The sequence below is a fragment of the Kitasatospora sp. NPDC101155 genome, from assembly GCF_044768305.1.
GTDB lineage: Bacteria > Actinomycetota > Actinomycetes > Streptomycetales > Streptomycetaceae > Kitasatospora.
On record NZ_JBIWPN010000012.1, the window covers coordinates 155629 to 211829 of the forward strand.

55 protein-coding genes and 1 pseudogene (2 of these 56 only partly in view) are annotated in these 56201 nt (G+C 72.3%); 16 read left to right on the forward strand and 40 right to left on the reverse strand.

Annotated elements, in window-relative coordinates:
* Together ACIRYZ_RS20230 and ACIRYZ_RS20235 are read left to right on the forward strand one after the other, a co-directional pair.
* A protein-coding gene (locus tag ACIRYZ_RS20230; RefSeq protein WP_402945950.1) for a cation diffusion facilitator family transporter crosses the window boundary here: on the forward strand, positions 1 to 782 show its 3' portion. It extends 283 nt beyond the left edge of the window; the window shows 782 of its 1065 coding nt (coding positions 284–1065); the start codon falls outside the window, past its left edge; the stop codon is at positions 780 to 782.
* 57 nt (positions 783 to 839) lie between these two features.
* Positions 840 to 1742 carry a 5'-3' exonuclease H3TH domain-containing protein gene (locus ACIRYZ_RS20235; RefSeq protein ID WP_402946084.1) on the forward strand — a complete coding sequence of 301 codons (903 nt, stop codon included), beginning with the start codon at positions 840 to 842 and terminating at the stop codon, positions 1740 to 1742.
* A 271-nt stretch (positions 1743 to 2013) separates the two neighbouring features.
* On the opposite strand, the gene ACIRYZ_RS20240 is transcribed toward ACIRYZ_RS20235, so the two are convergent.
* The gene (locus tag ACIRYZ_RS20240) at positions 2014 to 4869 is read right to left on the reverse strand and encodes a DEAD/DEAH box helicase (protein ID WP_402946086.1); all 2856 of its coding nucleotides are present in this window, start codon (positions 4867 to 4869) and stop codon (positions 2014 to 2016) included.
* A gap of 242 nt (positions 4870 to 5111) precedes the next feature.
* Here ACIRYZ_RS20240 and ACIRYZ_RS20245 point away from each other — a divergent pair, with 242 nt between their 5' ends.
* Entirely contained in the window at positions 5112 to 5486 is a 375-nt protein-coding gene (locus ACIRYZ_RS20245; RefSeq protein ID WP_393030886.1) for a hypothetical protein, read from the forward strand.
* Between the two features lie 29 nt (positions 5487 to 5515).
* On the forward strand, positions 5516 to 5911 hold the full coding sequence (locus ACIRYZ_RS20250) for an ArsR/SmtB family transcription factor (protein ID WP_393030883.1): 396 nt from the start codon (positions 5516 to 5518) through the stop codon (positions 5909 to 5911).
* Between the two features lies 1 nt (position 5912).
* On the opposite strand, the gene ACIRYZ_RS20255 is transcribed toward ACIRYZ_RS20250, so the two are convergent.
* The gene (locus tag ACIRYZ_RS20255; RefSeq protein WP_402945952.1) at positions 5913 to 7085 is read right to left on the reverse strand and encodes an aminotransferase class V-fold PLP-dependent enzyme; all 1173 of its coding nucleotides are present in this window, start codon (positions 7083 to 7085) and stop codon (positions 5913 to 5915) included.
* Between the two features lie 83 nt (positions 7086 to 7168).
* On the opposite strand from ACIRYZ_RS20255, the gene ACIRYZ_RS20260 reads away from it, so the two are divergent.
* From ACIRYZ_RS20260 to soxR, 4 genes and pseudogenes are all read left to right on the forward strand, one after another.
* Positions 7169 to 9235, forward strand: a complete 2067-nt coding sequence (locus ACIRYZ_RS20260) for a prolyl oligopeptidase family serine peptidase (RefSeq protein WP_402945954.1) — start codon at positions 7169 to 7171, stop codon at positions 9233 to 9235.
* 103 nt (positions 9236 to 9338) lie between these two features.
* Positions 9339 to 9716, forward strand: a complete 378-nt coding sequence (locus tag ACIRYZ_RS20265; RefSeq protein ID WP_402945956.1) for a YrdB family protein — start codon at positions 9339 to 9341, stop codon at positions 9714 to 9716.
* A 52-nt stretch (positions 9717 to 9768) separates the two neighbouring features.
* Positions 9769 to 10752, forward strand: a pseudogene (locus ACIRYZ_RS20270) (immune inhibitor A domain-containing protein); the annotation flags it as partial.
* A 460-nt stretch (positions 10753 to 11212) separates the two neighbouring features.
* Positions 11213 to 11671: a redox-sensitive transcriptional activator SoxR gene (soxR, locus tag ACIRYZ_RS20275; protein WP_393030868.1), complete on the forward strand. Its 459-nt coding sequence runs from the start codon at positions 11213 to 11215 to the stop codon at positions 11669 to 11671.
* A 116-nt stretch (positions 11672 to 11787) separates the two neighbouring features.
* Here soxR and ACIRYZ_RS20280 read toward each other — a convergent pair whose 3' ends face one another.
* From ACIRYZ_RS20280 to ACIRYZ_RS20300, 5 genes are read right to left on the reverse strand one after another with little or no spacing between them, the layout of a single operon-like run.
* Positions 11788 to 12810 (reverse strand): ABC transporter ATP-binding protein, encoded by a 1023-nt coding sequence (locus ACIRYZ_RS20280; protein ID WP_402946088.1) that lies wholly within the window; start codon positions 12808 to 12810, stop codon positions 11788 to 11790.
* On the reverse strand, positions 12774 to 13769 hold the full coding sequence (locus tag ACIRYZ_RS20285) for an ABC transporter ATP-binding protein (protein ID WP_402945958.1): 996 nt from the start codon (positions 13767 to 13769) through the stop codon (positions 12774 to 12776). The genes ACIRYZ_RS20280 and ACIRYZ_RS20285 overlap by 37 nt, the downstream gene beginning before the upstream one ends.
* Positions 13769 to 14755, reverse strand: coding sequence for an ABC transporter permease (locus ACIRYZ_RS20290; protein ID WP_402945960.1), 987 nt, complete (start codon positions 14753 to 14755; stop codon positions 13769 to 13771). Before ACIRYZ_RS20290 ends, ACIRYZ_RS20285 begins: the two co-directional genes overlap by 1 nt.
* Entirely contained in the window at positions 14752 to 15711 is a 960-nt protein-coding gene (locus ACIRYZ_RS20295) for an ABC transporter permease (protein ID WP_387622801.1), read from the reverse strand. The genes ACIRYZ_RS20290 and ACIRYZ_RS20295 overlap by 4 nt, the downstream gene beginning before the upstream one ends.
* A gap of 11 nt (positions 15712 to 15722) precedes the next feature.
* Positions 15723 to 17477: an ABC transporter substrate-binding protein gene (locus tag ACIRYZ_RS20300; RefSeq protein WP_402945962.1), complete on the reverse strand. Its 1755-nt coding sequence runs from the start codon at positions 17475 to 17477 to the stop codon at positions 15723 to 15725.
* A gap of 154 nt (positions 17478 to 17631) precedes the next feature.
* On the opposite strand from ACIRYZ_RS20300, the gene ACIRYZ_RS20305 reads away from it, so the two are divergent.
* Positions 17632 to 19083: an aminopeptidase P family protein gene (locus ACIRYZ_RS20305; RefSeq protein ID WP_402945964.1), complete on the forward strand. Its 1452-nt coding sequence runs from the start codon at positions 17632 to 17634 to the stop codon at positions 19081 to 19083.
* 20 nt (positions 19084 to 19103) lie between these two features.
* On the opposite strand, the gene ACIRYZ_RS20310 is transcribed toward ACIRYZ_RS20305, so the two are convergent.
* The 4 genes from ACIRYZ_RS20310 to ACIRYZ_RS20325 all read right to left on the reverse strand — a co-directional run bounded on the left by ACIRYZ_RS20310 (position 19104) and on the right by ACIRYZ_RS20325 (position 22256).
* On the reverse strand, positions 19104 to 19331 hold the full coding sequence (locus tag ACIRYZ_RS20310) for a helix-turn-helix domain-containing protein (protein ID WP_402945966.1): 228 nt from the start codon (positions 19329 to 19331) through the stop codon (positions 19104 to 19106).
* Entirely contained in the window at positions 19331 to 20353 is a 1023-nt protein-coding gene (locus ACIRYZ_RS20315) for a nitronate monooxygenase (RefSeq protein WP_402945968.1), read from the reverse strand. The genes ACIRYZ_RS20310 and ACIRYZ_RS20315 overlap by 1 nt, the downstream gene beginning before the upstream one ends.
* Positions 20354 to 20427: 74 nt before the next feature.
* Positions 20428 to 21054: a response regulator gene (locus ACIRYZ_RS20320; protein ID WP_393030841.1), complete on the reverse strand. Its 627-nt coding sequence runs from the start codon at positions 21052 to 21054 to the stop codon at positions 20428 to 20430.
* Positions 21051 to 22256 (reverse strand): sensor histidine kinase, encoded by a 1206-nt coding sequence (locus tag ACIRYZ_RS20325; RefSeq protein WP_402945971.1) that lies wholly within the window; start codon positions 22254 to 22256, stop codon positions 21051 to 21053. Before ACIRYZ_RS20325 ends, ACIRYZ_RS20320 begins: the two co-directional genes overlap by 4 nt.
* 165 nt (positions 22257 to 22421) lie before the next feature.
* Between ACIRYZ_RS20325 and ACIRYZ_RS20330 the strand changes: the two genes are divergently transcribed.
* Positions 22422 to 23498, forward strand: a complete 1077-nt coding sequence (locus ACIRYZ_RS20330; RefSeq protein ID WP_402945973.1) for an ABC transporter permease — start codon at positions 22422 to 22424, stop codon at positions 23496 to 23498.
* Entirely contained in the window at positions 23495 to 24178 is a 684-nt protein-coding gene (locus tag ACIRYZ_RS20335) for an ABC transporter ATP-binding protein (protein WP_402945975.1), read from the forward strand. Before ACIRYZ_RS20330 ends, ACIRYZ_RS20335 begins: the two co-directional genes overlap by 4 nt.
* 1 nt (position 24179) lies before the next feature.
* Here ACIRYZ_RS20335 and ACIRYZ_RS20340 read toward each other — a convergent pair whose 3' ends face one another.
* From ACIRYZ_RS20340 to ACIRYZ_RS20350, 3 genes are all read right to left on the reverse strand, one after another.
* Complete coding sequence (locus ACIRYZ_RS20340; protein ID WP_402945977.1) at positions 24180 to 24776, reverse strand: Uma2 family endonuclease; 597 nt, start codon at positions 24774 to 24776, stop codon at positions 24180 to 24182.
* Positions 24777 to 24876: 100 nt separating this feature from the next.
* Complete coding sequence (locus ACIRYZ_RS20345; RefSeq protein WP_402945979.1) at positions 24877 to 25587, reverse strand: GntR family transcriptional regulator; 711 nt, start codon at positions 25585 to 25587, stop codon at positions 24877 to 24879.
* Positions 25588 to 25752: 165 nt separating this feature from the next.
* Complete coding sequence (locus tag ACIRYZ_RS20350) at positions 25753 to 26652, reverse strand: NAD(P)-dependent oxidoreductase (protein WP_402945981.1); 900 nt, start codon at positions 26650 to 26652, stop codon at positions 25753 to 25755.
* A gap of 105 nt (positions 26653 to 26757) precedes the next feature.
* Here ACIRYZ_RS20350 and ACIRYZ_RS20355 point away from each other — a divergent pair, with 105 nt between their 5' ends.
* Positions 26758 to 27351 carry a TetR/AcrR family transcriptional regulator gene (locus ACIRYZ_RS20355; protein WP_402945983.1) on the forward strand — a complete coding sequence of 198 codons (594 nt, stop codon included), beginning with the start codon at positions 26758 to 26760 and terminating at the stop codon, positions 27349 to 27351.
* A gap of 86 nt (positions 27352 to 27437) precedes the next feature.
* Positions 27438 to 27773 (forward strand): hypothetical protein, encoded by a 336-nt coding sequence (locus ACIRYZ_RS20360; protein ID WP_402945985.1) that lies wholly within the window; start codon positions 27438 to 27440, stop codon positions 27771 to 27773.
* On the opposite strand, the gene ACIRYZ_RS20365 is transcribed toward ACIRYZ_RS20360, so the two are convergent.
* The 23 genes from ACIRYZ_RS20365 to arc form a co-directional block, all read right to left on the reverse strand.
* On the reverse strand, positions 27761 to 28726 hold the full coding sequence (locus ACIRYZ_RS20365) for an ornithine cyclodeaminase family protein (RefSeq protein ID WP_402945987.1): 966 nt from the start codon (positions 28724 to 28726) through the stop codon (positions 27761 to 27763). The genes ACIRYZ_RS20360 and ACIRYZ_RS20365 overlap by 13 nt on opposite strands.
* Before the next feature lie 8 nt (positions 28727 to 28734).
* Positions 28735 to 29763 carry a proline racemase family protein gene (locus ACIRYZ_RS20370; protein ID WP_402945989.1) on the reverse strand — a complete coding sequence of 343 codons (1029 nt, stop codon included), beginning with the start codon at positions 29761 to 29763 and terminating at the stop codon, positions 28735 to 28737.
* A gap of 53 nt (positions 29764 to 29816) precedes the next feature.
* Positions 29817 to 31172 (reverse strand): aldehyde dehydrogenase family protein, encoded by a 1356-nt coding sequence (locus ACIRYZ_RS20375; protein WP_402945991.1) that lies wholly within the window; start codon positions 31170 to 31172, stop codon positions 29817 to 29819.
* 37 nt (positions 31173 to 31209) lie between these two features.
* The gene (locus ACIRYZ_RS20380; RefSeq protein ID WP_402945993.1) at positions 31210 to 32214 is read right to left on the reverse strand and encodes a proline racemase family protein; all 1005 of its coding nucleotides are present in this window, start codon (positions 32212 to 32214) and stop codon (positions 31210 to 31212) included.
* Positions 32215 to 32285: 71 nt separating this feature from the next.
* Positions 32286 to 33149 (reverse strand): dihydrodipicolinate synthase family protein, encoded by an 864-nt coding sequence (locus tag ACIRYZ_RS20385; RefSeq protein ID WP_402946090.1) that lies wholly within the window; start codon positions 33147 to 33149, stop codon positions 32286 to 32288.
* Between the two features lie 151 nt (positions 33150 to 33300).
* A complete protein-coding gene (locus ACIRYZ_RS20390; protein WP_402945995.1) occupies positions 33301 to 34758 on the reverse strand; it encodes an NAD(P)/FAD-dependent oxidoreductase in 1458 nt (485 codons plus the stop codon).
* Positions 34739 to 35062 (reverse strand): (2Fe-2S)-binding protein, encoded by a 324-nt coding sequence (locus ACIRYZ_RS20395; RefSeq protein ID WP_402945997.1) that lies wholly within the window; start codon positions 35060 to 35062, stop codon positions 34739 to 34741. The genes ACIRYZ_RS20390 and ACIRYZ_RS20395 overlap by 20 nt, the downstream gene beginning before the upstream one ends.
* Entirely contained in the window at positions 35059 to 36240 is a 1182-nt protein-coding gene (locus ACIRYZ_RS20400) for an NAD(P)/FAD-dependent oxidoreductase (RefSeq protein ID WP_402945999.1), read from the reverse strand. Before ACIRYZ_RS20400 ends, ACIRYZ_RS20395 begins: the two co-directional genes overlap by 4 nt.
* Before the next feature lie 117 nt (positions 36241 to 36357).
* Complete coding sequence (tatC, locus tag ACIRYZ_RS20405) at positions 36358 to 37305, reverse strand: twin-arginine translocase subunit TatC (protein WP_402946001.1); 948 nt, start codon at positions 37303 to 37305, stop codon at positions 36358 to 36360.
* A gap of 112 nt (positions 37306 to 37417) precedes the next feature.
* A complete protein-coding gene (gene tatA / locus ACIRYZ_RS20410; protein ID WP_402946003.1) occupies positions 37418 to 37723 on the reverse strand; it encodes a Sec-independent protein translocase subunit TatA in 306 nt (101 codons plus the stop codon).
* A 207-nt stretch (positions 37724 to 37930) separates the two neighbouring features.
* Positions 37931 to 38107, reverse strand: coding sequence for a hypothetical protein (locus tag ACIRYZ_RS20415; protein WP_387622859.1), 177 nt, complete (start codon positions 38105 to 38107; stop codon positions 37931 to 37933).
* Positions 38108 to 38134: 27 nt separating this feature from the next.
* Positions 38135 to 38365, reverse strand: coding sequence for a hypothetical protein (locus ACIRYZ_RS20420; RefSeq protein ID WP_355669931.1), 231 nt, complete (start codon positions 38363 to 38365; stop codon positions 38135 to 38137).
* Positions 38366 to 38368: 3 nt separating this feature from the next.
* A complete protein-coding gene (locus ACIRYZ_RS20425; protein ID WP_316520336.1) occupies positions 38369 to 39325 on the reverse strand; it encodes a WYL domain-containing protein in 957 nt (318 codons plus the stop codon).
* A complete protein-coding gene (locus ACIRYZ_RS20430) occupies positions 39322 to 40302 on the reverse strand; it encodes a helix-turn-helix transcriptional regulator (RefSeq protein ID WP_402946006.1) in 981 nt (326 codons plus the stop codon). The genes ACIRYZ_RS20425 and ACIRYZ_RS20430 overlap by 4 nt, the downstream gene beginning before the upstream one ends.
* A gap of 199 nt (positions 40303 to 40501) precedes the next feature.
* Entirely contained in the window at positions 40502 to 40885 is a 384-nt protein-coding gene (locus ACIRYZ_RS20435; RefSeq protein ID WP_402946008.1) for an FKBP-type peptidyl-prolyl cis-trans isomerase, read from the reverse strand.
* Between the two features lie 160 nt (positions 40886 to 41045).
* On the reverse strand, positions 41046 to 42362 hold the full coding sequence (locus ACIRYZ_RS20440) for an FKBP-type peptidyl-prolyl cis-trans isomerase (protein WP_402946010.1): 1317 nt from the start codon (positions 42360 to 42362) through the stop codon (positions 41046 to 41048).
* A 216-nt stretch (positions 42363 to 42578) separates the two neighbouring features.
* Entirely contained in the window at positions 42579 to 43568 is a 990-nt protein-coding gene (locus tag ACIRYZ_RS20445; protein ID WP_393030784.1) for an FKBP-type peptidyl-prolyl cis-trans isomerase, read from the reverse strand.
* Between the two features lie 137 nt (positions 43569 to 43705).
* Positions 43706 to 45067 carry a Pup--protein ligase gene (gene pafA / locus ACIRYZ_RS20450; protein ID WP_380610481.1) on the reverse strand — a complete coding sequence of 454 codons (1362 nt, stop codon included), beginning with the start codon at positions 45065 to 45067 and terminating at the stop codon, positions 43706 to 43708.
* Between the two features lie 112 nt (positions 45068 to 45179).
* The gene (gene prcA / locus ACIRYZ_RS20455) at positions 45180 to 45941 is read right to left on the reverse strand and encodes a proteasome subunit alpha (RefSeq protein ID WP_402946013.1); all 762 of its coding nucleotides are present in this window, start codon (positions 45939 to 45941) and stop codon (positions 45180 to 45182) included.
* 31 nt (positions 45942 to 45972) lie between these two features.
* Positions 45973 to 46815, reverse strand: a complete 843-nt coding sequence (gene prcB / locus ACIRYZ_RS20460) for a proteasome subunit beta (RefSeq protein WP_402946015.1) — start codon at positions 46813 to 46815, stop codon at positions 45973 to 45975.
* 161 nt (positions 46816 to 46976) lie between these two features.
* Entirely contained in the window at positions 46977 to 47195 is a 219-nt protein-coding gene (locus ACIRYZ_RS20465) for a ubiquitin-like protein Pup (protein WP_031069167.1), read from the reverse strand.
* Positions 47196 to 47378: 183 nt separating this feature from the next.
* Positions 47379 to 48890: a depupylase/deamidase Dop gene (gene dop, locus ACIRYZ_RS20470; protein WP_393030774.1), complete on the reverse strand. Its 1512-nt coding sequence runs from the start codon at positions 48888 to 48890 to the stop codon at positions 47379 to 47381.
* A 228-nt stretch (positions 48891 to 49118) separates the two neighbouring features.
* A complete protein-coding gene (arc, locus tag ACIRYZ_RS20475) occupies positions 49119 to 50885 on the reverse strand; it encodes a proteasome ATPase (RefSeq protein ID WP_402946017.1) in 1767 nt (588 codons plus the stop codon).
* A 285-nt stretch (positions 50886 to 51170) separates the two neighbouring features.
* Between arc and ACIRYZ_RS20480 the strand changes: the two genes are divergently transcribed.
* On the forward strand, positions 51171 to 51473 hold the full coding sequence (locus ACIRYZ_RS20480; protein WP_387622886.1) for a ferredoxin: 303 nt from the start codon (positions 51171 to 51173) through the stop codon (positions 51471 to 51473).
* Positions 51474 to 51538: 65 nt separating this feature from the next.
* On the opposite strand, the gene ACIRYZ_RS20485 is transcribed toward ACIRYZ_RS20480, so the two are convergent.
* From ACIRYZ_RS20485 to ACIRYZ_RS20495, 3 genes are all read right to left on the reverse strand, one after another.
* Positions 51539 to 52201, reverse strand: coding sequence for a hypothetical protein (locus tag ACIRYZ_RS20485; protein ID WP_402946019.1), 663 nt, complete (start codon positions 52199 to 52201; stop codon positions 51539 to 51541).
* A gap of 181 nt (positions 52202 to 52382) precedes the next feature.
* Positions 52383 to 53342 (reverse strand): tRNA (adenine-N1)-methyltransferase, encoded by a 960-nt coding sequence (locus ACIRYZ_RS20490; protein ID WP_393030763.1) that lies wholly within the window; start codon positions 53340 to 53342, stop codon positions 52383 to 52385.
* Between the two features lie 60 nt (positions 53343 to 53402).
* Entirely contained in the window at positions 53403 to 54614 is a 1212-nt protein-coding gene (locus tag ACIRYZ_RS20495; RefSeq protein WP_402946021.1) for a site-2 protease family protein, read from the reverse strand.
* Positions 54615 to 54804: 190 nt separating this feature from the next.
* Between ACIRYZ_RS20495 and ACIRYZ_RS20500 the strand changes: the two genes are divergently transcribed.
* Both ACIRYZ_RS20500 and ACIRYZ_RS20505 read left to right on the forward strand, forming a co-directional pair.
* Positions 54805 to 55713: a RecB family exonuclease gene (locus tag ACIRYZ_RS20500; protein ID WP_402946023.1), complete on the forward strand. Its 909-nt coding sequence runs from the start codon at positions 54805 to 54807 to the stop codon at positions 55711 to 55713.
* Positions 55713 to 56201 carry the 5' portion of a response regulator transcription factor gene (locus ACIRYZ_RS20505; RefSeq protein WP_350523854.1) on the forward strand. 183 nt of this gene lie beyond the right edge of the window, so the window shows 489 of its 672 coding nt (coding positions 1–489); it begins with the start codon at positions 55713 to 55715; its stop codon lies beyond the right edge, outside the window. The genes ACIRYZ_RS20500 and ACIRYZ_RS20505 overlap by 1 nt, the downstream gene beginning before the upstream one ends.

The window sequence follows — 56201 nt, forward strand, 5'->3', positions numbered from 1 at the left end:
GACTCGCCGCTCGCCCGGCCCGCGGCGGCTACACCTACGGGCTCAAGCGCGCCGAGATCCTCTCCGCGCAGGCCAACGGCGTCACGCTGCTGGTGCTGTCGGCCTGGCTGGGTTACGAGGCGATCACCCGGCTGATCGAGCCGCCCGAGGTCACCGGCTCGCTGGTGCTGATCACCGCGCTGATCGGGATCGTGGTCAACCTGGCCGCCGCCTGGTGCATGTCGAAGGCCAACCGCAGCTCGCTGAACGTCGAGGGCGCCTTCCAACACGTCCTCACCGACCTGTACGCCTTCATCGCCACCGCCGTCGCCGGTGCGATCATGCTGACCACCGGCTTCGCCCGGGCCGACGCGATCGCCTCGCTGATCGTGGTCGCGCTGATGCTCAAGGCCGGCATCGGGCTGGTCCGCGACTCCGGACGGATCTTCCTGGAGGCCGCCCCCGCCGGGATCGACCCGGACACGGTGGCCGACCGACTGGTCGCCGAGCCGCTGGTCGAGGAGATCCACGACCTGCACATCTGGGAGATCACCTCCAACCAGCCGGCCCTGTCCGCCCACATCCTGGTCACCCCCGGCGGCGACTGCCACGCCGTCCGGCGCTCGCTGCAGCGCCGGCTGGCCGAGGAGTACGGCATCACCCACAGCACCCTCCAGGTCGACCACGTCGGCGAGGACGATGCGGGCGCGCTGCTCCAGATCGCCGCCCCGGGCGATTCGGCCGCCGAACACTGCGCCGACGCGCACGGCCCGGTGCACCGCGCCGGCCCGCACGAGCACTGAGACCGCTCTTCGTCGTCGCGGTGCGGCATGATCTGACACGTGACCGCACCGCGACTGATGCTGCTCGACTCCGCCAGCCTGTACTTCCGGGCCTACTTCGGCGTACCGGACACCCTGCGCTCCCCGCAGGGTGAGCCGGTCAACGCCGTCCGCGGCCTGCTGGACTTCATCGCCCGGCTGGTCCACGATCACCGCCCCGACGAACTCGTCGCCTGCATGGACGCCGACTGGCGCCCCCAGTGGCGGGTGGACCTCGTTCCCTCCTACAAGACCCACCGGGTCGCCGAAGCCGCCGAGGACGGCGAGGAGGAGGTGCCCGACACGCTGGCCCCGCAGGTCCCGGTGATCGAGCAGGTGCTCGATGCCCTCGGCATCGCCCGGGTCGGCTCCCCCGGCTACGAGGCCGACGACGTGATCGGCACCCTCACCGCCCGCGCCAAGGGCCCGGTGCAGATCGTCACCGGCGACCGCGACCTGTTCCAGCTGGTCGACGACGCCCGGCGGATCACCGTCCTCTACCCGGTCAAGGGCATGGGCAACCTGCAGGTCACCGACGACGCGCTGCTGCTGGAGAAGTACGGCGTGCGCGGCGCCCAGTACGCCGACATGGCCGCCCTGCGCGGCGACCCGTCCGACGGCCTGCCCGGCGTCAAGGGCATCGGCGAGAAGACCGCCGCCCAGCTGATCAACGAGTACGGCGACCTCGCGGCCATCCGCGCCGCGGCGCTGGACGTGGGTTCCAAGCTCACCCCGGCCCGCCGCCGCAACATCGTCGAGGGCGCACCCTACCTCGACGTCGCCCCCACCGTCGTCCGGGTGGCCCAGGACGCCCCGCTGCCCGACTTCGACCCGGCCCTCCCCCAGGAGCCGCTCGACCCGATGACCCTCGAACACCTCTCCACCCGCTGGGGCCTCGGCACCTCCCTCGACCGCGTCCTGGAGGCCCTGACCGCCCGCTGAGCCCACCCCACAGGGGCCCGTCGCACCGCGCGGCGGGCCCCTGGCGTTCCCGGAGCCCGTTTTGCTTTGCCATCCCGTGAACTCTTGGCCCCTATCTACTTTGCACTACAAAGTTGGTCGCGGCCGGGAGGGCCGAGTCGACTTCCTGCGCAGCGCCGTCGCCGCTTCGGCAGGAGCCGACGCGGCGACGGAAGCACCGGCGGGGGTGGGGGCCAACGCAAGGAGGCCGCCAGAGCCGTGGGCTCTGGCGGCCTCCGCCGAGAGGTGCGGATCAACCCACCGAGGAGTAGGCGATGATGCCGCGGCGCAGGCCGTCGACGGCCTTGCGGGCGGTCTTGCGGAGTTCGGCGTCCTCGCCGGCCGCGTCCTGGATCTGGCCGAGGACGTCGATCAGCTGCTTGGTCCAGCGGACGAAGTCGCCGGCCGGCATGTCTGCGTCGCGCAGGACCTGGTCGAGGCTGTGGCCGAGCGCCCAGCGGTAGGCGGCCCAGGCGAAGCCGAGGTCGGGCTCGCGCTGGCCGACGCCCTCGGCGGTGTTGATCCGGTGCTGCTCCTCCAGGGCGTCCAGGTGGCCCCAGATCCGGACCATCTTGCCGAGCGCCTCCTTGGCCGCGCCCTCCGGCACCCGGGGGGCGCCGGCGTCGTCGGACTGGCGCGCCTCGTACACCAACGCCGAGGCGCAGGCGGCGAGTTCGGCGGCAGCCAGGCCGCTCCAGACGCCCTCGCGGATGCACTCGGAGGCGAGCAGGTCGAGTTCGCCGTAGAGCCGGCCGAGCCGCTTGCCGTCGTCGGTGACGGTGTCGCCCCGCAGGTAGCCGAGGTCGGTGAGCAGCCCGCAGACCCGGTCGAAGGTGCGGGCGATGGTGTGGGTGCGGGAGCGCATCCGGCGTTCCAGCAGTTCGGTGTCGCGGTGCAGCCGGTGGTAGCGCTCGGCCCAGCGGGCGTGGTCCTCGCGGTCGGAGCAGCCGTGGCAGGGATGCTGGCGCAGTTCGGTGCGCAGCCGGGTGATCTCCGGGTCGTCGGCGGCGGCCGCGCGGCCGCGCCGGAACCGCTCGGGCTCCAGGTGGCCGGCCTTGGTGCGCAGCGCGGAGGCGAGGTCGCGCCGGGACTGCGGGCTGCGCGGGTTGAAGGACTTGGGGATGCGCAGGCGTTCTATCGCGGCGACCGGGTGCGGGAAGTCGATCATCGCGAGCCGCTTGACCTGCCGTTCGGCGGTGAGCACCACCGGGCGCGGGCCGTCCTGGAAGTCGGGGTGGCGCGTGCCGCCCCGGCCGGAGCGGCTGACCGGCGGCAGACCCGGGTCGAGGACCAGCGCGAGGCCGGCGAACTTGCCGGTGGGCACGTGGATGACGTCGCCCGGCTTGAGCTGCTCGATGGACTCGATGGCGGCCGCGCGGCGCTGGCTGGTGCCCTCGCGGGCCAGCTCGTTCTCGCGGTCCTTGAGTCGGCGGCGCAGCTCCATGTACTCGTCGAAGTCGCCGAGGTGGCAGGTCATCGACTCGCGGTAGCCCTCCAGGCCCTCCTCGTTGCGCTGCACCTGGCGGGCGATGCCGACCACCGAGCGGTCGGCCTGGAACTGGGCGAAGGAGGTCTCCAGCAGTTCGCGGGAGCGGTGCCGGCCGAACTGGGAGACCAGGTTGACGGCCATGTTGTAGCTCGGCCGGAACGAGGACTTGAGCGGGTAGGTGCGGGTGCCCGCCAGACCGGCCAGCGCCTCGGGGTCGAGGCCGCGCTGCCAGAGCACCACGGCGTGGCCCTCGACGTCGATGCCGCGCCGCCCGGCCCGGCCGGTGAGCTGGGTGTACTCGCCGGGGGTGACGTCGGCGTGGGTCTCGCCGTTCCACTTGACCAGCTTCTCCATGACCACCGAGCGGGCGGGCATGTTGATGCCGAGCGCCAGGGTCTCGGTCGCGAAGACGGCCTTGACCAGGCCCTTCACGAAGAGCTCCTCGACGACCTCCTTGAACCGGGGCAGCATCCCGGCGTGGTGGGCGGCGATGCCGCGCTCCAGCCCGTCCAGCCACTCGAAGTAGCCGAGGACGTGCAGGTCCTCGTCGGGGATGTCGGCGCAGCGCTCCTCGACGACGGCGCGGACCTGGGCGCGCTCGGAGTCCTTGTTGAGCCGCAGCCCGGAGCTGAGGCACTGCTGGACGGCGGCCTCGCAGCCGGCCCGGCTGAAGATGAAGGTGATCGCGGGCAGCAGGCCCTCGGCGTCGAGCCGGTCGATGACGTCGACCCGGCCCGGGGTCCAGACCCGGCCGGGACGGCCGTTGGGCATCGAGCGGCCCCGGCCGCGGCCGAAGCGGTCGCGGGGGTTGCGGTCCAGTTCGGAGCGGGCGAGCCGGACCAGCTCGGGGTTGACGGCCTTGCCGGGGTTCTTCAGGTTGTTCTTGGGGCGGCCGTCCCGGTCCGGGTTGGCGAACAGGTCGTACATCCGGTTGCCGGCCATCACGTGCTGCCACAGCGGCACCGGGCGGGTCTCGGAGACGATCACCTTGGTGCCGCCGCGGACGGTGTCCAGCCAGTCGCCGAACTCCTCCGCGTTGGAGACGGTCGCGGAGAGCGAGACGAGGGTGACCGACTCGGGGAGGTGGATGATGACCTCCTCCCAGACGGCGCCGCGGAAGCGGTCGGCGAGGTAGTGCACCTCGTCCATGACGACGTAGCCGAGGCCGTCGAGGGTGCTGGAGCCCGCGTAGAGCATGTTGCGCAGCACCTCGGTGGTCATGACCACCACGGGGGCGTCGCCGTTGACGCTGTTGTCGCCGGTGAGCAGGCCGACCTTGGCGGCGCCGTAGCGCTTGACCAGGTCGCCGTACTTCTGGTTGGACAGCGCCTTGATCGGCGTGGTGTAGAAGCACTTTCGGCCCGACTGGAGGGCCAGGTGCACGGCGAACTCGCCGACGATGGTCTTCCCGGAGCCGGTGGGAGCGGCGACCAGGACGCCCGACCCGGCCTCCAGCGTCTCGCAGGCCTCCAGCTGGAAGTCGTCCAGCGGGAAGTCGTACAGCTGCTGGAAGCCGTACAGGGCGGTGGCCTGCTCCTTGGCCCGGCGACGGCTGGCCGCGTACGCCTCGGCGGGGCTGAGCTCCTGGACTTCCTGGGGCTCTGGGTCGGGGGTGTTCATCGCCGTCCGGGTGTGGTTGGTGTGATCTCGCATCTCAGCGAGAGGTTACCCGGGAGGAGTGACATCGATAGCACCGTTTTCCGCGCCAGGAGATCACTCCTCTCTCAGATCCATAGTTGCAAATGTCTTCAAGTGATCGGGATGTAGCCAGGTTCGAACGTCTCCGGTCATTCCCGGTGGAGTCCGGCGTTTGCTCCCTACCTTCGTCGTCACAGCCACCAACTCACGGGAGGACAGCCACGATGGCGAACCTGGAGACGTCCCTCAAAGAGGCCATGGGGATCGACGGCGCGATCGGCGTCGCCCTGGTCGACTACGGCAGCGGCATGGCCCTCGGCAGCCTCGGCGACGGCGGCGAGCTGGACCTCAACGTCGCCGCGGCCGGGAACACCGACGTGGTCCGCGCCAAGATGCGGGCGATGGAGATGCTCAACCTCCACGACAACGAGATCGAGGACATCCTGATCACGCTGACCCACCAGTACCACATGGTCCGGCCGATCACGACGCCCAGCGGCCGCGGCCTGTTCCTCTTCCTGGCGCTCAACCGCAACCGCTCCAACCTCGCGATGGCCCGCCACCAGCTCAAGCGGATCGAACTCTCGCTGGAGATCTGAGCCCACCGACACCAGGGAAGGGGGGCCTCGTGACGGTAGCGCTGTACCAGGCCAAGGCCGAGTTCTTCCGGATGCTCGGCCATCCCGTCCGGATCCGGGTGCTGGAGCTGCTCCAGGACGGACCGACGCCCGTCCGTGGCCTGCTCGCCGAGCTGGAGGTCGAGCCCTCCAGCCTGTCGCAGCAACTCGCGGTGCTGCGCCGGTCGGGCATCGTCACCGCCACCCGGGAGGGCAGCACGGTGGTCTACGCGCTGGCCGGCGGCGACGTCGCCGACCTGCTGCGAGCAGCCCGGCGGATCCTCACCGGGCTGCTCGCCGACCGGAACATGCTGCTCGCCGAGCTGCGGGCGGCCGGCGACCAGCCGTTCCCCGAGGCGGTCGGCGGTTCCGCGCAGCGACCGGCCACTCCTCGAAGTGTCCCTTGAGCTACTCCTTGAGCAGCTCCGCCAGCGCGTCCGCGAGCCGCTCGTACTCCGCCGCCCGGTTGTACAACTGGGCGCTGACCCGCAGCACCCCGCCGTCGGGCCCCGGCCGGACGGCGACCCGGATGCCGTGCCGCCGCCACAACTCGGCCAGCAGCGCCCGGACCTCCGTCTCGGTGCCGAACCGGCCGTCCGGCAGCCGCACGGCGCGCATCCACACCTCGGGCGACGCGGGCAGCGGCCGCAGGCCCGCCCGCTCGACCAGCACCCGCCGGCCGTAGGAGGCGAGGGCCGCGTTGTGCGCGGCCACCGCCTCCCAGCCGAGCCCGCGCAGCAGCTCGAAGCCGGCCGGGGCGGCCAGCCAGGGCGTGTAGTCGCACGTGCCGCGCCACTCGACGTTGGCCGGGAAGCCCCGGTGGTGCTCCCAGGACAGCGCCAGCGGGCGGACCCGGGCCGTCCACTCCGGGCGGACGGCGAGCACGCCGGTGGCGCGCGGGGCGAACGCCCACTTGTGCAGGTTGCCGAACCAGAAGTCGGCGTTCGGGTCGACCGGGGCGGGCAGCATGCCGGGGGCGTGGGCGCCGTCCACCACGGTGGTCACCCCGCGCTCGCGCAGCTCGGCGAGGAGCTTCGGGGCGGCCACCGTACGGGCGGTGAGCGAGGTGATCCGGTCCAGGACGGCCACCGTGGTGCGGCCGTCCACGGCGGCGAGCACCGCCTCCCGTACGGCCTCCTCGTCCGGGGCGTCCAGCGGGACCTCGGCCACCACCAGCTCGGCGCCGGTCTCGGCGGCCTTGCGGGCGACGGCCTGGTTGACCGCGCCGTAGCCGTGGTCGGTGACCAGGATCCGGTCGCCGGGGGCGAACGGGATGCTGTCCAGGGCGATCGCGACCGCCTCGGTGACGTTGGTGACCAGCGCCAGCCGCGCCGGGTCGGTGGCCAGCTCGGCGGCGATCCGCACCCGGGCCCCGGCGATCCGGTCCGGCAGGTCGGCGAAGAAGCCGTCCGGATCGAGCTCGTGCTCGGCCCGCAGCCGCTCCTGCACCCGCTGCACCGGGACGGGCACGGCGCCGTACGAGCCGTGGTTCAGGTGCGCGTCCCCCGGCGAGACGCTGAACAGGCCCTCAGTGACGAGCAGCGGGGCCGGGGGCTCGGCGGTGCTCAGGTCGTCGATCACGGTGGTCCTCCCCTGGCGTGATGTGTGACATTTCACATGACAGACTACTGGTCGGGTGACCATCGCACGACCACCATCGGGCCGTGACCATCACCGACGCCTTCCTCTCCCTCAGCGCCCGTACCGGTCGGTTCACCTACGGCGCCCCACGCGCGTACACCCTCGCCGAGGACGGTACCCGGCTGCTGCTGCTCCGCTCGACCGGTTCCGAGGATCCGCTCGACCGCCTCCAACTGCTCGACCTCACCACCGGCGAGGAGCGCCTGGTCGCCGACCCGGCCGTGCTCGCCCCGGGCCGTAGCGGTCGGCGCGACGAACTGCCCGCCGTCGAGCGGCGGTTGCGCGAGCGCACCCGGCTGGTCGCCGCCGGGATCGGCGGCTACGCGGCCACCGCCGACCTCGCCACCGCCGCCCTCACCCTGGACGGCCGACTGTTCCGCATCGACACCGCCACCGGCGCCGCCGTCGAACTCCCCACCGCCGGGCCCGCGTTCGACCCCCGCCCGCACCCCGAAGGCCGGCGGGTCGCCTACGTCGCCGACGACGCCCTGTACGTCACACCGGAGTCGAAGCCGATCTCCCCCGCCGACGGCGCCCGCTGGGGCGTCGCCGAATTCGCCGCCGCCGAGGAGCTCGGCCGCTCCCGGGGCCACTGGTGGCGCCCGGACGGCGGCGCACTGCTGGCCGCCCGGGTGGACGAATCCGCCCTCCCCCGCCGGCACTTCGCCGACCCCGCCCACCCGGGCGAGCCCGCCGAGGACTTCGCCTACCCGCAGGCCGGCGGGCCCAACGCCGACGTCCAGCTCTGGGTGCTCGGCCTGGACGGCAGCCGGGTCCGAATCCACTGGGACGCCGCCGCGTTCCCGTACCTCTGCGAGGCATCCTGGGCCTCGGACGGCGAGGTGCTGCTCACCGTCGCCGACCGCCTGCAGCAGCGGGTGCTGCTGCTCAGCGCCGACCCGGCCACCGGCGCGACATCCGAACTCTCCCGCACCACCGACGAGTTCTGGGTGGACGACCTGCCCGGCACCCCCGCCCGGCTGCCCGACGGCCGGCTGCTCACCGCCCACGACAGCCCGCAGGCCCGCGGCCTCGCCGTGGACGGCAAGCCGCTGGACAGCGCCGGACTGCAGATCCGCCGGGTGGTCGGGCAGTACGACGGCCGGCTGCTCTGCGAGACCGGCCAGGGCGACCCGGCCGACCAGCACCTCCACCTGGTCGACCCGGACGGCGGCCCGCCCGAACTCCTCAGCGCCGGACCGGGCGTGCACTCCGCGCTCGCCGCCGCCGACACCCTGCTGCTCACCACCGCCACCGCCGACGGCGTCCGGCGGGTGGTCCGGCGCGCGGGCCGCGAGCTGACACTCACCGACCGGAGCGCCGCCCTGCCGTACACCGTCCTCCCCCGGCTCGCCCGGGTCACCGAACGCGCCCTGCCCACCGCCGTGGTGTACCCGCGCGGGCACGTCCCCGGCCGTCGGCTGCCCGTCCTGCTGGACGTCTACGGCGGGCCCGGCTTCCAGGCCGTGGCCGCCGAGCCGCGCCGCTGGCAGCTCCGCCAGTGGTGGGCCGACCAGGGCTTCGCCGTGGTCACCACCGACAACCGGGGCACCCCCTTCGTCTCCCCCGACTTCACCCGGGCGATCTTCCGGCGCTTCTCCCAGGTCGCCCTGGACGACCAGGTCGACGCCCTGCACGCACTCGCCGCACACCACCCCGACCTCGACCTCGGCCGGGTCGGCGTGCGCGGCTGGTCGTACGGCGGCTACCTCGCCGCGCTCGCCGTACTGCGCCGCCCGGACGTCTTCCACGCCGCCTGCGCGGGCGCTCCGCCCACCGACTTCCGGCTGTACGACACCGCGTACACCGAGCGCTACCTCGGCCTGCCCCAGGACAACCCCGAGGGCTACGCCGACGACTGCCTGCTCACCGACGCCCCCGGCCTGACCAGGCCGCTCCTGCTGATCCACGGGCTGGCCGACGACAACGTCCACCCCGCGCACACCCTGCTGCTCTCCCAGGCGCTCACCCGCGCCGGGCGCCCACACAGCGTGCTGCCGCTGCCGGGCGTCACCCACATGACCCCGGGCGGAACGAACGAGCAGCTCGCCATGGCCGAACTCGCCTTCCTGCGTGCGTCTTTGGGTTGATCCATTGAGTCCGGCCGGTCGGACTGGGACACTCCGCACGACCGCCGCCCGGCTCGGGCGGCTCGGGCGGCTCGGGCGGCTCGGGGAGACGGGGAGAACGCGGATGAGATTCGAGAGGCCGGGCCCGGTCGGCCGGCGGCAGTGGACCCCGCTGACGGCCACCAACGCAGGACTCGCCTTCGGGCTGGAGCTCGCCATGCTGGCGGCGCTCTGCTACTGGGGGTTCAAGACCGGCCCCAACCTGGCCACCCGGCTGCTGCTGGGCATCGGCGCCCCGGCGCTGGCAGCCACCGTCTGGGGCCTGTTCCTGGCCGCGGGCGGGCCGAAGTTCCGCCCGCCGCTCGGCGTGGATATCGCACTCAAGCTCCTGGTCCTGCTCACCGCCGCGCTCGCCCTGCACGCGACCGGGCGGACGACCCTCGCGGTGGTGTACGCCGTGCTCGTGGTGATCAGCGTCGCCGTGGAGTACAGCACGCGCTGACGGTCCGCCGGAAAGGGGCGCCGCACCAAAGGGTGCGGCGCGCGACTTCAACCGCGAGTACTACCAAAAGATGTTCTTCGACGACACGCCCGGCGCCGTATCGATGCGCAACTACTACCGCACCCAGTCCTCCGGCCGCTACGACATCGAGGGCAGCGTCAGCGACTGGGTCACCGTCCCGTACAACGAGGCCCGTTACGGCAGCAACAAGGGCCCCCAGGGCTCCGGCGCCTGGACCCAGGCCCAGGAGTTCGTCCGGGACGCCCTCAAGGCCCGGTACGACGGCGAGATCGCCAAGGGTCGCTCCGTCGCCGACATCAAGGCCCAGCTCGCCCAGTACGACGTCTACAACCGCTACGACCACACCAGGACCGGCGAGTTCAACCAGCCCGACGGCTACCTGGACAACGTGATCGTGGTGCACGCGGGCGTCGACGAGACCTGGGGCGGCGGCGCCCAGGGCGCCGACGCGCTGTGGGCGCACCGCAGTTGGGCCTTCCCGGACGCGACCGGGCAGACCGGCCCGGCGGGCGACAAGATCGGCGGCGCGCCGGTCGGCGACACCGGCTTCTACGTCTACGACTACGTCCAGGCGGGCGAGAACAGCGGTGTCGGCCTGTTCGCCCACGAGTACGGCCACAACCTCGGCCTGCCCGACCTGTACCCCACCAGCGGCGGCGACAACAGCGTCAACTTCTGGTCGCTGATGTCCTCCGGCTCCTACCTCGGCAAGGGCCCGAACACCACCGGCGGCTACCCCGGCGACCTCGACGCCTGGAGCAAGCTGCAGTTCGGCTGGCTCAACTACGACGAGGCGCAGGCCGCCACCCGCTCCACCCACGCCCTCGGGGTGAGCAGCTACAACACCGACCTGGCCCAGGCCGTCCTGGTCCACCTGCCGGACGGCACCACCAGCACCGACCTGACCGACCCGTACGAGGGCGGCAAACAGTGGTGGAGCGACACCGGCGACAACCTCGACAACTCCCTGTCCCGGGACGTCGATCTGCGCACCGCCGCCGGCCCGGCCGCCTGACCCGCACGTGAGAAGGCCCCGGATCCCCCCGACGAAAAGGGATCCGGGGCCGGTCCGTGGCGGGCCCGCCGGAAAGGGGCCGGTTTCCGTCCGCCCGCTACCGCACCCGGCGGGCGGTGAGCGCGGCGGTGAAGTGCAGGTTCATCGCGTACAGCGCGACGCCCCCGGCCAGGACCGACGCGGCTGCGGCGAACCGGCGGGAGAACAGTTCGCGTCACCCTCCGGAGGATTCTCCGGACGGTGACTGCTTAGTGCAACTTGCCTGATCAGAACGGACTGTGGCGTTCTCTACGACGGAAGTCCCGGTCACGTCCGGTACGCTAGGACTTCAACAGAACTTGAAGTCAAGGAGGGGCCGTGGGCGAGAACACCGGGGCGGGCGCATGAGTGAGCGAAGCGAGCGAATCATCAGAAGGCGCGTATGGGCGAATGCCCCTGCCGAGTGCAGCGAGGCGGGCGCATGAGTACCGCGCCGGTGGACCTGCTGAGCGTCGGCGAGGTGGCCCGGCGGGCCGGGATCGCCACCTCGGCGGTGCGCTTCTACGAGGACCAGGGGCTGATCTCCTCCGAGCGCTCGGCCGGGAACCAGCGCCGCTACCGGCGGCACGTGCTGCGCCGGATCTCGCTGATCCTGGTCGCCAAGCGGCTCGGCATCCCGCTCGCCGAGGTCGCCGAGGTCTTCACCGGCCTGCCTGAGGACCGGATGCCCGGCAAGCACGACTGGGAGCGGATCTCCCGGCGCTGGGCCGAGCAGCTGCGCGCCCGCCGGACGGAGCTGGAGCGGCTGGAGGGCGAGCTGACCGGCTGCATCGGCTGCGGCTGCGTGTCGCTGCGCCGCTGCCGGGTACTCAACCCGGGCGACGAACTCGCCACCGAGGGCCCCGGCCCGCGCCTGCTGCTGCCGAACGACGAGCACTAACCGGACGCCGAGCAGCTGCCAAGCAGCCGCCCAGCAGGCACCGAGTGGTGGAACCCGGTCGGACGCGGCCCTCGTAAGGTTCCCCGCCGCGCCCGACCGGGGGTCTGTGGCGGCCCTCAGGCCTCCGGGAAGTGGCAGGCCGCCTCGCGCAGCCCCGTTCCGACCACCCGCAGCAGCGGCCGCTCCGTCCGGCACACCTCCTGCGCCTTCGGGCAGCGCGGGTGGAAGCCGCACCCGGCCGGCGGGTTGGCCGGGCTCGGCGGGTCGCCGAGCAGCACGATCCGCTCCCGGGCCCGCTCGGCGGCCGGATCCGGCAGCGGTACGGCCGACAGCAGCGCCCGGGTGTACGGGTGCGCCGGGTTTCCGTACACCTCGGCCTTGTCGCCGATCTCGACGATCCGGCCCAGGTACATCACCGCGACCCGGTCGCAGACCCGCTTGACCACCGAGAGGTCGTGCGCGATGAACACGTACGCCAGGCCCAGCTCGCGCTGCAACTGCTCCATCAGGTTGACCACTTGGGCCTGGATGGAGACATCCAGCGCGGACACCGGCTCGTCGGCGATCACCAGCTTCGGCGAGGTGGCCAGCGAGCGGGCGATGCCGATGCGCTGCGCCTGGCCGCCGGAGAACTCGTGCGGGTAGCGGTCCAGGTGCTCGGGGATCAGCCCGACCAGCTCGATCAGCTCGGCCGCCCGCTTGCGCGCCTCGGCCGCGCCCGCGCCCTGGACCAGGAGCGGTTCGGAGATGATCCGGGCCACCGTCTGGCGGGGGTTGAGCGAGGAGTACGGGTCCTGGAAGACCATCTGCAAGTGCCGCCGGTGCGGCCGCAGTTGGGCCTGGGAGAGGCCGCCGATCCCGATGCCGTCGAGGGTAACGGTGCCCGAGGTCGGGTCGAGCAGCCGGACGATCATCCGCCCGGTGGTGGACTTTCCGCAGCCGGACTCGCCGACCAGGCCGAGCGTCTCGCCCGCGCCGAGGTCGAAGCTGACCCCGTCCACGGCCCGGATCGGCGCCCCGGCCCGCCCGGAGCGGCCGCGCCGCCCGGGGAAGGTCTTCACCAGGTCCCTTACGGACAGCAGTGGTTGGTCGTTCACAACGGTCACAGCACTCCCTCCGGCACCAGCGGCAGGTGGCAGGCGGCCTGGTGGCCGGGGGCGAGCGGGCCGAGCACCGGGCGCTCGGCCAGGCAGCGGGCGTGCTCCTCGGCGGACGCGGCGGTGGTGCGGGCGCAGCGCGGGGCGAAGGAGCAGCCGGGGGCGGGGACGATCAGTGACGGCGGACTGCCGGGGATGGCCCGCAGCGGGGCGTCGTCGGTGTCGTCCAGGCGCGGCAGCGAGTCCAGCAGGCCGCGGGTGTACGGGTGCGCGGGCTGCGCGAACAGCCGTTCCACCGGGGCTTGTTCGGCCGCACGGCCGCCGTACATGACGAGCACCTCGTGGGCGACCCGGGCGACCACGCCGAGGTCGTGGGTGATCATCACGACGCCGAGGCCGCGTTCCTGCTGGATCCGGGCGATCAGGTCGAGGATCTGCGCCTGGACGGTGACGTCCAGGGCGGTGGTGGGCTCGTCGGCGATCAGCAGCTCGGGTTCGCAGGCGAGCGCCATGGCGATCATGACGCGCTGGCGCATGCCGCCGGAGAACTGGTGCGGGTACTCGTCGACCCGGCGGGCCGGCTCCGGGATGCCGACCTCGGCCAGCATCTCGACGGCCCTGGCCCGTCCGGCCTTTCGGCCCGCCTTGAAGTGCACCCGGTAGTGCTCGGCGATCTGCTCGCCGACGGTGTAGAAGGGGTGCAGGCTGGACAGCGGGTCCTGGAAGATCATCGCGATCCGCCGGCCCCGGACGGCGCCCAACTCCCGCTCCCCCAGCCCGTTCAGCTCCTGCCCGCCGAGCCGGATCGAGCCGGTGACGGCGGCGCCGCGGTGCAGGCCCATGACGGCGAGCGAGGTGACGGACTTGCCGCTGCCCGACTCGCCGACCAGGCCGAGGGTGCGCCCGGCCTCGACGCTGAAGGAGATGCCGTCGACGGCCCGGACGGTGCCGCGCGGGGTGTCGAAGCGGACCCCGAGGTCCTCGACTTCCAGGAGAGTCATCAGTACCTCACTCTCGGGTCGACGTACGCGTAGAGCAGGTCGACCAGCAGGTTCGCGGCGACGATGAAGGCGGCCGCGAGCAGGGTGACGCCGAGGATGACGGGCTGGTCGGAGCGGACCAGCGCGTCGTAGAAGAGCCGTCCCACCCCGGGCAGTCCGAAGATCGACTCGGTGATGACGGCCCCGGCCAGCAGCCCGCCGAGGTCCATCCCGAGGATGGTCAGGATCGGCGTCATCCCGGAGCGCAGCCCGTGCTTGACCGCGACGGTCGTGGCGGGCAGGCCCTTGGCCCGGGCGGTGCGGATGTACGGCTCGGCCATCGCCTCGATCATCGAGTTCCGGCTCTGCCGGGCGTACATGGCCGCGTACAGCAGGGCCAGGGCGATCCACGGCAGCAGCAGGTTGGAGGCCCACTCGACGGGGTTCTCGGTGAACGCGTGGTAGGCCGGGTAGGGCAGCAGCCCGGCCGTCCTGACGACGCCCCAGATCAGCATGATCGAGGTGAAGTAGACCGGCAGCGAGGCGGCGCCGACCGAGAGCACCATCAGCGCCTTGTCGGTCACCCCGCCCTTGCGCAGCGCCGAGGTGACACCCGCGCCCAGGCCGAGGACCAGCCAGAGCACGGCCGCGCCGACGGCCAGCGAGACGGAGACCGGCAGCCGGTCGGTGAGCAGGTTCCACACCGGCAGCGAGTACTCGTAGGAGTAGCCGAGGCAGGGGAAGCCGCAGTGGGTGGCGCTGGGACCGCTGCCGTAGTCGCGCCCGGCGAAGATGCCGGTCACGTACGTGACGAACTGCTCCCAGACCGGCTTGTCGAGCCCCATCGCGACCTTGACCTCGGCGATCCGCTCGGGACTGCAGGTCTTGCCGCAGGCGGCCACCGCCGGGTCGGAGGGCAACAGGTAGAAGATGGTGAAGGTGATCGCGCAGATCGCCAGCAGGATGCCGAGCGCGCCGAGCAGCCGGCGGCCGAGGTAGAGGATCACGACCGGCCTCCCCGCGGGTCGAGGATGTCGCGCAGCGCGTCGCCGAGCAGGGTGAAGGCGAGCACGGCCAGGAACAGGAAGGCCGTCGGGATCAGGAAGTACGTCGGGTCGGTCTCGTAGAAGCTGATGCTCTCGGCGATCATCTGGCCCCAGGAGGGGGTCGGCGGGCGCACGCCCACCCCGAGGTAGCTGAGCGCGGCCTCGGTGGCGATCATGCCGGGGACCAGCAGCGTGGTGTAGGCGATGATCGGGCCGGAGACATTGGGCAGGATCTCGCGGGTGAGGATGCGCCAGGAGCGGGCACCGCCGACCTTGGCGGCCTCGACGTACTCGCGGTGCTTGAGCGAGAGGGTCTGCCCCCGCACCACCCGGGCGATGCCGGGCCAGGTGAACATCCCGATCACCAGGGTGATCAGCAGGACCCGGTTGACGTCCTTGGCCACCGACATCATCGAGATCATGAAGATCAGCGAGGGGAAGGACATGGTGAGGTCCATCAGCCGGGACAGCACGGTGTCGGTCCGCCCGCCGAAGTAGCCGGCCGCGATGCCGACCAGGGTGCCGGTCACCACGACCACGGCGGTGGCGGTGAAGGCGATCAGCAGTGAGACCTGCCCGCCGTGCAGCACCCGGGCGAACAGGTCGCGCCCGGTGGCGGGTTCGACGCCCAGCCAGTGCCGGGTGCCGATCCCGCCGAAGTCCCCGATCGGCTGTCCGCCCAGGTACGGGTCCACGGCGCGTTTGTCGAACTCGTCGGGGCCCCAGCCGCCGAGCGCGCTCAGCGGCCCGGCCAGGGCGACGAGCAGGACCAGCAGGGCGACGACAACCAGGCCGAAGCGGGCCGACCCCTTGGCCCAGAGCTGGTCCCAGACCAGCCGCCAGGGCCCGCGGCCGGAACGTTTCGCCGGGCCCGCCCCGACCGTGTCGGCCGTGGCCGTTTCGATGGTGGTACTCATCGGACGGTCCCTCAGCCCTGGCTCTTGGAAGGGTCCTTGAGGCCGATCGTGGCGAAGTCCCACTGACCGGTCCACACCGGGTGGCCGAAAGCCCCCGCCACGTTCGTCCCGGCCAGCAGCGGGCGGCGCTGCCACAGCATCGGTACGGTGGGCGCCTTCTTCATCAGGTCCTCGTTGAGCTGCACCCACGCCTTGTTGGCCTCGGTGACGTCGGTCATCGCGTTGATCTGGTCGATCCGGTCCTCGGCGGCCTGGTCACGGAACTGCTCGACGTTGCCCTGGTTGCCCTTCTCCTTGATGGTGCGGCCGTCGAAGACCAGCGGCAGGAAGGTGGCACCGGAGGGGTAGTCCGGACACCAGCCGAGGATGGCGAGGTCGGGGGCGTTCTTGGTGTCACCGATGGTGTCGTAGTAGACGGACGGGTCGGCGGTGGTGATGGTGACCTGGATGCCGACCTTCGCCAGCGACTGCTGCAGGGCCTCGGCCCGGGTCTTGTCACCGGAGGAGGTGGTCAGCGAGACCTTGAGGTCGGTCTTGCCGGCGTCCTTGAGCAGCTGCTTGGCCTTCTCCGGGTCCCCGGTGGCCGGGATCTTCAGTGGGTCCAGCCTGCTTCCGCCGGACAGCGCGGGCGGCAGGTAGGAGGTGGCCACGTCCCCCATCGCCGGACCGCCGTTCGCGGTCACCTGCGCGTCCCGGTCCACCGCGTACATCAGCGCCTCGCGGACCTTGGGGTCGTCGAACGGCGCCTTGGAGGTATTGGGGTACAGCATGTCGGTGCAGCCCTGCTGCTCGGCGATCAGCCGGGACTTCACATCCGCCTTGGGCAGCACCTTGGCGACCGACTCGGGCCGCAGGTTCATCCATTCGATCGCGGAGGCGTCCGCGCCCTCGCTGGCGATGATCCGGTCGTCCACCTGGCCGCCCTTGAGGCCCTCGGTGACCACGATCCGGTCCGGGTAGGCCTTGCGGACCGGGTCGGTGGACTGGTCCCAGTTGGTGTTGCGGACCAGGACCAGCTGCTTGCCGCGGTCGTAGGTCTCGATCTTGTACGGGCCGGAGGAGAACGGCCGCAGGTCGTACTGGGTGCCCTTGTCCTGGGACTGCGGGACGGGGGCGAAGGTCGGCAGGGTCGCGGTGTACGAGAACTCGGCGACCGGGCGCTTGAGGTGGAAGACGATCGTCCTGTCGTCGGGGGTCTCGATGCTGGACAGGTGCTCGCCGTTCAGCGGACCCTTGTAGTTCTCGCCGCCGGCCAGGTACTGCTGGGCGTAGTCGGGGCCGCCGGTGAGGTCCGGCGCGAAGGAGCGCTCGACGTTGTACTTGACGTCGGCGGACTTGATCGGCGTGCCGTCCTCGTACTTGACGCCCTCCTTGAGGGTGAACGTCCAGGTCTTGCCGCCGTCCGAGGACTTGCCGAGGTCGGTGGCGAGGTCGGGGACGATCTCGCTGCCCGCCGCGCCGGGCTCGGCCTTGAAGGTCACCAGGGTGCGGTAGAGCAGCCGGATGCCGAAGTCCATGTTCGGCATGGTCCAGTTGCGGGCCGGGTCGAGGTGGGCGAAGTCCTGGTTGGACAGCACGGTCAGGGTGCCGCCCTTGACCGGGGTGCCGCCGACGATCGTCCCGGACGCGGCGCCGGGGGCTCTGGTGCTGCCGGCCGCGGCGCCGTCGCCGCCGCTGTCGCTCTTGTCGTTCTTGCAGGCCCCGAGGCCGAGGGTGAGGGTCGCCGCGAGGGCCGCCGCGAGGAGGGCATGGGTGCGCCTGGTCATGTGCAACTCCGCTGTGGGGGGCCTGCTCTGGCCGCTCCGCTGTGTGACCCGTAACATAGTAATGTGAAATTGCACTGCACAAGAGGTGGCGCCGGTCGTTACCCAGCCGTGTCCGTGCGCCCTCACCTCCCCAGCCCCGCCTAGGAGTTCACCGGTGACCCACCCTCAGACCGGCCTCAACACCGGCAGCCACGACCTCCCGGTCTCCCCCGAGCTGGACGCCTTCATGGGCGTTCGCTGGACCCCCACCCCGCTCCCCGCCGACCAGCGCGTCCCCGGCTACGACCGCTTCCCCGGCCGCCGGGCCCGGCTCTCCGCCGCGTTCCCCGGCGAACGGCTGATCGTCCCCGCCGGACGCCTCAAGGTCCGCTGCAACGACCTGGATTACCGCTTCCGCCCGCACAGCGCGTACGTCTGGCTCACCGGACTCACCGGCGAGGACCAGGCCGACCACGTCCTCGTCCTCGAACCGGCCGGCCCCGAGGGTCACGAACCGGTGCTCTACCTGCGCCCCCGCTCCCCGCGCAGCGGCGGCGAGTTCTACCGCGACCGCCGCTACGGCGAGTTCTGGGTCGGCCGCCGGCCCGACCTCGGCGAAGCCGCCCGACTCACCGGGCTGCGCACCGAACACCTCGACGACCTCGGCAAGTTGCTCACCGGACCGCAGCCGCCCACCCGGGTGCTGGCCGGCACCGACGCCCTCGTCGACTCCGCCACCGGGCGCCCCCGCGCGGACCTGCGCGACGGCGAACTCGCCGCCGTCCTCGCCGAGTTGCGGCTGATCAAGGACAGGTGGGAGATCGGGCAGCTGCAACTCGCCGTCGACCACACCGTCACCGGCTTCGAGGACGTCGTCCGCGCCCTGCCCACCGCACTGCGCCACCACCGCGGCGAACGCTGGATCGAGGGCGTCTTCGACCTGCGCGCCCGCGCCGAGGGCAACGGCACCAGCTACACCACCATCGCCGCCTCCGGCGCCCACGCCTGCGTCCTGCACTGGATCCGCAACGACGGCGCCCTCGACCCGAACTCCCTGCTCCTGCTGGACGCCGGCGTCGAGACCGACACCCTCTACGCCGCCGACATCACCCGCACCGTCCCCCTCAGCGGAACCTTCACCCCGATCCAGCGCCAGGCCTACGACCTCGTCCTCGCCGCCCAGAGCGCCGGCATCGCCGCCCTGCGCCCCGGCGCCCGCTTCCGCGACTTCCACCAGGCCGCCATGCGCGTCATCGCCGAAGGCCTCGCCGACTGGGGCGTCCTCCGCGTCCCCGCCGACCGGGCCCTCGCCGAGGACAACGGCCTCCACCGCCGCTACACCCTCTGCGGCAGCGGCCACATGCTCGGCCTCGACTACCACGACTGCTCCCAGGCCCGCGCCGACCGCTACCTCGACGCCACCCTGGAGGAGGGCATGGTCCTCACCGTCGAACCCGGCCTCTACCTCCAGCCCGACGACGAAACCCTCCCCCTGGAGCTACGCGGCATGGGCATCCGCATCGAGGACGACCTGGTCATCACCGCCGACGGCGCCCACCTGATGTCCGGCGCCCTGCCGCGGACGGCCGAGGCCATCGAGTCCTGGATGGCGGACCTGCTCAGTTGAGACCGGGACGGAGCGGACGGTCAGGCGACCTTGATCGTCCGCTCCCCCTGGCGAACCGCCACCTCGACCTCCCCACCGATCGCGGCGGCATAGGCCCGCAGGTTGTCCAGGCTGTCCACCTGCCCGTGCTCGATCTGGGACACCCGCGCCTGGCTCACCCCCATCAGCCCGGCCACCTCCTTCTGGGTCAGCCCGGCCGCCTTGCGCAGCTCAGCAAGCTCGTAGCCGCGAATCCGCGCCAGCGTCACTACCCCCGCGCGTCCCGCCACAGCTCCGCGACGATCCGCTCCGCCGGGCCCGTGCGCGCCAGCCGGTGAGCGGTGCCCGCCCAGAGGTGCATCGCGTCCGTGTCCCCGCGGCGGGTGGCGGCCGCACGCAGCGGGGCGGTGAGGTGGTGAACCTCGGGGTAGGCGGGCGGGGCGTACGGGCCGTGGCGGTCGATGAAGGCGTTGCGCAGGCCGCGGGCCGGGCGGCCGGTGAAGGCGCGGGTGACGACGGTCTCCGGCAGTTCGGTGAGCGCGGCCCGGTGGGCGGCCGAGGCGCCGGACTCGTCTGAGCGCAGCAGCGCCGTCCCCAACTGCACCGCGACCGCCCCGGCCCGCAGTGCCGCCGCGATCGCCGGGCCGTCGCCCAGCCCGCCCGCGGCGATCAGCGGCATGGCGGTCACCGCCCGTACGGTGGGCAGCAGTTGCAGCAGCGGCAGCTCCCCCGGCAGGTCCGCGACCCGGTGGGTGGCGCGGTGCCCGCCGGCCTCCGGGCCCTGCACGCACAGCACGTCCATCCCGACCGCCTCCGCCGCCCGCGCCTCCTCCGGCGTGGTGACGGTGCCGACCTGCAGCGTCCCCGCCGCCCGCAGCGCCGCCGCCTCCGCGGCCGTCGGCAGCCCGAAGGTGTACGAGACCACCGGCACCGGATCGGCGAGCAGCGCGGCGAGCTTGGCCTCCCAGTCGTCCTGGTCCGGCCCGATCTCCTCCGGCAGCACCACCCCCCACCGCTCGGCCTCCGGCCGCAGCCGCTCCCGGTAGGCGGCGACCGCCGCCGGATCCCCGGGCGGGGCCGGGACGAAGAGGTTCACCCCGTACGGCCGGTCGGTCGACTTCCGTACGGCGGCGACCTGCTCGGCCATCCCCTCGGCGCTCCGGTAGCCCGCGGCCAGGAACCCGAGCCCACCGGCCCGGTTCACCGCCGCCACCAGCTCGGGCGTCGAGGCCCCGCCAGCCATCGGGGAGCCGATCACCGGCACGGCAAGCTCGTCGAGACGGACGGTCATCGGGGCGCTCCTCACACTGCTACGGGCACGGACCGTTCCCACGCTACGCCCAGCGGATCGACCCCACCCCACACTCAGCGGATCAGCCCCCGCCCCCGCGCCTCCCGCACCGCCGCCGTGCGCGAGTCGACCCCCAACTTGGTGTAGATGTGCACCAGATGCGACTTCACGGTGGCCTGGCTCAGGTGCAGCTGCTGGCTGATCCGCTGGTTGGTCAGCCCGTCCGCGACCAGCCCCAGCACCTCGGTCTCCCGCGCGCTGAGCGCCGCCGCGGGCGCCCGCATCCGCTCCAGCAGCCGGTCCGCCACACTCGGCGCCAGCGCGCTGCGCCCGGCCGCGGCGGCCCGTACCGCCTGGGCGAGTTCCTCGGGCGGCGCGTCCTTTAGCAGGTACCCGGTCGCACCGGCCTCCAGCGCCGGCAGGGTGTCCGCGTCGCTGTCGTAGGTGGTGACCACCAGCACCCGCGGCGCGCCCGCCCGGGCGGTGATCGCCGCCGTGGCCTGGGCCCCGTTCATCGCCGAGCCGGGCCCGAACTGCAGGTCCATCAGCACGACGTCGACCCCCGGCTCGGCCGCCAGCTCGACGGCCCGCTCGGCGGTGGCGGCCTCCGCCACGATGGTGAAGTCCGGTTCGCTCTCCAGCACCGCCCGCAGCCCGGCCCGCACCACCGGGTGGTCGTCGGCGATCAGCAGCCGGATCACGGGCCGACCTCCGTGGTGACCGGCAGCAGCACCGCCAGCGCCGTCCCCTCCCCGGGCGCCGACTCGACGGTGAAGCTGCCGCCGAGCGCCCGCGCCCGGGCCCGCATCGAGGGCAGCCCGAAGCCGCCGTCCCCACCCGTGCGGCCGGCGACCACCGCCGGATCGAACCCGGCCCCGTCGTCGAACACGTCCAACGCCACCTCGCCCTCCATGTAGCTGAGTGTCACCTCGGCCCGCGAGGCCTTCGCGTGCCGCACGGTGTTGCCGAGCGCCGACTGCGCGATCCGCAACAGCGCCACCTCCTGCGCGGCCGGCAGTCGGACCGGATCCCCGAAGACGTGCAGGTGGACGGGCAGACCGCTGTGCGCCGTCGTGGTCGCGCACAGCCGCTCCAGCGCGACCGGCAGCGGATCGCCGTCCAGGGCGGGCGGGGTGAGCGCCCGGACGAAGCGCCGGGCCTCGTCCAGGTTGTCCTGGGCGGCCTGCCGCGCCTGCTCGACGTACCCGGCGGCGGCCTCGGTGCGCTCGGGCAGCGCCCGCTGGGCGGCCCGCAGCAGCAGCTGGATGGAGCTGAGGCTCTGCGCGAGGGTGTCGTGGATCTCCCGGGCGAGGCGCTCGCGCTCGGCCATCACCCCGGCGGTGTGGTGGGCGGCGGCGAGGTCGGCGCGGGCGGCGGTCAGTTCGTCGATCAGCCGGCGCCGCTCCTCGCTCTCCCGGTACAGCGCCTGGTAGCCGAGCACGGTGGCGGTGGCGACGGCCGCGCCGAGCGCGGGCCCGATCGAGGCGGCGACACTGAAGCTGTGCTGGTGCCAGGACCAGGCGGCGATCGCCACGGCCGCGGTCAGTCCGACGGCCACCGGTCCGCCGCGCCGCCCGAGCAGGTGCAGCTCCAGGAAGTACAGCGGGAACGCCAGCCACACCCCGTCCTGGGTGGCGACCAGCAGGCCCACCCAGGTGACGCCGAGCAGCGCCAGCCAGAGCCCGGCGGCCCGCCGGGAGGTACGGACCGCGGCCAGCCTCGGCCCGACGGCGTACCCGGCGGCCATCGCGGAGGCCGCGGCGGCGACGGCGGCCGGATCGCCGCCCCGCTCGACGAACACGGAGCGGGCGACGGCGAGCAGCAGCAGGCCCGCCACGAGCAGGTGCAGGCAGACCTGGAGGACGCGGGCGACGGGGGTGGTTCTGGATCGTTCGGTCGCCATCCCTCCAGCCTAAGCTCCGAGCCCGAGACCCGGCATCAATCAAAAGGTTGAACTCCGCTTCTGCCCTTTGATGCCCAGGAAACCATCCCCGGCGCGATGCCCGTGAGGCCCCTTCTCGCAGACCGTAGTGGAGGAAGCACCCGTCACCCGTAGGAAAGGCCCACCGTGTTCGTCGCCTGGAGGGATCTCAGGTTCGCCAAGGGGCGGTTCGCCCTGATGGGGACCGTCATCGTGCTGATCACCGTGCTGGTCGGCTTGCTGTCCGGCCTGACCACGGGGCTCGGCAGGCAGAACATCTCCGCGATCACCGGCCTGCCCGCCGACCACCTGGTCTTCGGCAAGCCGGCCGACGGGCAGGAGCTCTCCTTCACCGACTCCCAGATCGCCCCCGAGCAGTGGCAGGCCTGGGCCCGCGAGCCCGGCGTCACCTCCGCCCAGCCGCTCGGCATCACCACCACCAAGGCCGCCGCCGGCCAGCGCACCGCCGCCCTCTCCGCCTTCGGCGTCCCGGACGGCTCCGACCTGGCCCCACAGGGCAGCCGGATCAGCGCCGGCCAGGCGGTGCTCTCCAAGACCGCCGCCGAGAAGCTGGGGAACCTCGCCCCCGGCGCCGACTTCACACTCGCCGGGCACCACCTCACCGTGTCGGCCGTCGAGGGCGACGCCGCGTACAGCCACACCCCGGTGATCTGGACCAGCCTCACCGACTGGCAGCAGTTCGCCCCCGGCGGCGCCGGCCATGCCACCGTCATCGCCCTCCACACCGCCAAGGGCGCCGACCTCGGCGCCGCCGACGCCCGCCACGCCACCGTGACCCGCACCCGCGACGACGCCCTGGCCGCGATCGGCTCCTACACCTCCGAGAACGGCTCCCTCCAGCTGATGCGCGGCTTCCTGTTCGCCATCTCCGCGCTGGTCATCGGTGCCTTCTTCACCGTCTGGACGATCCAGCGCAGCGGCGACATCGCGGTGTTGAAGGCCCTCGGTGCCTCCACCCGCTACCTGCTGCGCGACGCCCTCGGCCAGGCCGTCCTGCTGCTCGTCCTCGGTACGGTCGCCGGCACCGCGATCGCCCTCGGCACCGGCTCACTGATCGGCTCCGCCGTCCCCTTCGTCCTGGACGCCCCGACCCTGCTGCTGCCCGCCGTCGTCATGATCGCCCTCGGCGCGATCGGTGCGGCCCTGTCCATCCGCCGGATCACCTCCGTCGACCCGCTGACCGCTCTGGGGAGCGCCCGATGAGTCTCACCCTCGACCGCATCACCCTCACCTACCCGGACGGCGACGGCCGGCTCACCGCCCTGGACGACGTGTCGCTGACCGTTCCCAAGGGCTCGATCACCGCTGTGGTCGGCCCGTCCGGCTCCGGCAAGTCCAGCCTGCTGGCGGTGGCGGCCACCCTGATCAGCCCGGACTCCGGCCGGGTCGTCGTCGACGGCACGGACACGGCAGGCCTCGGCCGCGCCGAGCTCACCGCCCTGCGCCGCACCAGGATCGGCATCGTCTTCCAGCAGGCCAACCTGCTGCCCTCGCTCACCGCCGCCGAGCAACTGCAGGTGATGGCCCACCTCGACGGCCGTTCCCCGCGCAGCGTCCTCCCCCGCGCCCTGGAGCTGCTGGACGCCGTGGGCCTGCGCGACCAGGCCGCCCGCCGCCCCCACCAGCTCTCCGGCGGCCAACGGCAACGGGTCAACATCGCCCGGGCCCTGATGAACGACCCCACGGTGCTGCTGGTCGACGAACCCACCAGCGCCCTCGACCACGAACGCGGCGCCGCCGTCCTGGACTTGATCACCGACCTCACCCACCGCCGGGCCACCGCCACGGTCCTGGTCACCCACGACCGCACCCACCTCACGGCCGTCGACCAGATCGCCGAAGTCCACGACGGCCGTCTCGCGGTACCTGCGGCAGCGGCCTGAACTACTTCAACGGTCCAAGCACGTCGTCCACCTTCAGCGTCACCGAAGCCCCGACCGACTCAGGCAGCGCAAAGGACTGCCCTGGGTGGTGGACAGCGTGCACTCGGTACTCGCCGTCATGTGGGTCGGTCAGCATCATGACCCGCTGGTTCGTCCGATCCGCAATGACGTAGACGGGCACGCCTGCCGACGCATAAGCAGTCGGCTTCCGCTTGAGGTCATCGCTGAGATTCGATGAGGTGACCTCAAGCACAAGGCGGAACACTGCCGGGTCGTAGCAGTTGTGCTCGATCTTGTGGTCGGCATAGTCGGCGTCGACCACCGACATGTCCGGAACGGCAAAGTCGGACGGCCCGTCCGGCAGCCAGATACCCATCCCCTGGATCACGCGAGTTGTCTCGCCATGGAGACCAGCGAGCAGGAGCGGAAAGCTGATGGTGGTGAGCGCATCACCGTGCTGACCGTCAGGTGGTGGCGTCACTGTGATCTGACCCCCGATGATCTCGACCCGGTAGCCGACCAGCTTGTTGGAGATCAGGTCTGCGGCTTCGAGCAGCGTCAACTGCTCCATGGGCTCTTCCACTGCGGCGGCGGACACGGATTTCCTCCTGACTGCCGATGTCGAGAACATCATCGTAGAACGCAAACGTCCCCCGACGCCCGATCTTCCACATCCACTCGAACGAGTGGTTTAACCCCTATCGAGCCCGCAGCCGCAGCGCCGGCCGGTCCGCCTCCGCCGCCTCGTCCTGCCCCGCCCAGAGCGACCGCACATGGCTGAGGTGCCGCGTCATGCACGCCTCCGCCGCGTCCGAGTCGCCGGAGATCATCAGGTCCAGCAGCTCCAGGTGCTCCTCCGCCGAGGACACCAGCTCGCCCTTCTCGTCGAGCCGCGTCAGCCCGTACAGCCGCGAGCGCTTGCGCAGGTCGCCGACCACGTCCACCAGCCGGGCGTTGCCCGCGAGCCCCAGCAGGTCGAGGTGGAACTGCCGGTCCGCCTCCAGGTAGCCGATCAGGTCGTGCTTGCGCGCGGCCGCGACGATCGCCTCGGCCTGGGGGCGCAGCCGCTCCAGCTGGTCCTTGGCCGCCGTGCGGGTGACCCGGCCCACCGTCGGGACCTCGATCAGGGCGCGGATCTCGGTGTAGTCGTCCAGGTCGCGCTCGGTGAGTTCGGTGACCCGGAAGCCCTTGTTGCGGACGGCCTCGACCAGCCCCTCCCGGGCGAGGTCGAGCATGGCCTCGCGCACCGGAGTGGCGGAGACGCCGAAGTCGGCGGCGAGGGCGGGGGCGGAGTAGACGACGCCGGGGCGCAGTTCGCCGGAGATCAGGGCCGCCCGGAGTGCGTGGGCGACCTGGTCACGGAGCCGCTCCTGCACGGAGATCAGGGTGCGGGATTTGAGCTCGGCCATGGTGTTCCTCCGGGTGGGTGCAGAACACCAGCGTACAATGTCACGTTACGTTGAGCGCGCAACAGTCCGGGATCCGAACACCCCCGTCGACCCTGCCGAGGCTCATGGTGGCAGCGGCCGCCGACCGTGACAACGGCCGACGGCACACGATCTGCCACCGCACCGCTACCGCGCCCGCGCCCGGAACCGCCCGACCAGCGAGGTCGCGCTCGCCGCCCCGTCCCCCGCCTCGACGCCCCGCCGGAACACCTCCGCGAGCAGCGCGGGCAGCGCGCCGTCGACCCCGGAGGCCTCCGCGGTGTGCCGGACGTGTTCGATGGCGGCGAGCCCCATCGCCAGCCGGTCGACGTCGCCGCGGTGGTCGCCGGCCGCGATCCGCGGCGCATAGAAGGCCTGGAAGCCCGGCAGCGAGGCGGCCGTCGAGCTCAGGTACGGCAGGAACTCCTCGGCCGAGATGCCGTTGGCCTCGGCGATCGCGGTGGCGTGCAGGTAGCCCACCAGCGAGGTCCAGAACAGGTCCATCTGGATCTGGTAGTACAGCTGCGCCAGCCCGGGGTCGTCGCCCCGGTAGTCAGCCCCGGTCAGCACCTCCAGCGCGGCCCGGTGCCGCCGGAACAGCTCGACCGGCCCGCTGTAGAAGGTGGACGACTCCGGGCTGCCGATGCCCGAGGGCGGCACCTGCACCCCGCCCGTCAGATGCCCGGCCCCACGCTCGGCGAGCCACGCCGCCACCTCCCGGGCCCGCTCAGGGGTGTCCGAGCCGAGGTTCGCGATCACCTTCCCGGCCACCACCGCCTCCACCGACTCCAGTACGGCGAACACCGCGTCGTAGTCGGTGAGGCTGAGCACCACCAGCTCGTTGGCCACCACCGCCGCCTCCGCGCTGGGCGCCAACTCCACTCCCCGGGCGACCAGCCGCTCCGCTCGCCCGGCCGTACGGTTCCACACCGTGACGGCATACCCGGCGTCCAGGTAGGCCCCGGCCATGGCCTGCCCCATCGGGCCGAGCCCGATCACCGTCACGGACGCCTTCGGCTGCCGCCCACCAATGAGCTCAACGGACATACGGATACTCCCCCTCTAGAACGAACGCTCTATCCAGCGCCGTGGGCGACGCTAGCACAGCTCTGGAACGAACGCTCTATTCAGACGGTCGGCTAGGATGCCCCCGTGAAGACCGCCGAGAAGACCAGCAGCGTCGGCACCCGCGAGCGAATCGTCCGGGCCACCTCCCGGCTACTGCAGCGCCAGGGCTACGAGGGCACCGGGATCAAGCAGATCTCCCGCGAGGCCGAGGCCACGCTCGGCTCCGTCTACCACTTCTTCCCCGGCGGGAAGCAGGAGTTGGCCGCCGAGGCGATCCGGCACGGGGACCAGGAGTTCGCCGTGATCCTGCGCGCCGGTCTCGGCTCCTCCGACGACCTGGCCGAGGCGATCACCGCCTGCACCACGCTGCTCGCGACCGAACTGCGCACCTCCGACTGGCAGGACGGCTGCCCGATCACGACCACCGCCCTGGAGACGGTCGGCCGCGCCCCGGCGATCGAGCAGTCGGTCGCCGAGGCCTTCGCCAACTGGCAGTCCATCGTGGAGGAACGCCTGCGCGCCGCCGGCATCGGTACCGAGGACGCCCGTGAACTGGCCGGCACCGTCATCAACACCTTGGAGGGCGCCGAACTCTCCGCCCAGGTCGCCCGCAGCGAGGAACCGCTGCACGTCGCCGGCAAGCACCTGGCCCGCCTGCTCTCGACCTACCGCTGCTGAAACACGGAAAAGAAGCCGGCCCGACGGGGGATCCCTTCCCGTCGGGCCGACTCCAGCTCAACAACTCCCGACCACAGCCCGGAGCAATGGACTTGGGAATCGACATCGCCCTGTACGACGGCCGCCCGAACAACGGCCGCCGCACCGAACCCGCCCTGCTGCACCTGTCGAACCACGGTGAAGCCCTCGCCGCCGCCCTGGCCGCGCACGCCCACCCGAGCGACCACCGGCTCGGCCGGATCGACCCGTACGGCGACACCATGTTCAACGAGCAGGACGCGGCCGCCGCCTTCGAGGAGGCCACCGCGCTGCTCGCCCGCTGCACCACCGAGCAGCAGCGGGCGGCCGTCCGCGACCTGCGCAACCTGCTCGCCAACTGCGCCGCCATCCCGGGCAGTTGGCTTTGCCTCTACGGCGACTGACGGCGCGAGGCCCGGTACACCTCCGCCGCCACCGCCAGGTCCTCCCAGGCCATCCCGACGCTCTTGAAGAACCGCGGCCGCCCGCGCGGCACCAGCGCGTCCCCGCGCACCAGCTCGGCCAGGTTCCACACCTGCCGTCCGCCCACGCCCGCCAGCACCAGGTCCCCGGCCTCCCGCGCCGCCGCCGTCCGCGCCTCGACGTACAGCTCGGCCCGCCCGACCAGCACCTCGTCCACCTCCCGCGCGTCCGGCTCGTGCGAGCCGACCGCCGCGACGGCCGCGTGCGCGGGCACCAGCGCTCCGTCGAACAGCGGCGTCCGCGCGGTGGTGCAGCAGACCACCACGTCCGCCCGCCCGACCGCCTCCGGCCCACCCACGCCGGCCGAGAGCCCCAGCCCCCGCCCGTACGCCACCAACGCGGAAGCCCGCCCGGGATCCCGCCCGACCACGGTGAGTCGGCGCAGCGGCCGGACGGCCAGCAGCGCGTCCAGGTGTCCGTACGCCTGCGGTCCGGAGCCGAACACCACCAGGTGCTCGGCCTCCGGCACCGCAAGCCGCGCCAGCGCCGCCGCCGTCACGGCGGGCGTGCGCAGGGCTGTGAGGGCCGCGCCGTCCAGCACGGCCAACGGCTGCAGGGTCGGCCCGTCGAGCAGCAGGTAGCTGCCGGTGATCCGGGGCAGCCCGAGCGCCGGGTTGCCGGGTACGACTCCGGCGATCTTGACGCCCGCGTACGGCCCGACGGCGGCCGGCATCAGCAGCAGCTCCCCCGCTGGCACCGGTACGGCCGATCGAGCGGGCGCCGCCTCCGGGTCGAACCCGTCCAGCAGCACTCGCTCGATCGCCCCCACCGCCCCGGCGGGCCCGACCCCGCCGGTGCCCGGCACGGCGTACTGGAGCGGCTCAGCCGCCGTACCGGGCAGCTCAGCACCGGGCAGCTCAGCACCGGGCGGCACGACACCTCTCACAGCAGGAACCCCGGCCCCAGCGAGTCCCCCGGCTCCAGGACGAACCGGTGCTCCCCCGTGCGGAACGCCGTCCCGCCGACCTCGGTGACCACGCCCTCCCCCAGCCGGTCGCCTCCGGCGAGGACCCGTCCGGTGAAGACCGTGCCGATGATCGACTCGTGCCGCAGTTCCTCCCCCGGTGCGAGCCGCCCCTCGGCGGCGAGTACGGCGAGCCGGGCGGAGGTTCCGGAGCCGCAGGGCGAGCGGTCGATCTGCCCGTCCGCGAACACGACGACGTTCCGCTGGCTCAACACACCATCAGCAGAAGGCAGTTCGTCGTACAGCACCACCCCGTACACGCCCGACAGCCGCGCGTCCGTCGGATGCGCGACCGCCTCCGAGTCGGCCAGCAGTGCCCTGATCTCCCGCCCCGCGGCGGTGAGTTCGGGCAGCTGCCCCCGCTCCACCGCGAGCCCGAGCGCCGCCGCCGGGACGGACGCGTAGCACGCCCCGGAGTGCGCCACGGCGACCTCGACCACCCCGCGCGAGGTGGTCACCGGCAGCTTCAACGCGCTGACCCGACTGGGCACGTTGCGGAAGGTGACCCCGGTGGTGCGCCCGCCGGCCCGCTGCACCAGGGCGGTGACCCGCCCGGAGGGCACGTCGATTCGCACCCGGGCCACGCCGTCGGCGGGGGCCGGGACCAGCCCGGAGTCCACCGCCCAGGCGCCGAGCGCGACGGTGCCGTGCCCGCAGGCCGTCGAGTAGCCGTCCTTGTGCCAGAACAGCACGCCCAGGTGCGCCTCGTCGTCGTCCGGCGGCACCAGGAACCCGCCGTACATCCCGGCGTGCCCGCGCGGCTCCCGGACGAGCAGCTGCCGGACGGTGTCCAGCGCGCTGGGCCGGGGCGCGGTAGCGCTGCCGCCCGCGCCGAGCGCGCTGGCCCGGCGCTCGGCGACGCTGTCACCGGGGATCGTCGGCGCGCCGTCCAGCACGATCCGGAACGGCTCACCGGCCGCGTGGTAGTCGACCGCCCGGACATCCATCAGGTGACGAACGTCCGCCAGGCCATGGTCATCCGTCAGGCCACCGACGCCCATCAGGCGCCCCCGCCCGGCAGCACGCTGACCGTCCGGCTCACGGTGTAGAAGTCCAGTGCGGCCCGGCCCTGTTCGCGGTCGCCGTGGCTCGCGCCCTTGGTCCCGCCGAAGGGCAGGTGGAAGTCGACGCCGCTGGAGGGGGCGTTGACCCGGATCATGCCCGCGTCCAGCCGGTCGGCGGCGGCCAGCGCCACGTCCAGGCTGCGGGTGTGCACCGAGGTGGCGAGGCTGTGCGGGGTGTCGTTGGCGAGCGCGATCGCCTCGTCCAGGTCGGCCGCCGCGTGCAGCACCGCGATCGGACCGAAGAACTCCTCGCGCGCCAGGGGGTGTTCGCCGGGTACGTCGGCGAGCAGGGTCGGCTCGACGTACCAGCCGGCCCGCTCGGGGATCCGCCCGCCGGTGAGCACGCTCGCCCCGGCCGCGACGGCCGACGAGACCGCCCCCGTCACCCGCTCCCGCGCGGCGGCGTTGATCACCGGCCCGCACACCGCGTCGTCCACCGCCGCCAGCGCCTTGACCAGGGCCTCGCGCAGCGGCTCGTGGGCCGTGCCGACCGCGATCACCCGGCTGGTGGCGGTGCACTTCTGCCCGGCGTACCCGGCGACGGCGGCCGCGATGTGGGCGGCGGCCAGCTCCACATCCGCATCCGGTAGCACCAACGCGGCGTTCAGCCCGCCGAGTTCGGCCTGCACCGGCACCCCGCGCCCGGTCGCCGCCCGCACCACGGCCCGCCCGACCCCGGTCGAGCCGGTGAAGGACACCACGTCCGCCGCGTCGACCAGTGCCGCGCCCTCCTCGGCCCCGCCCGGCAGCACCGTGAGGACGTCGGCGGGCAACCCGGCCAGCTCCGCCAGCCGCAGCGCGCACGCCGTCGCCTCCGGCGCGGGCTTGAGCACCGCCGTGTTCCCGACCGCCAGGGCCGGCGCGGCCTTCCAACTGGGGATCGCCAGCGGGAAGTTCCACGGCGTGATCAGCCCGGCCACCCCGTACGGGCGCCGCCGGGTGAGCAGCAGCCCGGGCCCGGCGGCCGGCTCGTGCACCTCCCCGGACGGCGCGTACGGCGCCTGCGCGTAGTACCGCCAGATCGCCGCCGTCCGGGCGACCTCGCCGCGCGCCTCGGCGAGCGGCTTGCCGACCTCGCGCACGATCAGCGCGGCCAGCTCCTGCGCGTGCGCCTCGACGGTCTCGGCGATCCGCCCCAGCGCCGCCGACCGGGCGCCCGCACCGGCCCCGAGCCAGCCGCCCTGCGCGGCCCGGGCCCGTCCGACGACGGCCCGTACGGCCTCGGCGCCGGGCTCCTCGACGGCGACCACGAGGTCGCTCGGATCGGCCGGATTGTACGAGGTGATGGTCACAACTAGCAGCCCTTCGGAGCGAGTTCAGAACGGAGCGTCAGAGCAGGAAACCCGCCGGGAACGGGTCGTCCGGGTCGAGGAAGTACTGGGCGGTGCCGGTGATCCAGGCCCGCCCGGTGACGGTGGGCACCACGGCGGGCCGCCCGGCCACCTCGGTCTCCTCGACCAGCCGCCCGGTGAAGGTCGTCCCGATGAAGGAGTCGTTGCGGAAGTCCCGCCCCAGTGGCAGTTCGCCGCGCGCGTGCAGCTGCGCCATCCGCGCCGAGGTGCCGGTGCCGCAGGGCGAGCGGTCGAACCAGCCGGGGTGGATGGCCATCGCGTGCCGGGAGTGCTCGGCGGTGGAGCCGGGGGCGAGCAGCTGGACGTGGTGGCAGCTGTGGATGGACGGGTTCTCCGGGTGCACCGGCCGGTCCGGGCCCGCGTTGATGGCCGCCATCAGCGCGAGGCCGGCGTCCAGGATGTCCTGCTTGCGCTCACGCTCGAACGGAAGCCCGAACTCGGCGAGCGGCAGGATGGCGTAGAAGTTGCCGCCGTACGCGAGGTCGTAGCCGACCGTGCCGTACCCGGGCACCTCGATCTTGCGGTCCAGCGCGACGGAGTACGAGGCGACGTTGCGGATGGTCACCGCCTTGGCGGCGCCGCCCTCGACCAGCACCTCGGCGACCACCAGCCCGGCGGGCGTGTCCAGGCGCACCGTGGTGACCGGCTCGACCACCGGCACCATCCCGGTCTCGACCAGCACCGTGGCCACCCCGATGGTGCCGTGCCCGCACATCGGCAGCAGTCCGGAGACCTCGATGTAGAGCACCCCGAAGTCGGCGTCCGGCCGGGTCGGCGGCTGCAGGATGGCACCGCTCATCGCGGCGTGCCCGCGCGGCTCGTACATCAGCAGGGTGCGGAAGTGGTCCAGGTGCTGCTGGAAGTGCACCCGGCGCTCGGCCATGGTGGCGCCGGGGATGACGCCGAAGCCGCCGGTGATCACCCGGGTCGGCATGCCCTCGGTGTGCGAGTCGACGGCGTGGAACACGTGACGGCTGCGCATGGCTGACAACTCCCATGTGGTAGCGGTTGGTTGAGGCCGGCTGCCCCCGCAGCCGGCCGGGCGGTCACGGACTACGCGAGCCCCTCGGCCAGTGCCTTCTCGGTGGCCGCGCGCACGGCCGCCTCGACCTCCGGCGCCAGCGGCTGCCGCGGCGCCCGGACCGGACCGCCGGGGCGCCCGGCGATGTCCATGGAGAGCTTGATGGCCTGGACGAACTCGGTCTTGGAGTCCCAGCGCAGCAGCGAGTGCAGCGACTTGTACAGCGGCAGCGCGATCTCCAGGTTGTGCTCGACGGCCGCGCGGTAGAGCGCCACCGAGGCCTCCGGCAGCGCGTTCGGGTATCCGGCGATCCAGCCGACCGCACCGGCCAGCGCCAGCTCCAGCAGCACGTCGTCGGCCCCGATCAGCAGGTCCAACCCGGGGGCCAGCTCGGCGAGTTCGTACGCCCGGCGGACGTCCCCGCTGAACTCCTTGACGGCCACGATCGAGCCCTCGCCGTGCAGTCGGGCGAGCAGCGCGGGCACCAGGTCGACCTTGGTGTCGATCGGATTGTTGTACGCGACGACGGGCAGGCCCGCCTTGGCGACCTCCGCGTAGTGCGCGCGCACCGCGTCATGGTCGGCCCGGTAGGCGTTCGGCGGCAGCAGCAGGACGGAGCCCGCCCCGGCCTCGGCGGCCTGCTCGGCCCAGCGGCGGGACTCGGCGCTGCCGTACGCGGCGACCCCGGGCATGACCCGGGAGCCGTCGCCGGCCGCCTCGATCGCCACCTCGACGACCCGGGCGCGCTCCTCGGCGGTGAGCGTCTGGTACTCGCCCAGCGAGCCGTTGGGGACGACCCCGTCGCAGCCGGACTCGATCAGCCAGCGGACGTGCTCGGCGTAGGCGTCGTAGTCGACGGAGAGGTCCGGGCGCAGCGGGATCGCGGTGGCGACCATGACGCCGCGCCAGGGACGGGTGGTGTCGTGCTGGGTGATGGACACGTTGAGCTCCTTGGTGAGGTGTGACATTTTATAAACGGGAACAGGCCGGAGACAAGAGTCCCCGCCCCGCGCGTTCGACGGACTGCCGGACTGCCGGACTGCCGGACTAGCCGTCACCCGAGGCCGACGCCGACCCCGGACCCGATACCGAACCCGAGCCGGAATCCGACACCGCTCCCCCCGCCGCCAGCTGCGCCAACGGCACCGGGCAGGCCAGCGGCCGCCGATCGGCCCCGGACTCCGCGGCACCCGACAGACAGGCCACCGCCGGACCGCACATCCGCCCCTGGCACCAGCCCATCCCCGCCCGGGTGAGCAGCTTGACGGTCCGGGGATCGCCCGCGCCGAGCTCCTCCACCGCCTCCCGGATCCGCGCGACCGGCACTTCCTCGCACCGGCACACATCGGTCTCCGGCCGCAGCCACCCGGTCCAGCCGGCCCCCGGCCGGTGGGCGGCCGCCATCAGTTCGGCGAAGGCCCGCAGCCGTGCCCGCCGGCGCCGCAGCGCCGGCGCCGGAAGCGCCCCGGCGATCGCGTGCGCGGCCAGCTCCCCCTCGACCAGTGCGAGGTCCGCGCCGCCGACGCCGTTGGTCTCCCCCGCCGACCACAGCCCCGGCACCGAGGTGCGCAGCCCCGCGTCGACCCGCAGCGCGACCGCCCCGTCCGGCCCGGTCAGGGTGTCGGCGCCCAGCTCGGTGGCGAGGTCGATCTGCGGCAGCAGCCCGTGCCCGACGGCCAGCGCGTCGCAGTCGATCCGCCGCTCGGTGCCGGGGCGCGGCCGCCAGTCCGCGTCCAGCCGGGCCACCGTGACCCCGGTGACCCGGTCCGTCCCGTGCACTTCCACGACGGCGCTGCGCCGCCGCAGCCGGACCCGGTGCCGCAGCAGCGCACTGCCGTGCCCGGCGCCCTCGACCAGCTTGGCGGGGACGGCCGCCAGCACGTCGGGGCGCCGGGCGTACCCGAGGTAGTCGCCGGCCTCGACCACCGCCGGAACCTCCGCCCCGGCACTGACCAGCGAGGAGGCCGCCGCCAGCAGCAGCGGTCCGCTGCCGGCCACCACGATCCGCCGCCCGGGCAGCACCAGCCCGGCCTTGAGCATCGCCTGCGCGCCGCCCGCGGTGACCACCCCGGGCAGGGTCCAGCCGGGGAAGGGCAGCTGCCGCTCGTACGCCCCGGTGGCGAGCAGCACCGTCCGGGCCAGGACGGTGTCCCGGTCGGCGGCCCGCGGCCCCCGGGTGACGTGCACCGCGAAGCCGTCCCCGGTCCGCTCCAGCGCCCAGACCTGGTGGCCACCCCGGAACTCGGCCCGCTCGGCGGAGTCGAGCCGCGAGGCCAGCCCGGTGTAAGTCGACCAGCCGTGGTGCAGCCGGTCCGGACGGGCCGCGCCCAGTCCGGGCGCGGGGTGCCGGTAGTACTGCCCGCCGGTGCTCTGCCCGCCGTCCAGCAGGACGCAGCTCAGCCCGAGTTCGGCGGCGGTGACGGCGGCGGCCAGCCCGGCGGGCCCGGCCCCGACCACCGCGAGGTCGTAGCGGGAGTCACGGGGGTCAGACGGCGAGGTCGGCACGGCCGTGGCCCTCCTGGGTGGTGACGACGGTGCCCGGCTCGGCGGGCAGCAGACAGGTGCGCTGGTTGGGGCGGCCGTCCACGGTGGCCAGGCAGTCGAAGCAGGAGCCGATCCCGCAGAACGCCCCGCGCGGGCGCCCGCCGATCCGGGTGGTGCGCCAGGCGAGCACGCCGTCGGCCCAGAGCGCGGCGGCGATCGACTGCCCGGACAGGGCGGGGACGGGCCGCCCGTCGAACTCGATGTGGTGGGCGGGCCCGGGCCGGGCCTCGACCAGCCCGGCGGGGGTGCGGGGACGACGGGTCACGGCTTCTCCAAGGAGTCTGACGCGGCCGGGAACCGGTCCGCACGGAACGGCGCGAGGTCCAGCTCCGGCTGCTTCCCGGTCAGCTGCTCGCTGATCAGCAGCCCGGTGGCCGGCGCCAGCCCGATCCCGGCGCCCTCGTGGCCGCAGGCGTGGTGGAGCCCGGGCACCCGGGGGTCGGCCCCGACGGCGGGCAGGTGGTCCGGCAGGTACGGGCGGAAGCCCCGGTAGACGCGCATCACGGTGACGTCCGCGAGCACCGGGAACAGCGCCGCGGCCTGGCCGGCCAGCCGGCGCAGCACCTCCTGGGACAGGGTGCGGTCGAAGCCGACCCGCTCCCGGCTGGCCCCGATCAGCACCGGCCCGCCGGGGGTGCCCTCGACCACGGCGGAGGTCTGCAGCCCGGCCGAGCCGCTGGCGACGTCGGCCACGTAGTCGGCGGCGTAGACCTTGTGCCGGACGATCCTCGGCAGCGGCTCGGTGACCAGTACGAAGCCGCGCCGGGGCAGCACCGGCAGATGCACTCCGGCGAGGGCGGCCAGCTCGCCGCCCCAGGTGCCGGCCGCGTTGACCACGGCGGGCGCGGCCAGTCGGCGCCGGTCGGTCCGTACGCCGCGCACCGCGCCGTCCGGCCCCAGGTCCACGGCCGTCACGCTCTCCCCGGTGATCAGCTCGGCACCCATCCGGCGGGCCTCGCGCAGCAGGTGGGCGGCGGCCAGGGCGGGCTGGACCTGGGCGTCCTGGGGGTAGTGGAAGCCGCCGGCCAGCCCGGGGGCGAGGTGCGGCTCCAGCTCGCGCAGCCGCTCGGCCGGGACCTCCTCGGCGGCCACCCCGGCCGCGGCCTGCCCGGCGGCGAAGTCCCGCAGCGCCTGCTGCCCGGCCGCCGTCGAGGCGACCACCACGCCGCCCTTGGGCTCGTACTCCACGGCCGGACCGAGGTCCTCGGCGAGCTCGCGCCAGAGCCGGGTGCTGAGCAGGGCGAGGTCGAGCTCGGGCCCGGGTTCCTTGTCGGAGACCAGCAGGTTGCCCTCGCCCGCCCCGGTGGTGCCCCCGGCCACCGGCCCGCGGTCGACGACGGCGACGGCGAGCCCGGCACGGGCGGCGTAGTAGGCGCAGGCGGCGCCGACGACTCCGGCGCCGACCACGACGACATCCAGGGGAGGTCTCTGGGTCTTCAGCACGCCAGTAATATGTCACATGCCATCAACGCTGCCAAGACCGCCAGGAGCGGCAGGACGCGAAAAGCCCCGGCCCGCCGCGGGAGGCGGCGGGCCGGGGCTTCACGAGGACCTACCGGCTCAGGTGATGTCGTCCATCTGCTCGTGCCGCCCGGCCGACACCGGCGCGGCACTGGCTGTCGGCGCCGCCGAGGCGCGCACCGACTCCGCACCGTCGACCTCCTGCACCGTGAGGTCCAGGTGCGAGGCCTCCTCGTCGTCCAGGTCGGCGTCCGGGTTGTTGCGCCGCTTGCGCCGGTCGTTGAGCAGCGCGACGGCCACCGCGGCGAAGTACAGCGCCCAGATCGGCATGGCCAGCAGCAGCATGCTGATCGGGTCGGCGCCCGGGGTGGCGAACGCGGTGAACACGGTGATGCCCATGACCATCCCGCGCCACCAGCTGAGCAGCCGCTTGCCGGTCACGATACCGACCATGTTGAGCATCACCAGCAGCAGCGGGAACTCGAAGCCCAGACCGAAGACCAGCACCATCCGGGTGGCGACGTCGAAGTAGTCCTCGGGCGGCAGGATCGGCGTCGTCGTGTTCGGGGTGAACGAGATCAGCATCTCGACCATGGTCGGCATCACCCAGATGGCGCAGGCCACACCCGTCAGGAACAGCGGGGCGCCGCAGGCCATGAAGATGACCGCGTACTTCTTCTCGTGCCTGTGCAGACCGGGCGCCACGAAGGCCCACACCTGGTACAGCCAGACCGGGACGGCCGCCACCACGCCCGCGGTCAGCGAGACCTTCAGCATCCAGTTGAAACCGGCGGTGAGGCCGATGTTGGACACCTGGGCGCAACGACCGTGGTAGTCGCCCGAGTTCCGCCTGTCGCACTGCGGCAGCGGCTGGAGCAGGAAGTTCTCGATCTGCTTGTGGTAGATCGCCGCGATGATCGCGAACAGCACGATCGCCAGGACCGACTTGACCACGCGGTTGCGCAGTTCCCGCAGGTGGTCGGCGAGGGCCATCCGCCCCTCAGGATCCTTGGGCTCCTTCTTCGGCGCCTTGGAGAGCTTGCTCAACCCCGGTCCTCAACTCGTGCGTCGAGGCCCGCCGGTCGACGGGCCTCCATGGTCGTGTGCGTCGCCTGCGTCGCCTGCGTCGCGTACATCACGTCCGTCACGTACGCCGCGCTCAGTGCGGGCGGTCGTCGGGCGCGGACGGCCCGGCGCCCGACTCGGCCACCGGCCGGGCCGTGGCCGACGCGCCCGGAGCCGTCTGGATGGTCTTGACCGACGACCGCGCCGCGCCGTCGACCCGCGGCACGGCCGGCGCCGCGCTCCCGGCCGAGGCGCCGTCCGAGCGCATCGCCTTGGTCTCGCTCCTCAGGATCCGCAGCGACTGCCCCAGCGAACGCGCCAGATCGGGCAGTCGCTTGGATCCGAACAGCACGATGGCGAACACCGCGATCACCACGATCGCGGTCACCGACAAGCGCATGCGCCGACCACCTTCAGCCTCCACGGCCCGACAGGCCGCCCGCCGCGGATGGTAACCGCTGCGGATGACGCCCCGACGACGGCCGCCCGAACAGGACAGCGGCTCCCGGTTCGCAGTTCAGGAGCCACTTGAGAGCGTAACCCGCCCCTACCTCGGTACAGCAGCCCCCGTACCGCCGATGCCCCGGTGTGCCACCCGAAATTCCGCCTAACGGTTCGGAACCGCCGAGGCCAGCTCCCCCGCCGCCTCGGTCAGCGCCCGCGAGGCCGCGTCCACGCCCTTGGCCAGCGCCCGTACGTCCATCCAGAGCCGGATCGCGAGGACCCCGAGGACCAGCAGGCCCGCGGTTGCGAGCAGGACGGCGGCGACGAGCATCCAGGACATGCGCCCCACCCTATCGCCAGGTGCGCGCTACCCCTCGGCCGGGACGAGCCGCATGGTGCGGACCCCAGCCCCGGTGAGCGCCTCGACGATCTTCTCCCCGGCCGGCTTGCGCACCGCAGCCCCGCAGAGCGGACAACCGAAGCTGTAGTGCGCCTGCGCCGGGGTCCGACCGAGGGTCAGCCGGAACTCCTCGGCCGGGAGCTCCACCTTCTCCCGGCACTCCGAGCAGTACACCTTGAATCTGGTCCCGGGCTCCACCGGTCAGACCTGCCCCTCCCCGTAGGCGGCCAGCGCCTCCCGCGCGGCCGAGCGCGCCTGCTCGGCCAGCTCCGGCGGCGAGACGATCCGGCCGTCCCGGCCCAGCCGCAGCGCCAGCGGGCGCAGCTGGGAGGGGTCGGCGCTGCGCAGGGTGATCCGCAGCCCGCCGTCGGGCAGCTCCTCGGCGCGGTCGTGGGTGTAGTACTCGGCCACCCAGCGCCCGCCGGAGGAGACCTCCACCACCACCTCGGGGTCGTCCGCCGCCGGGTTGACCAGCCCGCCGCTCAGGTCGCGCGGCTCGCGCCGGGGCGGGTCGGCCGGGACGTCCAGGACGCGGATCTCGGCGACCCGGTCCAGCCGGAACATCCGGTGGTCCTCGGAGGTTCGGCACCAGGCCTCGAGGTAGGTGTGGCCCTCGGTGAGCAGCCGGATCGGGTCGACCTCGCGCTCGGTCATCCCGCCGCGCCCGTGCGAGTAGTAACGCAGCCAGAGCCGACGGCCCTCGCTGAGCGCGCGGTCGATGTCGGCGAAGACGTGACTCTCGGCCTCGAAGGTCACGCCGACCCGGGCACTGCCCTCGGCGCTCTCCCCGGCCGCGTTCTCGATCTTGGCGACGGCCCGGGTGAGCGCCTCCCGGTCCCCGGCCCGCAGGCCCGGCAGCCCGGCCACCGCGCGGGCGGCCACCAGCAGCGCGGTGGCCTCGTCGGCGGCCAGCCGCAGCGGCTGGGCCACGTCGTCGACGTTGTGCCACCAGATCCGCTCGCCGTCGGTGTCGATGTCGAGCAGGTCGCCGCCACGGAAACTGGTGCCGCACATCGGCAGCACGTTGAGGTCCCCGATCAGCTCGCGCTCGCTGATCCCGAAGGCCCGGGCCACCTCGGCGACCTCGGCCCCGGGCCGCTCGCGCAGGTAGGTGACCAGCGACAGCATCCGTCGCGTCTGGTCGATCGCATTACTCATGCCCGTACGTCCTCCGAGTCCAGCCCCGCGACCGCCCGCAGCCGGTCGATCACATCCGCCCGCAGCTCCTCCGGCCCGAGCACCAGCACGTCCGGCCCGAACTCCGCGAGGTCGGCGCCCAGCCCGTTGCCGTACGGGATCTCCAGCTCGTCCCAGCCCTCGTCCACCCGGCTGCTGTTCAGCGCCTTGGTGCGCAGCGGGAAGCCGGCCCCCCGGCGGACCCGGACGGTCGCGGTGGCGGTGGCGCCCTCCCCGGCGAACTTGGCCACCGTGGCCCGCACGTCCACGTGCTCGGGCACCGTCCCGAGGAAGGCCCCGTTCTTCGCCTTCACCTTGCCGGTGATCCGGCTGAGCCGGAACACCCGGGCGTCACCCCGGTCGCGGTCGTACCCGGCCAGGTACCAGTGCCCGCGCCAGCACTCCAGCGCCCACGGCTCGACGCTGCGCTGCTCGACGGCGGCGGCCCCGGCCTTGCGGTACTCGAAGGTCACCGGACGGCGGTCCCGGGCGGCGGTGAGCAGCGGCTCGAACGCGGCCTCCCGGGCGGGGATGCGCGGCTCCAGGGCGGTCCGGCCCTCGGCCTCGCTGAACGGCACCCCGGCCGCGCGCAGCTTCTGCAGCGCGCCGCTGGCCGCGCCGGACATCTTGGCCTGCTGCCAGACCCGGGCGGCCAGGGTCAGCGCGGCCGCCTCCTCTGCGTCCAGCGCGATCTCGGGCAGCCGGTTGCGGTCGGCGCGGGCGAGGTAGCCGAGCTCGCCGTCCAGGGCGCTCTCGTCGACGTCGATCACCAGGCCGAGCTCGCGCAGGTCGTCCTTGTCCCGCTCGAACATCCGGTTGAAGGCGTCCTCGCTGCTGTTCTGCCAGGCCTCACGGTACGCCTCGACGGATTCCCGCAGCTCCTTCTTGGAGAGCGGACGTCTGGTGTTCATCAGGCACAGGGCGAGATTCATCAGCCGCTCTGCCTTGGCGATCGCCATCGCTGACCCTTCCGGTGTGCCGCGCCGCGCGCGGGGTGCGCCAACCGGGCGATCCTCACCCGGCGGGACCGACCGTACCGGTAGCGGTACGCACTGCAAAAGCCGCGTCCCACGCCTGATCCCCACGACGTGCCGTTCGGGCCCGAACACGGCCTCGGGCCGGGCCCCCGGAGAGGTCCGGCCCGAGGTCAGGGCAGGCTCAGACGGCCAGCAGGTCGACCACGAAGATCAGGGTCGAACCGGCCGGGATGGCCGGGGTCGGCGACTGGTTGCCGTACGCCAGGTGCGAGGGGATGGTCAGCTCGCGGCGACCACCGACCTTCATGCCGACGACGCCCTGGTCCCAGCCCTTGATGACGCGGCCGCCGCCCAGCGGGAAGCGGAACTCGTTGGGGCTCCGGTTCCAGCTCGCGTCGAACTCCTCGCCGGTCTCGAAGGTCACGCCGACGTAGCGGACGCTGACGTTCTGACCCTTCTTGGCCTCCGCGCCGTCGCCCACGACGATGTCACGGATCTGCAGCTCCGCCGGGGCGTCGCCGATCGGGAAGTCGATCTCAGGCTTCTCGTTGAGGTTGACGCTCACAGTCCCTCTTCTCACGTTCGCGTTGCTTACACGACCAAGCGGCGGGCACCCGCACCCGGTCCGTTCCTGGACCACGGTACGGGCGCCCGCCGCCCGTAGGGCTCCGGCCACGCGGCCGGACCCGAAGGTCACACGCCCTCTATTGTCACCCGAAAGTGGATCAGCCCTGACCCGCGTCCAGAATGTCCACCACGAAGACCAGGGTCGCACCGGGCGGGATGTCGCCCTGGCCCTTGTCCCCGTAGCCCAGCGAGGCCGGGATCACCAGCTCGACCCGGCTGCCGACGGTCTGACCCACCAGCCCCTGGTCCCAGCCCTGGATGACCTGGCCGCCGCCGACCGGGAAGGAGAATGCCTGGCCCTTGCTGAGCGAGGAGTCGAAGATCTTGCCGTCCTTGGCCAGCGCGCCGGTGTACTGGACGACGACCTTCTCGCCCTTCTCCACCGTCGGCCCGGTGCCCTTGATCAGGACGTGGGTCTTCAGCTCGGTCGGGTCCTTGGCGCCCGCCACCGGGGTGATGTCGGCCGGCTTCTTGCCGTTGTCCTTGACCTGCGGGAAGTCCGCCGGCGGCGGGGTGACGGTACCGCTCACCACGGCGTCGGGCGCGTTGCTGTTGCGGATGTCGATCACGAAGATCAGGTCGTCCTTGGCACCGATCGACATGTCCGGCTTGCCCTGCGAGCCGAAGGCGGCGGCCGGCGGGGCCACCACCAGCAGCCGGCTGCCGGCCTTCTTCCCGACCACGGCCTGGTCCAGCGCCGGGATCAGCGCGTCGGTGCCGGCCTGGAAGATCTGCGGCTTGCCCTTGTTGTCGTACGAGCTCGGGATGTCCTTGCCGGTGTTCCAGTCCTTGGCGGTGTAGTCCACCGAGGTCCAGGAGTTCTTGTCCACCTTGGGGCCGTTGCCCTCGGACAGCACCTTCACCACGAAGGAGCCGTCGGACTTGTCGCCCGGCACCTGGATGTCGGCCTTCTTGCCGAAGTCACCGGTGACCGTCGGCAGCACCTTGGCGCTGTCCTTGATCGGCGGCACCGGCTCGGCGCTCGGCGTGGGCGGCGCGGTTGCCACATCCGGCTTGGCGGCCGAGGCGCTGTCCTTGGAGGAGTCGTCCTTGTTCACCAGGTAGAGCGTGATGCCGCTGCCGACCAGCAGCACGGCCAGCACCGTGCCGAGGATCACGCCCAGCTTGCCCACGCTCGGCGGGTTCTCGTCGTACCCGGCCTCCGAGCTGTCGGCCTTGCGCACGTTGCTGGCGAAGATCTGCGGGGCGTCGTCCGTCGTGGTGCCACCCGTGGCGCGCGACTGCTCGCCGGGCTGCGCCCAGCCGGCCTGCTGCGCCAGGATCGCCGGGGGAACGACGATCGACTCGCGATCCCCGGCAACCGGGCCGCCGGGACGAGAGGCGGCCGGGTCACCCGCAGAGCTGTCGTTCGCCGCGGTGCCGGCCCCGCCCGGGCTCGGCGTCTTCTCAGTCATGACTCCCCATCCATCTCGCCACGAGGTCTTCCAGGTCTACGCCCGGCGTGCTGACCGCCGGCCTGCCGCCGCACCGCCCGCCCCGGACCTCGGCGCCGGGCGGCGCCTGCCACAGTGCGAGGGCAGTATGACAGCTCAGGATGAGGGCGGACGCTTCGTTGTACGAGCGTCCGCCCAAGCGTACGGAATCCTGCGGGTGACTTCCTAGAGCGCCCGCTAGACGGCTTCCAGGATGTCGATCACGAAGACCAGCGTGGAGTTCGCCGGCACCGCACCCTGCGCCTGGTCCTTGTACCCGAGCGCCGGCGGCACCACCAGCTGGATCCGGCTGCCCACGTTCTGCCCGACCAGGCCCTTGTCCCAGCCCTCGATCACGCTGCCGGTGCCGATCTGCACCGCCTGCGCGCCACCGTGCGTCCAGGAGGCGTCGAACTGCTGCCCGTTGCTCCACAGCACCCCGGTGTACTGCACCACCAGGGTCTGCCCGGGCTTGACCGGCTTGCCCTCGCCCTTGATCAGCACCGACTGCTGCAGGTCGGTGGGTGCGGCCTGCCCGGCCGGGATGGTGATCGTCACCGGCGCCTTGCCGTTGTCCTTGACCTGCGGCAGCGTCGCGGCGGGCTGGGTCATGGTCCCGGTCAGGGTGGCGTCCTGCGGCAGGCTCTCGACGATGTCCAGCACGAACACCACGGTGTCCCCCGAGCCCACGCCCAGCTGGCCGGAGCCCTTGTCCGCGAAGGCCGCCGCCGGCGGGGCCACCACCAGCAGCCGGGTGCCCACCTTCTTGCCGATCACGCTCTGGTCCAACGCCGGCACCAACTGCCCGCTGCCGGCCTGGTAGAGCTGCGGCTTGCCGTTGTCGTCGTACGAGCTGGGCAGGTCCTTGCCGGTGGTCCAGTCCTTCGCCGAGTAGTTGACGGTCACCCAGTCGCCCTTGTTGACCGTCGACCGATCGCCCTCGACCACCGTGTTCACCACGAACTGACCGCTCGGCTGCTGGCCCTCGGGGATGGCGATGGTGGCCTTGCTGCCGAAACCGCCACCCGAAAGAGTGGGCATCGGCGAGGCCTCGGAGACCGGCGTGGGCACCGTCGGCGCGGCCGTCGCGGTGGACGGCGTCGCCGGGCCGGCCGCCTTGGTCGAGCTGCTGCAGGCGACCGCGAGCAGCAGCGGCAGGGTGAGAAGCAAACCGGCGGTGCGGCGCACGGTGGTCCTAACTGTCGGTCGAAGTCGGCTCTCGTGACTCGACGGACAGCGTATGCCCGGCACGCGTCCGGCCCCGGTAGACACCACCGGGGCCGGACACGCCATCGTGATCATGGCGCCTCGATCACGTTCGGGGCCTACATCCCCGCGATCAGCTTCTCCACCCTCTCGTCCACCGAACGGAACGGGTCCTTGCACAGCACCGTGCGCTGCGCCTGGTCGTTCAGCTTCAGGTGCACCCAGTCCACCGTGAAGTCCCGCCGCTGCTCCTGCGCCCGCCGGATGAAGTCCCCGCGCAGCCGGGCCCGGGTGGTCTGCGGCGGAATCGACTTGGCCTCGAAGGTCTTGAGGTCGGTGGTCACCCGCTGCGCCTGGCCCTTGCCCTGGAGCAGGTAGAACAGGCCGCGGCGGCGGTGGATGTCGTGGTACGCGAGGTCGATCTGGGCCACCCGCGGGTTGGACATGCTCATCTGGTGCTTCTCGCGGTAGCGCTCGATGAGCTTGTACTTCATGATCCAGTCGATCTCGGTGGCCACCCCGTCGAGCCGCTCGGTGCGCACGGCCTCCAGGGTGCGGCCCCACAGGTCGAGCACCCGGGCGATGGTGCCGGTGTTGATCCCCTTGCGGTCGGCGAACTCCAGGGCCTTGGAGTAGTACTCCTCCTGGATGTCCAGCGCGCTCGCCTCGCGACCGTTGGCCAGGCGCACCTGGTGGGTGCCGGTGAGGTCGTGGCTGACCTCGCGGATCGCCCGGATCGGGTTCTCCAGGGTGAGGTCGCGCATCACCACGCCGGCCTCGATCAACCGCAGCACCAGGTCGGTGGCGCCGACCTTGAGCAGCGTGGTGGTCTCGGACATGTTGGAGTCGCCGACGATCACGTGCAGCCGACGGTAGCGCTCGGCGTCCGCGTGCGGCTCGTCCCGGGTGTTGATGATCGGACGGGAGCGGGTGGTCGCCGAGCTGACGCCCTCCCAGATGTGCTCGGCCCGCTGGCTGACGCAGTACACCGCGCCGCGCGGGGTCTGCAGCACCTTGCCCGCGCCGCAGATCAACTGGCGGGTCACCAGGAACGGGATCAGCACGTCGGCCAGCCGGGAGAACTCGCCGTGCCGGGCCACCAGGTAGTTCTCGTGGCAGCCGTAGGAGTTGCCGGCCGAGTCGGTGTTGTTCTTGAAGAGGTAGACGTCCCCCGCGATGCCCTCCTCGTGCAGCCGCCGCTCGGCGTCCACCAGGAGTCCTTCGAGGATGCGCTCGCCCGCCTTGTCGTGCGTCACCAGCTCGACCACGTCGTCGCACTCGGGGGTGGCGTACTCGGGGTGGGAGCCGACGTCGAGGTAGAGCCGGGCACCGTTGCGCAGGAAGACGTTGCTGCTGCGGCCCCAGGAGACGACCCGGCGGAACAGGTACCGCGCCACCTCGTCCGGCGACAGCCGTCGCTGCCCGCGGAACGTGCAGGTCACACCGTACTCGTTCTCCAGCCCGAAAATCCGGCGGTCCATGAGCACTCCATTCTGGTCGGAGCTGTCCGAAACCGCCTCCACGACGACGTGCGTCGCAGGGGCACCGGAGTCCCGTGCGGCGATCGCCTCGCCGCCCGGGACTCCGCAGGCACTACTCGTCCGACGGCGGGGTGGCCGCCGGGTTCTCCTCGTCGTCCACCTCGGCGGACTGGTCCCCGTCGAGCAGCCGGCCGAGCTGGTTGCCCAGGATCCGCTTGAACTTGCGCTGCTGGAACCGCTGGCGGTCGAGGACCGCGACCTCCAGCTGCTCCGGGGTGAGGGTGCGCGGGCTGCCGCCGTTGGGGTCGCGGGCGAGCGAGTCCACGGCCACCTTCACCGCCTCGGTCAGGCTCAGGCCGACGCGGTGGCGCTGGCCCAGGTAGTTGCCGATCGAGTCGGCGTTGCCGCCGACCACGACGTAGTTCTTCTCGTCGACGACCGAGCCGTCCGGGGTGAGCCGGTAGATCTGGTCGTTGTCGGCGGTGCGGCCGACCTCGGCCACGATCAGCTCGACCTCGTACGGCTTCTCGCCGACCGAGGAGAAGATGGTGCCCAGGGTCTGGGCGTACACGTTGGCGAGGCCCCGGGCGGTGACGTCGGCCCGGTCGTAGGAATAGCCGCGCAGGTCGGCGTAGCGGACGCCGCCGATGCGCAGGTTCTCGAACTCGTTGTAGCGACCGACCGCCGCGAAGGCGATCTTGTCGTAGATCTCGGAGACCTTGTGGAGGGCTCTGGAGGTGTTCTCCGCGACGAAGACGATGCCGTCGGCGTAGGTGAGCACGACCACGCTGCGGCCGCGCGCGATGCCCTTGCGGGCGTACTCCGCGCGGTCCGCCATGGCCTGCTGGGGCGAGACGTAGAACGGTGTCGACACCGGCGGTCGTCCCTTTCCTGTGAGGTGATGGCTAGATCAGCGGGGCCTGCGGGCCGTTGGGGCGGGTCAGGCGCTCGTCGGTGATGGCGACGGTGGTCTGCGCGACCTCCGCCTCGGTGAGGCGGCGGAAGCCGTCCTCGGTGATGAGCGAGACGATCGGGAAGATCTTCCGCGCCAGGTCCGGGCCACCGGTGGCGGAGTCGTCGTCCGCCGCGTCGTAGAGCGCCTGGACGACCAGGGTGACGGCCTGGTCGGCCGTCAGGTCGTCGCGGTAGAGCTTCTTCATCGAGCCGCGGGCGAAGACCGAGCCCGAACCGGTGGCGGCGAAGCCGCGTTCCTCGGAACGCCCGCCGGTGACGTCGTAGTTGAAGATCCGGCCACGGCCGCGGTCCAGGTCGTAGCCCGCGAACAGCGGCACGACCGCGAGGCCCTGCATCGCCATGCCCAGGTTGCCCCGGATCATGGTGGTGAGCCGGTTGGCCTTGCCCTCCAGGGAGAGCGTGGTGCCCTCGATCTTCTCGTAGTGCTCCAGCTCCAGCTGGAACAGCCGGACCATCTCGACCGCGAGGCCGGCGGTGCCGGCGATGCCGACCGCGCTGTACTCGTCGGCCGGGAACACCTTCTCGATGTCGCGCTGGGCGATGACGTTGCCCATGGTCGCCCGGCGGTCACCGGCGATCACCACACCGCCGTCGAAGACCGCGGCCACGATCGTGGTCCCGTGCGGCGCCTCAACCACGGCGCCCTCGGGGAGCCCGGCCCGGCCGGGGAGCAGCTCCGGCTTGTGCTCGGCGAGGAAGTCGAGGAACGAGGACGACCCCGGGGTCAGGAAGGCAGCCGGTAGACGCCCGGTGCCACGAGTGTTGGCTTCCACACGATTCCTTCCAGGTAGCTTGAAGCGCGCAATGCCCGCACCCTACCCGCCGACGATCACTGTCCACGCCTGGAGGGGCCGGTGCCGGGCGGCCGGGCGGCCGACGCCGCCCGACCGCCCAGGACTGTCGCGACCGTGAATTCCCGAATACCGGGGACGGGCTATTGCCCACCCTTTTGGACAAAGCCCCTCACGAAATCTTCCGCGTTCGACTCCAGGACCTCGTCGATTTCGTCCAGCACCGCGTCGACGTCGTCGCTCAGCTTTTCCTGGCGCTCCTTGAGGTCGTCGGAATTCTGGGTTTCCGCGGCCTGCTCCTCTACCTCCTCGGAGGAGCGGTTTGCCCGCTGCTGGCCGCCGCCGGTGTCCTTGCTCGCCATTTCCCTCACCCCGCTCGAATCGTCTGGCACGGTTTGGCTGGTCGGTCGTTGCCGGTTGGCACCGACCCTATACACAAGGTGCGACTGCCGCTCCCGGTTTGCCGGTGGCGCTTCCTGTCCAACACCCGCTGCCACCCCGGATGATTCCCATTCGGCGGACGTTCACCCATGGTGATCGAAAAGTTACCCGCCGGCCAGGACGCGGAGCAGGTCCTCCGCCGTGCGGCAGCGGTCCAGCAGCTCCTTGACGTGGTTCCGGGTGCCGCGCAGCGGCTCCAGCGTGGGCACCCGCTGCAACGAGTCCCGGCCCGGCAGGTCGAAGATCACCGAGTCCCAGGAGGCCGCCGCGACGTGGTCCGCGTACTGCTCCAGGCAGCGCCCGCGGAAGTACGCCCTGGTGTCCTCCGGGGGCTTGGAGACGGCCCGCTCGACCTCCTCCTCGGACACCAGCCGCTCGAACCGGCCACGGGCCACCAGGCGGTTGTAGAGGCCCTTCTCGGGCCGTACGTCGCTGTACTGGAGGTCGACCAGGTGCAGCCGCGGGTTGTCCCACTCCAGGGCGTCCCGGCTGCGGTAGCCCTCCAGGATCTCCCGCTTGGCGATCCAGTCCAGTTGCCGGGAGAGCGACATCGGGTCGCGCTCCAGCCGCCCGAGGACGTCCTCCCAGCGCGTCAGCACGTCCACGGTCTGCTCGTCGGCGTCGGTGCCGAAGCGGTCCTCGACGTACTTGCGGGCCAGTTCGAAGTACTCGAGCTGGAGCTGGACGGCGGTGAGCTTGCGCCCGTTGCGCAGGGTGATCAGGTGCTTGAGCGTCGGGTCGTGGGAGACCCGGTGCAGGGTGCGCACCGGTTGGTCGACGGCGAGGTCGGAGGCGATGAAGGAGTCCTCGATCATCGACAGGACCAGCGAGGTGGTGCCCAGCTTGAGGTAGGTGGAGATCTCGGAGAGGTTGGCGTCCCCGATGATCACGTGCAGCCGGCGGTACTTCTCGGCGTCGGCGTGCGGCTCGTCCCGGGTGTTGATGATCGGCCGCTTGAGGGTGGTCTCCAGGCCGACCTCGACCTCGAAGTAGTCCGCCCGCTGGCTGATCTGGAAGCCGTTCGAAGAACCGTCCTGGCCGATGCCGACCCGGCCGGCGCCGGCGACCACCTGGCGGGAGACGAAGAACGGGGTGAGGTGGCGGACGATGTCGGCGAACGGCGTCGCCCGCTTCATCAGGTAGTTCTCGTGGGTGCCGTAGGAGGCGCCCTTGTTGTCGGTGTTGTTCTTGTACAGGTGGATGGTCTGCCCATTGGGCAGCTCCAGCGCGCGCTGCGCGGCGGCCGCCATGATCCGCTCGCCGGCTTTGTCCCACAGCACAGCGTCGCGCGGGTTGGTCACCTCGGGCGAGCTGTACTCGGGGTGCGCGTGGTCCACGTAGAACCGGGCCCCGTTGGTGAGGATCACGTTGGCGAGGCCGATGTCCTCGTCGGTCAGCTGGCTGGCGTCCGCCACCTCGCGCGCGAGGTCGAAGCCCCGCGCGTCGCGCAGCGGGTTCTCCTCCTCGAAGTCCCAGCGGGCCCGCCGTGCCCGGTGCATCGCCGCCGCGTAGGCGTTGACGATCTGGGACGAGGTGAGCATGGCGTTGGCGTTGGGGTGCCCGGGCACGGAGATCCCGTACTCGGTCTCGATGCCCATCACGCGCCGTACGGTCATGCGGCCCTCCTTGCCCGGTGCGCCGCCCCCGACGGACGGAACACGCTGACGTACCGCTGAACAACACCGGCGCCGGCGATCTGCCCGCGGACGGTGGGTCGAGCCTAGAACCCGGCGCCGACCGGCGGGCCCCGAGACGCGCCGTCCGGCTGCGGGGCCGCGAGGCGCCACAGCCGGACGGTGTGCGTACAGCTCCGGGGACCGCAGTCGGCCCGGGTAACCGCGTGCTTACAGGTACTGCCCCGTGTTGGCGACAGTGTCGATGGAGCGGCCGGACTCGGCGCCCTGCTTACCGGTGACCAGCGTGCGGATGAAGACGATCCGCTCGCCCTTCTTGCCGGAGATGCGGGCCCAGTCGTCCGGGTTGGTGGTGTTGGGCAGGTCCTCGTTCTCCTTGAACTCGTCCACGCAGGCGGCGAGCAGGTGGGAGACGCGCAGACCGCGCTGACCGTGGTCGAGGAAGTCCTTGATGGCCATCTTCTTCGCGCGGTCGACGATGTTCTGGATCATCGCGCCGGAGTTGAAGTCCTTGAAGTACAGGACCTCCTTGTCACCGTTGGCGTAGGTGACCTCCAGGAAGCGGTTCTCCTCGGTCTCGGAGTACATCCGCTCCACGACCGACTGGATCATCGCCACCACCGTGGCCTCGACGGAGCCGTCGTGCTCCTTGAGGTCGTCCGGGTGGAACGGCAGCGAGTCCTTGAGGTACTTGGAGAAGATGTCCTTCGCCGCCTCGGCGTCCGGGCGCTCGATCTTGATCTTGACGTCCAGGCGGCCGGGCCGCAGGATCGCCGGGTCGATCATGTCCTCGCGGTTCGAGGCGCCGATGACGATGACGTTCTCCAGGCCCTCCACGCCGTCGATCTCGGCGAGCAGCTGCGGGACGATGGTGTTCTCCACGTCCGAGCTGACGCCCGAACCGCGGGTGCGGAACAGCGACTCCATCTCGTCGAAGAAGACGATGACGGGCGTGCCCTCGCCCGCCTTCTCCCGGGCCCGCTGGAAGACCAGGCGGATCTGCCGTTCGGTCTCGCCCACGTACTTGTTGAGCAGCTCGGGGCCCTTGATGTTGAGGAAGTAGCTCTTCCCCTGGGGGCGGCCGGTGACCTCGGCGACCTTCTTGGCCAGCGAGTTGGCGACCGCCTTGGCGATCAGCGTCTTGCCGCAGCCGGGCGGGCCGTAGAGCAGCACGCCCTTGGGCGGGCGCAGCTCGTACTCCTTGAAGAGGTCGGCGTGCAGGTAGGGCAGCTCGACCGCGTCGCGGATCAGCTCGATCTGGTTGCTCAGGCCGCCGATCTGGCGGTAGTCGATGTCCGGGACCTCCTCGAGGACCAGCTCCTCGACCTCGGCCTTCGGCACGACCTCGTACACGTAGCCGGAGCGGGGCTCCAGCAGCAGGGCGTCCCCCGCCCGGACGGTGGTCCCCCGCAGCGGTTCCGCGAGGCGCACCACGCGCTCCTCGTCGGTGTGGCCGAGGACCAGGGCCCGCTCGCCGTCCTCGAGGACCTCCTTGAGGGTGACGATCTCGCCGATGCGCTCGAAGGCCATCGCGTCCACGATGTTGAGAGCCTCGTTGAGCATCACTTCCTGGCCGCGCCGCAGCTCGTCCAGGGCGACGTTCGGGCTGACGTTGACACGGAGCTTGCGCCCGCCGGTGAAGATGTCGGCGGTGCCGTCCTCGTTCGCTTCGAGGAAGGTGCCGAAGCCGGCCGGGGGCTGTGCCAGCCGGTCCACTTCCTCCTTGAGGGCCACGATCTGGTCGCGGGCCTCGCGCAGGGTGGAGGCGAGCCGTTCGTTCTGGGCGGTCACGCCGGCCAGGTTGGTCTGGAGCTCGACGATCCGCTCTTCGAGGATTCTCGAATTGCGCGGCGAGTCGGCGAGCTTGCGGCGCAGCACGGCGATTTCCTGCTCAAGGTACGAGACCTGAGCGGCCTCCTCGGAACCACGAGCGGGCCTGCCGGTGCTGCGGTTGTAGTCGTCATCGTGGGTTGCCACGGTCCTCACCTCCTCCGGGGAGCTGGACGCTTCCAGACCCTACCTGGGACCAGGGGTCCGTAAACCCCTAGATCAAGAAAGATGGAACGGGCGTGTCCGATCTTCGCCCCAGCGTGCTTCCCCTCTGCTAAGGGGATACCCACCGCGCACCTCTCAAAGCAGGCCAGATGTATCGTCGAGCGAAGTGATATCCGATCGCGACCGCAGTGCTGGGTCCGATCGTTGTACGAATGGCGGGATTGCTCCAGGAATAGGGGCGACCCGGGACAGAAACGGCAGGGAACCATGTCGGTGACCGAGCAGACGGCGACGACCGAGGAGCTGGAGGTGTGGATCGACCAGGATCTGTGCACCGGCGACGGCATCTGCGCCCAGTACGCGCCCGAGGTCTTCGAGCTGGACATCGACGGGCTGGCGTACGTGAAGGGCCCGGACGACGAGTTGCGCCAGCAGCCCGGGGAGACCGCCCCGGTGCCGCTGACGCTCCTTCAGGACGTGGTGGACTCGGCGAAGGAGTGCCCCGGCGACTGCATCCACGTGCGCCGGGTCGCCGACCGGGTCGAGGTGTACGGCCCGGACGCGGAGTGAGTCGCCGGGCCGGGTCCGACAATTCGCGCCCGGCGGGAATCGTCGGACGGGCCTGAGGCCGGGCCTCAGGCCCGGCTGACCGGGGCGGCGGACTGGGTGCGTTCCCAGCCGCCGCCCTTGCGCGTCCAGGTGAGGTCGAGTGAGATGTCGGGCCGGAAGCGCGGCACGTCCTCGCTCGAATACCCCTGCGCGTGGCCGGTGATGGTGCCGTCGGAGCGCACCGCGAGCCGGCTCAGGGTGAGGTTCTCGCGCTCGGTCAGCAGGGTGGCGACCACCGTCGGGCGCTCGTCGGCGCCGAAGCCGAGCAGGTAGACGGAGTCCGGCGGGGTGCCGGTGTCGGTGGCGCAGTTCGCGGCGACGACCGTGCCCGGCCGTCCGTCACCGAGCTCGGCGGGCACGCTGAGCACCGTCTTGACCGGGAACGGGCCGCAGTCCATCGGCAGTTGGGCCTTGGCCGGGTCCGGGGCGGCGCCAGCGGCGAGGGCCTCGGGGGCGCCACCGCGCACGGGCACCGGGGTACCGGTCGCCGTGGAGGCGGCGAGGGCCGCGGCCACCACCGCGCCGCAGCCGGCCAGGGCGAGGGCCCAGTGCCAGGGGGCGGTGCGCGCGTGCCCGGGCCGGGTGCCGCCCTTCGGTGTCTGCTGTCCAGCCGTCGCCGTCGTCCCGACCGCGGTCTCCACCAGGCGTCCCCTCCAGAGTTCCAGGAGCTGGTCTGCGTGCGCGAGCATCGTCCCACACGGTGCCCACGGACTCCCGGCCGGGGAGCCGAAGGGCGCGCCGGTGCCGATAGCGACGAACGACAAGCGAGGAACGAGCGCCGGGTCGGGAGCGCCCGGAGGCGAGCCGACCACAGCAGGAAGGGGTGATGCGGGCTTTACGCTCGCACCACCCCTTGCGTGTTGTCGGGTGTCAGCCCAGGTCGGGCTGCTCGGACTCGGTGTCACGGGCGGCCTTGCGGGCCGCGGCGCGCTCCTGCAGGGTCGGCTCGGGCGCCCCGCTGTCGTAGTCCTCGCCGTAGGCGCCCTTGGCCGGGCGGCGGCGGCGCAGCGGCGGCTCGACGCCGTCCGCCAGGCGGCGGGCGGTGAGCAGGAAGCCGGTGTGGCCGATCATCCGGTGGTCCGGGCGGACCGCCAGGCCCTCCAGGTGCCAGGTGCGGACCATGGTCTCCCAGGCCTGCGGCTCGGTGAAGGTGCCGTGCTCGCGCAGCGCCTCGACGGTCCGGGACATCTGCGTGGTGGTGGCCACGTAGCAGCAGATGAGGCCGCCGGGGACGAGCGCCTTGGAGGCGACGTCCAGGCACTCCCAGGGGGCCAGCATGTCCAGGATGATGCGGTCGACGTCGGTCTCGACCAGGTTGTCCTGGAGGTCGCCGACGGTGAGCTTCCACGCCGGGTGCGGGCCGCCGAAGTAGCGCTCGACATTGCCCTGGGCGATGTCCGCGAAGTCCTGGCGGCGCTCGTAGGAGGCCAGCATGCCCTGCTCGCCGACGGCACGCAGCAGGTACATGCTGAGCGCGCCGGAGCCGACGCCGGCCTCGACGACGCGGGCGCCGGCGAAGATGTCGGCCATCGCCAGGATCTGCCCCGCGTCCTTGGGGTAGATCACGGCGGCGCCGCGCGGCATGGACAGGACGTAGTCGGGGAGCAGGGGGCGCAGCGCGAGGTACGGGACGTTCCCCGTGGTGCGCACGACCGTGCCCTCGGAGGCGCCGATCAGCTCGTCGTGGGGGAACGCACCCTTGTGGGTGTGGAACTGGTTCCCGGCCTGGAGCGTGAACGTGTAGTGGCGACCCTTGGGGTCGGTCAGCTGGACCTGGTCCCCGACCTGGAAGGGCCCGCGTCGGCGGGCGGCACCGGTCGGTTCGGACATGCGGACAATCCTAAGGGAAGCACGCCGTCCTGCCTTACCGGGCCCCGAGCAGGGTGCGGGTCAGCGGCCGGTGACGGCGGCGGTCAGGCGCTGCTCGATGTCGGTGAGCGCGGCGACGCCGTACACCCGGCCGTCCGGCTCGACCACCAGGTACTCCCCCGCCGGGGTGGTCTGGATGGCTCGCAGCAGGGCCTCGCCGCACAGGTCGGCGTCGAGCCGCAGCCCGGGTTCGAGGTCGCGGGCGAGCGGGCCGACGGCCACCCAGGGGCGGCGGTGCTCGGGCACGGCCCGTACCGCGGACTCGCGGACGATGGCGATCGGCTCGCCCCGGCCGTCCACCACGACCACCGCGCCCGCCTCGGCCTCGCGGGCGCGGCGCATCGCCTCGCCGAGCGGGGTGTCGGCGGTGACCTCGACGGCCCGACGGGCGAAGTCGCGCAGCCGCAGCTCGGGCAACACCTCCTTGAGCCGGGCGTTGCGAAGGCTGCCGGTGGCGCCGTTCCAGATGATCGCGGCCAGCACGGCGGCCAGCACCGCGTCCACCAGGGTGTCGGTGGTGGTGCGCTCGGCCCCGCGGGAGGCGCTGAGCAGCGGCAGGCCGAACAGCACGGCGATCGCCAGCACCCGGCCGACCCAGGCGGCGGCCACGGTGCCGGTCATCGCCCTCCCGCTGATCGCCCAGACCACGGCGCGCAGCATCCGGCCGCCGTCCAGCGGCAGACCGGGCAGCAGGTTGAAGGCGGCGACGACCAGGTTGGAGATCATCAGGCCGGTGAGCAGCACCCCGGGCACGGTGGACAGCTCGACGGCGCGCAGCGCGAGGTAGAAGACCCCGCCGAGGACCAGCGAGAGCAGCGGGCCGACGAAGGCCAGCCAGAACTCGCGCCAAGGGGTCTCGGCCTCGTTCTCGATCTCGGAGACGCCACCGAAGAACTGCAGCTGGATCCGCCGCACCCCGAGTCCGTAGCGCAGCGCGATCAGGGTGTGGGCCAGCTCGTGCACCAGCACGGAGGCGTAGAAGGCGACCGCGAAGAAGAAGGCCAGCAGGTAACGGATGCCGCTGCCGAGCTCGGGCAGGACGTCGCCGAGCTGTCCGCCGAACACCCAGGTGATCAGGGCGGCGATGACGAACCAGGAGGGGGTGACGTAGACGGGCACGCCGAAAGGGCGCCCCATCAGGAGGCCGCCGCCGCGCTCCGGGGCCCGCCCGCCCGGGCGGCCACCGTCCTGCGGTGACTGGTCGGAGGTCTGCTGCCCCCTGGTGTCGCTCACCGTGTTCCCTTCGGTCGTCCCACCGTCGTGCCCCCGGTGCGCCCACGCTACGTGATCGCGGCCCTCCGGCGCCGCGCGCCCCTCTGTCAGCCTTCATACCCCACTGGACCGGTCCCGGATCGACCCCGGACCGACGGTCTGGCAGCACGGTGGCAGCGGGATGACAGCAAAGGGCAATAGGGTCGTAGCCATGCAGCAGACCGACACCAGCAGTGCCGCCGAAGCGCCGGTGCGCCCGGCGGCGCCCCCGACCGGGCTGTCCCCGTCGCGTGCGGGGGACTTCCTCACCTGTCCCCTGCTGTACCGGCTGCGGGTGATCGACCGGCTGCCCGAGCCGCCGAGCGCGGCGGCGACCAGGGGCACGCTGGTGCACGCGGTGCTGGAGCGGCTGTTCGACAGCCCGGCGACCGAGCGGACGCCGGAGCGGGCGCTGGGCCTGCTGCGCCCGCAGTGGGAGCGGCTGCTGAGCGAGCGCCCGGAGCTGGGCTCGCTGTTCCCGGACGATCCGGACGGCGCGGCGCTCACCCGCTGGCTGGCGGACGCCGAGAAGCTGGTCGGCCAGTGGTTCCGGCTGGAGGACCCGACCCGGCTGCACCCGGTGGAGCGCGAGCTCTACGTGGAGACGGCGCTGGAGTCGGGGCTGCTGCTGCGCGGCTACATCGACCGGGTGGACGTCGCCCCGACCGGTGAGGTCCGGCTGGTGGACTACAAGACCGGCCGGGCGCCCTCGCGGGACTTCGAGGGCAAGGCGATGTTCCAGATGAAGTTCTACGCGCTGGTGGTGTGGCGCTGGAAGGGTGTGATCCCCAAGCGCCTCCAGCTGGTCTACCTCGGCGGCGGCGGGGACGTGGTCAGCTACGACCCGGACCAGGCCGACCTGCTCGCGGTGGAGCGCAAGCTGCAGGCACTGTGGGAGCGGATCAGCCACGCGGTGGCCACCGGGGAGTTCCCGGCCACCCGCAACCGCCTCTGCGACTGGTGTGACCACCAGGCCAGCTGCCCGGAGTTCGGCGGCACCCCGCCGCCGTACCCGCTGCCGCTGGCGCGTACATCGGATGAGAGCGATCCCACGGGGGATCCGATGAGCAAGGAGTCCTAGTGACGATCCGAGTGCTGCTGGTCGACGACCAGCCGCTGCTGCGCACCGGTTTCCGGATGATCCTGGAGGCCGAGTCCGACCTGGTGGTGGTCGGGGAGGCCGGCGACGGTCAGCAGGCGCTGGACCAGGTCCGGGCGTTGCAGCCCGACGTGGTGCTGATGGACATCCGGATGCCGCGGATGGACGGCGTCGAGGCGACCCGCCGGATCGCCGGTCCGGGGCGGGACGGCCCGGCCAAGGTGCTGGTGCTGACCACCTTCGACCTGGACGAGTACGTGGTGGAGGCGCTGCGTGCGGGCGCCAGCGGCTTCCTGCTGAAGGACGTCCCGGCGGAGGAGCTGGTGCAGGCGATCCGGGTGGTCGCGGACGGCGCGGCGATGCTGGCGCCGAGCATCACCCGCCGACTGCTGGACATGTACGCCACCAAGCTGCCCTCGGGCGACGAGGCGCCGCCGCAGGCGCTGAGCGCGCTGACCGAGCGGGAGTTG

Excerpts from the sequence above, each read along its gene's own strand:
- pafA (WP_380610481.1), bottom strand. The coding sequence starts at position 45,067 with ATGGACCGCCGGATTTTCGGGCTGGAGAACGAGTACGGTGTGACCTGC.
- ACIRYZ_RS20235 (WP_402946084.1), top strand. The coding sequence starts at position 840 with ATGCTGCTCGACTCCGCCAGCCTGTACTTCCGGGCCTACTTCGGCGTA.
- soxR (WP_393030868.1), top strand. The coding sequence starts at position 11,213 with ATGAGTACCGCGCCGGTGGACCTGCTGAGCGTCGGCGAGGTGGCCCGG.
- ACIRYZ_RS20295 (WP_387622801.1), bottom strand. The coding sequence starts at position 15,711 with ATGAGTACCACCATCGAAACGGCCACGGCCGACACGGTCGGGGCGGGC.
- ACIRYZ_RS20380 (WP_402945993.1), bottom strand. The coding sequence starts at position 32,214 with ATGCGCAGCCGTCACGTGTTCCACGCCGTCGACTCGCACACCGAGGGC.
- ACIRYZ_RS20485 (WP_402946019.1), bottom strand. The coding sequence starts at position 52,201 with ATGCTCGCGCACGCAGACCAGCTCCTGGAACTCTGGAGGGGACGCCTG.
- ACIRYZ_RS20335 (WP_402945975.1), top strand. The coding sequence starts at position 23,495 with ATGAGTCTCACCCTCGACCGCATCACCCTCACCTACCCGGACGGCGAC.
- ACIRYZ_RS20425 (WP_316520336.1), bottom strand. The coding sequence starts at position 39,325 with ATGAGTAATGCGATCGACCAGACGCGACGGATGCTGTCGCTGGTCACC.
- ACIRYZ_RS20490 (WP_393030763.1), bottom strand. The coding sequence starts at position 53,342 with ATGTCCGAACCGACCGGTGCCGCCCGCCGACGCGGGCCCTTCCAGGTC.
- ACIRYZ_RS20415 (WP_387622859.1), bottom strand. The coding sequence starts at position 38,107 with ATGTCCTGGATGCTCGTCGCCGCCGTCCTGCTCGCAACCGCGGGCCTG.
- ACIRYZ_RS20240 (WP_402946086.1), bottom strand. The coding sequence starts at position 4,869 with ATGAACACCCCCGACCCAGAGCCCCAGGAAGTCCAGGAGCTCAGCCCC.
- ACIRYZ_RS20265 (WP_402945956.1), top strand. The coding sequence starts at position 9,339 with ATGAGATTCGAGAGGCCGGGCCCGGTCGGCCGGCGGCAGTGGACCCCG.
- ACIRYZ_RS20345 (WP_402945979.1), bottom strand. The coding sequence starts at position 25,587 with ATGGCCGAGCTCAAATCCCGCACCCTGATCTCCGTGCAGGAGCGGCTC.
- ACIRYZ_RS20465 (WP_031069167.1), bottom strand. The coding sequence starts at position 47,195 with ATGGCGAGCAAGGACACCGGCGGCGGCCAGCAGCGGGCAAACCGCTCC.
- ACIRYZ_RS20350 (WP_402945981.1), bottom strand. The coding sequence starts at position 26,652 with ATGTCCGTTGAGCTCATTGGTGGGCGGCAGCCGAAGGCGTCCGTGACG.
- ACIRYZ_RS20480 (WP_387622886.1), top strand. The coding sequence starts at position 51,171 with ATGTCGGTGACCGAGCAGACGGCGACGACCGAGGAGCTGGAGGTGTGG.
- ACIRYZ_RS20360 (WP_402945985.1), top strand. The coding sequence starts at position 27,438 with ATGGACTTGGGAATCGACATCGCCCTGTACGACGGCCGCCCGAACAAC.
- ACIRYZ_RS20500 (WP_402946023.1), top strand. The coding sequence starts at position 54,805 with ATGCAGCAGACCGACACCAGCAGTGCCGCCGAAGCGCCGGTGCGCCCG.
- ACIRYZ_RS20440 (WP_402946010.1), bottom strand. The coding sequence starts at position 42,362 with ATGACTGAGAAGACGCCGAGCCCGGGCGGGGCCGGCACCGCGGCGAAC.
- tatA (WP_402946003.1), bottom strand. The coding sequence starts at position 37,723 with ATGCGCTTGTCGGTGACCGCGATCGTGGTGATCGCGGTGTTCGCCATC.
- ACIRYZ_RS20285 (WP_402945958.1), bottom strand. The coding sequence starts at position 13,769 with ATGACTCTCCTGGAAGTCGAGGACCTCGGGGTCCGCTTCGACACCCCG.
- ACIRYZ_RS20245 (WP_393030886.1), top strand. The coding sequence starts at position 5,112 with ATGGCGAACCTGGAGACGTCCCTCAAAGAGGCCATGGGGATCGACGGC.
- ACIRYZ_RS20300 (WP_402945962.1), bottom strand. The coding sequence starts at position 17,477 with ATGACCAGGCGCACCCATGCCCTCCTCGCGGCGGCCCTCGCGGCGACC.
- ACIRYZ_RS20325 (WP_402945971.1), bottom strand. The coding sequence starts at position 22,256 with ATGGCGACCGAACGATCCAGAACCACCCCCGTCGCCCGCGTCCTCCAG.
- dop (WP_393030774.1), bottom strand. The coding sequence starts at position 48,890 with ATGACCGTACGGCGCGTGATGGGCATCGAGACCGAGTACGGGATCTCC.
- ACIRYZ_RS20315 (WP_402945968.1), bottom strand. The coding sequence starts at position 20,353 with ATGACCGTCCGTCTCGACGAGCTTGCCGTGCCGGTGATCGGCTCCCCG.
- ACIRYZ_RS20370 (WP_402945989.1), bottom strand. The coding sequence starts at position 29,763 with ATGGATGTCCGGGCGGTCGACTACCACGCGGCCGGTGAGCCGTTCCGG.
- ACIRYZ_RS20385 (WP_402946090.1), bottom strand. The coding sequence starts at position 33,149 with ATGGTCGCCACCGCGATCCCGCTGCGCCCGGACCTCTCCGTCGACTAC.
- ACIRYZ_RS20430 (WP_402946006.1), bottom strand. The coding sequence starts at position 40,302 with ATGGCGATCGCCAAGGCAGAGCGGCTGATGAATCTCGCCCTGTGCCTG.